The following is a 57,671-nucleotide window of genomic DNA, read 5'->3' on the forward strand; positions in this document are numbered from 1 at the left end:
TCAAACGGGTCAGGAAGTCAAAGTCACTTTCAGATGCCTGCATAATGAATGGACGTACATCATAGTCTTTGCTCAGTCCACTCTTGTCCAATGTCAGACTTGAAGCAAACAGTGGGCTGCGTTGTGTCCATTCTTGGAACACGGTCTGGATCACATCCACAACCGACTTATTCATAAATACTCGAGAGTTTCTACGGTGTTTCCAAAGTGCTGTTGGGTCTTCTACAGTCAGACGATAGATAGTAAGAGAACCATCAGATGCGCCAATATCGGCTTGGGTCACAATCCCTGAAATACGGGTTAATTCGGATTTATCTGTGACGATATCAATTGCAGCTTGAGTTCCAATAAAGCTTTTTAAAGGGATAGTTGCTGACGTTGCAAGACAGATGAGTTGGAGCCGAACAGCCTCATTGATTTGATGTGTTCCATCAATGCGTTGTAGGAACACTTGTTGGCTCAACGCCGAATTAGAAAATTGTACGTGAATCGCACGTTTTTGTGCTGATAAGCCAAGCTGCTCCAAAGCAGCGTATGTTGGCTCAACGCCGAATTAGAAAATTGTACGTGAATCGCACGTTTTTGTGCTGATAAGCCAAGCTGCTCCAAAGCAGCGTAAATATTGTTAGACATGCATTATTATTTAATTTTAAATTGTGATGTATTCTACTAAAAAGTTAGGTGGACTGTCTATACAGACCTGTCTATTTATTACTGGTTATTTACACAACACTGACTAGGTTTTGAATATGCCCTTTTTAGCTCAATATCATTATTGATAATGGTCATTTGCAATGATTAAAAACTTGAAAGCGCGCTTAGAGTTTTTTCACCAAACATAAGTGATCAACAGCTCAAGATAAAAAGCTAAAATATCAAACGTATATAATATTAATATTGGATTCTTATTCACGCTCTAAAATACGGGGACCGGATCCTTGGTGTCTCAATACATCTTCTGGATTACGTAAAGGACATTGTTTTAGAGATAAACAACCACAACCGATACACCAATCCATTTCATCTCTTAAACGTGTTAGTTTTTGAATACGCTCATCTAAATCCTTACGCCAATGCGATGATAACACTGACCATTGTTCTGCGGTTAATTTGCTTCCCATAGGATAAACACTTAATGCATTTTTAATTTCCTCCAGAGAAATTCCTACTTTTTGTGCAACCTTAATAATTCCAATATAACGTAAGACAATTGATGGAAAACGACGCTGATTTCCATTTGTTCTAATACTTTTAATTAGCCCTTTCGACTCATAAAAATGCAAGGTTGAAACGGCTACACCACTCCGTTTAGCCACCTCTCCTACCGTCATCATTCGATTAAAATCAATTTTTTCTTCTGTCTGCATTTTGATATTTCTCAATATTACTTGAGGTTTTATAATTCAGCAAAGTACATTTGTCAATTGATCTTAGCTGCCATGGCTTTTCATCATTACAACTCAAAATACAAAAAACGCTATCGCCAATTTAAGCCATTGTAAAAATCTTATCCCTCTACAAATTTTCTGATCAAAGCCCATTGACCTAAATATAACTTGAGGTTTTAGACTGCTTGCCACAGCTGTTATGAATAACAACAAGTTATTCATTTTAAAGGTTTTAATTATCCAGTCTTATTTCTTCAGGAAATATTCTCATGCCATATTTCATTAAATTAAGTTTAGAAAGCCAATGGCTGTGGGCCATCAGCAGATGTTGTCTTGCGCTTCTATTTCTAAGTTCAGGACTTAGTAAAATTCTTGCTGTTGAAACAGGATTTTTGGAAATGCAGGCGGCTGGTCTAGAGCCTGCGTGGTTATTTAATTATGCTTCTGCGTTGATTCTACTTGTGGGCGCATATTGTATTTTATTTGAGCGGCATATGTGGTTCGGCACACTGATTCTTTCTGTATTTTTAGCACTGACAATTGTGATTGTGCATCACTTTTGGAACATGTCTGGTATCCAAGCCAATATCGCCTTTTACTTTGCACTTGAACATATTTCAGTGATTGGCGGTCTTTTAGCGCTGACCATTGCCAGTCATTTTCGACAACAACTCCGCAACCTTGGAGTTGTCGCATGAAAAACAACAAATGGCTTTTTCTAATCGCGATCACTTTAATTCTTGTGGGTGTCGCAATCTATTTTTATTTAAATTCTCGTTCAAGTGAAACGCATCAATCTGGCGCTTACCCTCCAGTCAAAGTGGCTTTGAATACAGTGGTCGAACAAAATATTCCACAAGTGCTTTCCAGTATTGGTGAGTTGGAAGCAATCCGACAAGTCAAAGTGTCAACAGAAACAACGGGGATGATCAAACAGATTTATTTCCAATCTGGACAAGTTGTTCAACAAGGTCAAATACTGGTTCAACTCAATACCGATGTTGAACAAGCTCAATTAGGTCGTTTGCAGGCCAAACTGAAACAAGCCGAAATGGCCTATCACCGCACCAAACTCCTGATTGATAGTCATGCGATTTCAAAGGCAGAAATGGATACAGCATTGGCTGATCGAGATATGACGCGTGCAGAAATCCAACAGCTACAAGCCAGCATAAAACAGAAAGCAATTCGTGCCCCTTTTTCTGGTCTCATGGGAATACGCCAAGTGCATCAAGGGCAATATTTAGAGGCAGGCACTGGTATTGCTAGTCTGGTCGACTTTCGACAAATTCTTGCCAATTTCACATTGGATGAACAATTGGCATCGAGGTTAAAAATCGGACAATCTGTACAACTCAAAATTGATGCATTTCCTGAAAAGTCCTTTACAGCTGTGGTAAGTGCAATCGAACCAATGATCACAACATCGCGAACTGTGCAGGGGCAAGCAATTTTAAATAACCATGATCAACAGTTAAAACCAGGCATGTATGCCAAATTAGACATCCAAGAATCTGAACGCCCAAGCTTGGTCGTTCCTGAAACTGCAATTACCTATACAGCTTATGGCAATACTGTCTTCCTTGCAAAACAAGACCATAACAAGCTGATTGTGCAACGTGTGGCGGTAGTGCTCGGTGAGCGCCATCAAGCCAAAGTTGTAGTCAAATCTGGGCTCAAAGCAGGTGATCAAGTTGTTGTATCAGGACAACTTAAATTAAGTGATGGTATGCAAGTTGAGCCGGCCGTAAATACACTTGAGCGTCCCCAATCTTCCTCGATCAAGCCCAAAGTCTAGGGAGATAAGCGAATGAAATTTACTGACCTTTTTGTAAAACGCCCTGTATTGGCCTTGGTCGTCAGCACCTTGATCTTGCTGGCGGGCTTGTTTTCCCTAAATAAACTGCCTATCCGACAGTATCCTTTACTTGAAACTTCAACGATAAGTATCAATACAGAATATCCCGGTGCATCTGCTGAACTTATGCAAGGTTTTGTCACCCAACCCATTGCTCAAGCAGTATCTTCGGTAGAGGGCATCGACTATCTCAGTTCTTCTACTGTACAAGGTCGCAGTGCTGTAACGTTACGCATGCAATTAAATCGTGACTCGACCGAAGCATTAACAGAGGTGATGGCAAAGGTTAATCAAGTCCGTTACAAACTACCAGAACAGGCATTTGATCCAGTCATTGAACGTTCTTCAGGTGAATCTACCGATGTTGCCTATATCGGATTTTCCAGCGAACAATTGTCCTTGGCTGAATTAACCGATTATTTGTCTAGGGTGGTAGAGCCCATGCTGTCTACAATTGATGGCGTTGCTAAGGTACAGACCTATGGCAGTCAGCGTTTGGCTATGCGGATTTGGTTGGATGCCGATCGTTTGGCCAGTCGTGGGGTAACTGCCGCCGATGTCGCCAATGCGATCCGTCAAAATAACTATCAAGCCGCACCGGGTCAGGTCAAAGGCGAATTGGTGGTTTCAAATGTCAATGTTTCCACAGATCTCACCAGTATTCAGGACTTTAAAAATCTGGTGATACGCAATGATGCTCAAAATCTAATTCGTCTACAAGATGTGGCAACAGTTGAACTTGGCGCTGCTTCGACAGAAACAAGTGCCTCTATGGATGGTAAACCTGCAATTTTTGTTGGTCTACAAGCGACGCCTACAGGCAACCCCTTGGTGATCGTACAGGGAATTAAAGATAAATTGCCTGAGATCAAAAAAACTTTGCCACCGGGGGTTACAGTTAATCTTGCCTATGAAACAGCCCGTTTTATTGATGCCTCTATTGATGAAGTTTTACATACTTTTATCGAAGCGCTGATTATTGTTATTGCGGTGATCTATCTGTGTTTAGGTTCTTTACGTAGTGTCTTGATCCCTGTAGTGACAATTCCACTGTCAATGTTAGGTGCCTTGGGTTTAATGCTGTTATGTGGCTTTAGCATCAATTTACTCACACTTTTAGCCATGGTACTCGCCATCGGCTTGGTTGTAGATGATGCAATCGTAGTGGTTGAAAATGTCCATCGGCATATTGAAGAAGGTGCATCCCCTGTTGCAGCAGCTTTGATCGGGGCACGAGAAGTCGCAGGCCCTGTAATTGCAATGACCATTACACTGGCCGCAGTGTATGCTCCGATTGGTTTAATGGGTGGATTAACTGGTTCCTTATTTAAAGAATTTGCTTTTACTTTAGCGGGCGCAGTTTTGGTTTCAGGGATTATTGCCTTAACCCTATCTCCTGTTATGAGTTCATTTCTACTTCAATCCAAACAGCAAGAAGGTAAAATGGCAAAAGCAGCCGAATGGTTCTTTGAACATTTGACTCAGCTTTACAGTAAATTACTCAATTTTTCCTTACATCATCGTTGGATCACAGTGGTTTTTGCGATCGCTATTTTTATTAGCCTTCCATTGCTTTACCAACTCCCTCAAAAAGAATTGGCGCCCAATGAAGATCAAGCCAGTGTATTGGCAGCCATCAAAGCACCACAACATGCCAATCTCAATTATGCTGAGCACTTTAACCAAAAACTTGACGAAATCTTCTGGACTTTCCCCGAAACCAGTACCACGTGGATTATTAATGGTACAGATGGGCCTGCATCAAGTTTTGGTGGAACAACCCTTTCGACATGGTCTGAGCGAGTGCATTCTGCGGATGAAATTCAACAGCAACTTCAAGCCAAAGTTGGTGATGTAGAAGGCAGCAGTATTTTTGTATTCCAAAATCCTGCGCTTCCCGGTTCAACAGGTGGTTTACCCGTACAAATGGTGTTACGTAGTGCACAAGACTATTCAACCATTTATCAGGCGATGCAGAACATCAAGCAAAAAGCCCGTGAAAGTGGCCTTTTTGTGGTGGTCGACAGTGATCTCGACTTTAATAACCCCGTGATTCGAATCGAGGTTGACCGGGCCAAAGCCAATAGTCTGGGTATTCGTATGCAAGATATCGGTGAAGCCTTGGCGACATTGGTTGGTGAAAATTATATCAATCGTTTTAGTATGCAAGGTCGTGCCTATGATGTGATTCCTCAAAGCATCAATACACAACGTTTGACAGCTCAAGCACTGACACGACAGTTTATTCGTACCGACCAAGGTACACTGATTCCCTTATCGACTGTGGTCAGTCTAAGTGAACAGGTAGAACCCAATAAACTCACTCAATTTAATCAACAAAATGCTGCAACTTTTCAGGCAATCCCCGCCGCTGGGGTTTCCTTAGGTCAAGCTTTAAGTTTTCTGGAACAGGCTGCATCTGAATTACCGACTGGATTTAGTTATGACTGGCAAGCCGATGCACGTCAGTATGTACAGGAAGGTAACGCTTTGCTGTTTGCATTTTTAGCAGCGCTGATTGTGATTTATCTGGTTTTAGCCGCTCAATATGAAAGCCTAATGGATCCATTTATTATTTTAATTACGGTTCCGCTGTCGATCTGTGGCGCATTAATTCCCTTAGCTTTTGGACTTGCCACAGTCAATATCTACACTCAGATTGGTTTAGTCACGCTGATAGGGCTGATTAGTAAGCATGGTATTTTAATGGTTGAGTTTGCCAATGAATTACAAGTTCATGAAGGTTTAGATCGGCGAGCGGCTATTCTAAAAGCTGCTCAAATTCGTTTACGTCCAATTCTGATGACCACAGCGGCAATGGTGTTTGGGCTGATTCCACTCCTTTTTGCCACAGGCGCTGGTGCACATAGTCGTTTTGGCTTAGGGCTTGTGATTGTCTGCGGTATGTTGATCGGGACCTTCTTTACGCTTTTTGTCTTACCTACCATTTACAGTCTGTTGGCTCGTCAACACAATCAAGACCTTCACTCTAGCCGTTTACAAGAGCTACAACAGATTGACCAACAGGCGCAAAAATCATGACGTTGAGTGGGCTGAACGGCCAGCATGCTGCTGTCTAAGCTTCTGTGTATGATCAGTTCGCTTGAATATAATTTTTTGATGATAAAGTTCTATACCTATAGAACTTTATCAATTTTTTAATACGTGATTCTAACCACTGATTTAGAGCGACTGATTTTTAACTACATGGTTCACTCATATTTTTACAGTTGGGTTTTGCCGATTTGATTGTTTTATGATTCTAGAATCTCATTTCGAACCCTGCTTTGATGGTACGGCCAGGAATCGGCATACCGATCACTGTACCAGGATCAAAGTTATAACGATTGGTTAAGTTATCAACATTAAACGAGAGATTTAGATTTGGATTCAGTTTATAGCTCGCAAAAATATCAACTAAGGTTTCCGAAGAAATTTCAGTCACCGCACGCCCACTCACCCCTGTACCCTGTAACCAACCTTTAGGATTTTTCTTTTCAGAATGATATCTGGCACGTACCCCCACATTAAGTTTATTTTCAAACAAACTCTTGCCTAAGCTAATATTAAAAAGTTTACGTGGTGGCAAGCGTGTTGAAATCAGACTCCAAGAATCTCCGACCTCATTACAATCATCTTTCGTCGCTGGGCATACTTTCGGTGCTTGATATAAAGTTCCATTCATGTTCACAAAGAAACTCGGATGCTGATAAGCAAGATTAAACTCTAAACCTTTCAATACAACTTGCTCATAATTTAGGAAAGTATATGAGGTGGTATAAGGCAAAATAAAATCAGGCGTAATCTCATTAACAATATCTTTACGTTGGACCCCTTGGGTAAGGAAATTTTGGGTTTGATTACGGAAATAATTGATATTGAATTTTAACTGATCTGCTTCAGTGAAAACGTTATCGTTGTGCCCAATGAAGCCAAACTCAACAAGACGAGAATTTTCTGATTTAATCGGCAGATCTGGATCATAACTAAAGGTTTGTTTGGAAACCGTCGATTCAAACAAACTTGGACTGCGGTACATATTGGAGAGTTTTGCATAGACATCAATACCATTCAGCAACTGATAATTCAGCTGCGCCATCCAGTCGATCTTTCCGTCATAATCTCGAAGCGCATAGCCTTTGTCATTTAAATCGGAATTGGCGACCGGTCTCATTGCGACATACTGGTCTCCATAATCCTTAACTTTTGCCTTATGCCATTTACTGCCTAAACTCAGGGTAAAATCTTTAAAGATATAATCGCCATTGAGAAATAGAGAGGACTCTTGACGTAATCCATCACGTGCGATTTCAGTATCAATAAGGTTTTGTGGCTTCATCCGTTGCTCGTCATATGTCAGACCATAATTCAAGGTTAAAGCATCAATTTTACTGGTGTTTTCTAAATTAATCCCACTACGATAGTCCTGAAAACTTCCCCAGTATTGGTCGCCATAATGAGAATTGGCGATGCCAAGCATGCCATTGTGCTGGCGATATTTGGCATTGGTATGCCAAACCCCTAACTCTAAATCAAACCACTGATTATTCTTGGGCTTATAGGTATAGTTGGCACTGAATGCATTAATCGCTGCGGTTCCAAGGGACCATTGTGGCATGGTATATGCGCCCTCTATATATTTGGGTAGAACATAATCACCATCGATATATCCCCAAGGTGGAGAGTTGGGATCAATCACTTGCGATCTATTCCAATAAAAAGCCATGACCTCACCCGCTTTTTGCATATGGCGCCGCATATTCACTTCAACACGATGTTCGTCTGTAATATTCATACCCGCTTTGATGATGCCAGAATCACTTTTATAACTGGTATTTACCACCTCTTGACCGGGTCCAACATCAACAATATCTCGCGCTTCATAATAATCAATGCCATGTTTTCCAGCATAGTAATTACCGACTTCGCGTTTACTATAAGCAGCCACCAGATCGAATACATCATTCCGATAAGCAGCAGCGATTGTGCCAGCGCCATTTTGAAAATTATTCGAGGACAGTTTATTACGAAGCAGATAAGACATCTGTTCACGCTCATTATCTGAGGTCTGTGGTGCTTTGTTATTGTTATAAAAACTGCCTTTTAGCATGACACCTGATTGACGATTAGGCAGCAAAATATCGTTTGCACTGAGTGTACGCATTTTCACGATTCCGCCAATACCGCCCACACTAAATTTCGCTCGCGATGCGCCTTTTTCGACTTCAATCTGACTAATCAAATCCATATCGATATAAGTTCGGTCACTCTCTCCTTGATAGCCTCGAAAGGTATGACTGGATTGTAGGCTACCATCAATAATTACAGGGACACGTCCCTCACCTTGTACTCCACGGATACCAATATCTATTGCACCCGCTTCGTTACGCAGGCTATTGACTTGTACACCAGCGATATCAGAAAACACATCACCATTCCCCGTGCCTCTAAATCGGCTAATGTGTTCACGATTCAGCTGTGTTGTATTGACCTTTTGTTTTTGTTGTACAGCATTGACTTTAATCTGAGGAAGCGTAACAACATCACTGTCCATATTATTGAAAAGCGAAGTGTTATTTAACGGAGTGCTTGTATTTCCAGTCGCAGTGTTTTTCTCTGTATTCGGTTTAGCTGAGCCAGATTTAGCAATTAAGACATAAGTCGAACCTTGCTGCTCTACCCGAAAAGGGTGATCTGTAAGCAAATAATCGAAGCCTTGCTTTACACTATAATGCCCGGTAATTCCTTTACTTTTCAACCCTTTTAAAATATTTGCATCATAACTTAAGGCAATACCCGACTGTGCTGCAAAACTTGATAACACATAGCCCAACTGATTCTCTGAAATTTGATAATATTTTTCTGGCGCTTTTTTCGCTGCCATTGAAACATTGGGAGTAATTTGTGCATAAACACCACTGATACAAAAGCACTGTATTAACATGGCTAGAGTTTGTTTTTTAAACTTCATAGGAACGCCCACACTTGTGAATGATTTTCATTTTCAATAATCATTACCCAGTGAATTGTTAAAACATGACATGAAAATTTATATTTTTTCTGGTCTGGTCCAAATCCAGATCAACCCAATCAGCAAAATGACCAGCAGGCTAAGTTTTAAGTGCAGATGCAGTGAAGACACCATTAACATTGTCGTACCGAATAAAATACTCAATGTCATCATCCATTTACGTGAACGCGAAATCTGTTTAAAACCGCCACGATACTGTGCGAGCAACATTGCCATATAACGATTTTGATGTAACCAACGATGCAAGCGTGCTGAACCTTTTGAGGCAAAAATCGTTGCTAAAAAGAGGAAATCAAAAGTTGGGATCCCTGGCAATACAATGCCCACCACAGCGAGAACAAGACACAAAATTGCCAAGATGATGCAGATCACACGCACTACTGAAGATGAATGTAAATTTGCGGATGGCGTTACTGGCAAAGACGCTAACAGCGTTAAGTCTTTGCCTTGTGTGTGATTGCTAACAGAAGACACTTTCTTCATGTTGAATGAATGTCTTTTAATAATGCGCCAAAATAATCAAAGGCTTGTTGAGCAGCGTAAATGACGCGATCTTGCTCGTCTTGAGTAAAGTCAGCCTGATCAAGTTCCTCAATAAAGTGTTTCCAGACTTTGGCCCGCCCTTCTGGATAGGCAGCTAAATTTCTCGCAGCAAAATCTGCGGAAAACCCCAAACTTTGTTGTGCTTGTTTAAATAAGAATGCTGCACCCAGCGTAGAACCTTCTGATACATAGATCCAACCCAGCGCTTCAGGAAAGCCGACAGTTTCAGTAACCAAGGCCAACGGCTCTGGTTCGATCTGAAGATCTTGTAGATCTAAGTAAGCCGCTTGTGAACGCCCACGAATATCTAAATCAGAAATCAAGGCTGCGACCTTGGAATGTTGAAATAAATATTCGACATTTTTTTGAAAATAATACTGCGACAAAGTAAATTTTGCATAATGTGCGACGTCTTTAAATACTTGGGCTTTTTCCATTAATTGATGCATATATTCATGTTGACTGGCTGTCTCTGTTTTTAAACGAGATGCAAGGCGGTTGAGTGTGAATGACGTGCTCATCAATTTTCTCCAGTTTGTTTGGTTTAACTGTATTACCCGCCTTGTCTGTAAAAACTGACATCATTTCTTAATTATTTTTACTTTTCTGATTTTCAGCTTTAGGCTGAATACTCAACACACGATCCCCGAAATAACGTTCTACTTTGATTGGATAGCTGAATTGCAATGCTGTTTGTAAGGTGCCAAAGTCATTGACTGGATATGAACCTGAAACTTTTAACGACTTCAATTGAGGGGCAATATCTATATATTGGTGTTGATAGCGCCCAATCTCTTGAAGCAATTTTTCCAACGGCATTTCAAAAGCCATGACCATATGGTTTTTCCATGCCAATATATTCGGATCTAAACTTTGTAATGCTTTAAAATTGCGATCATCAAAGCATAGCTGCTCACCAGCATGGACAATTTTAGTGTGTTTGGACTGGTTCAAACTGACTTTCACTGCGCTTTCTATGACGCCTAGACAGGTTTGCTTTTCACTGTTGTTGAAATACTGAACATTAAATACAGTGCCAAGCGCTTGCAGATTTGCCGATTCAGTTTCGACCAAGAATGGGCGATAAGCATGATTTTTTTCTTTGGCCGTACGTATTTGTATTTCGCCATAATGTAATTTTACAATACGTTGTTGCGCTGTATAACGCACGTCCAAAGCCGTATGGGTATTTAATTGAAGTTGTGTCCCATCTTCCAGCTCAACCTGTTTCTGCTGACCCACCGCAGTACGATAATCCGATAACCATATATAGCGATAATCCGAGTTCCATAGCATGACACTGCCAAAACACAGTAAACAGGCAAGCACCAGTTGTTTGTTTAAATTAAATTGGGCATTTTTCTTGCCTTGCTGAATCAGCTGCTGCCCATCTTCGGGAAATTCCTCAAGGCTATACAATAAGCGTTCGGCTTTAGACCATGCAGCTTGGTGTTGGGAACTTTGCTGTTTCCATTGTTCAAATTCAAGCTGTTCAGTTTCATTCAATGGTGCGTGTTGGATTTTAATGATCCATTGCGCTGTTTCTTGATAAATTTGATCATGCAACATGCAGGCATTAATCCATAACAGCTAAACATTGACTCAGTACTGAAACCAGATCACGCATCACGGTTCGGGTAGAAATATTTAAGCGTGTTGCAATTTCCTGTTGAGTCAGCCCTTCTAATTGTGACCAAATAAAGACCTGTTGCTGGCGCTCAGGCAATTGATTGAGTAATTGATTAATCAAACATAAAGATTCAATTGCCGATATTTTTTGCTCAGGTGTAATTTCATCATATTCAGGTCTGCTTGAAAGCGCCTCTAAATAGGCTTTTTCAATCGATTTACGTTGATACCAATTAATCAAGATTCCCTTGGCAACAGTGGTCAAAATTGCACGCGGCTGATCAAAATACAATTCATCTTTACGCTTTAAGATACGCAGAAAAGTATCATGGGCTAAATCAGCGGCATCTTCACTATGGTTGAGGCGACGTTTTAACCATTGATATAACCAAGAATGGTGATGACGATATAGCGTGCTAATAGGATCAGACATGTTTAAAGAGAATGAGAATTATTAGCAATATCTTAGCAAAAAAATAAAGAAAATGAGAGCTCAGTTTGCCCTTTTAATTGAATTTTTTAATTTATCCAACTCATTTATAAGACTACGCAACATACTCGAATGGGATATATGGTAATTCTAAAAGAAGATTTAATTTAAAATTATTATACTTTTATCAAAAGTTTATCGCTTTTAAATAAAAAATTTCTCGACCATCCTCAAGATGACCGAGAAACTGTTTATTACGTATTGACTATAATTTATTGACTGATCGCTTGATCCATATTTTTAGCAAATTGTTGAATATCACTGGCTTGAATTGTTGTTTTACCTTTGCCAATCACTTGAAATTGTTGTGCTGCCGTTTCCTGCATTTTGACTTTACCTGTTGCGATATTGGCATCAAAACGTTGCATAAACTCATCCACATATTCCTTCTCAGTGACAATATGATCACCATTCACATCTGTTGCAAAATATTGTTTGTCACGCGTTGTTAGATAATCTCCAAGCGTTACATAGTTTTTCCCTTGACCATATTGGCTAATAAATTCGTTGATGTTACTTGGCATCGGCATCGAAATTGGTAGTTTCACGCGGAATCCATCATGCGTTGCATTACTATTGCCCGCTAATTTGGCATCTTCTGCATTTACTAAACCATCCAAGTTTTTATCAAACTCATTAAAGGTTTTTAAACCTGTCTCCTGAAATTCCTTTAAAGTCAGTTTCTGGTCTTTATTATTATCGAGAATGCCATAACGTACATGCGCCTGTTTTTCTGACATTTCACGGCGCTGTTTAAGTAATGGCTCTAAACGTGCTTGCTCGTATTGAACAAACTGCACTTGATTGACTTTTTTATTCGCCTTAAACAATTCGGCATAGTCCTGAGTATATTGCTTAATTAAAGTGCTACTGTTCTGCTCTTTATTATTAGGATGGTAAAGCACATATAATGCATATGCCTGTTGATAAGCATTGGATTGATCGACTGTAGCAGCAATCGCTGATCCAGCAGTTGCCATTGCAGTTAAACTGGTCATCCATAGCGCCAATTTTTTCATGTTCGTTTCCTTGGAGGTGAATATTTGTTGAATTAAAAAATTCTTTCCATTTTGCTATTTAAACAATCAATATTTAAATTCGATACTTGCCACAACATTACGTCCTGGTTCAGCAGCACGATCGATTACACTAGCCTGATTCGCCCCTGTAATTGTTCCCACAGCAGCATAATCCCAATAGGTCTTATCAAAGATGTTATTCAATGCCACGTTCAGCTTGGCAAACTTGGTCACATTCCAATATGCGGATAAGTCAAATACGGTATAACCTGCCACATTCTGATATTTGATATCATCCTGATAAGAACTGACATCTCGCGTTGCCATCCTTCCACCAACAGCAGTTGCGGTCATGCCTAAGCCAAAGACTTTATTTGGATCATCATAAGCAAAGGTAAAGCTGCCTTTTTCTGGCTGAACAGAATTTACACCACTTTTTCCGCCATTTTTATTTTTTGCCGAGCCTTTGGTTTTACCTGCAACAAGTGCAAGACTATAGCCATCTGAGTTTTGAATAAACTGACCTAAGTCAATTCGTGTTGAAAGCTCTCCACCCCAGATCTGTGCATTAGCTAAGTTTTCTGCGCGATAGTAGCCAAAAGGATATTGAGGCGTATTGCCATAGTTAAAGTAGTCGATAAAATCTTTATATTTGCTGTAGAAACCTGTCAAATCAAATTTAATCCCTTCAATTGAGGTGTTTCTTAAACCCACTTCGAAAGCATCACTGGTTTCTTTTTTTAAGTTCGAATTACCAACCACAATATAAGCAGGATTAGCTAACATTGTTTGATAAATCCCGCCAATTTCAGTTGGCGATGGAATACGATTACCTCTTGAATATTTTAAATAGCTATAATTATCTGGGGTAAACTGATAACTTGCAGAAAAACTTGGCGAAACATAATTATAGTCTTTGGCTTGTATATCACTATAAGAGGTAATTTCAGGTCTAAACTCCTGACGTTCAAAACGAACCGCTGGAGTTAGAGTTAAATCTCGTCCCAATACATCCAATCGGATATCATCAGCAACATAAGCAGAGTAACGTTTTAATTCAGAATTTAATAAATAACTACCTTGATATATGCTTGTAATTGGAACGCCATTACGAAGATCTAATTTAGTACTTGCGTAATCTTTCTTGTCTGCTGTAATGCCATATTTAAGCTTTTGGTTTGTAAATTCTTTGCTTGCTTCAATTTTTATACCAGTATTTTTCTCTTTATAAGTGGTTGAAAAATCACGTGCAACTGTCGCACTATTCATAAACGAAGTATCAGTATCATTGTTCGATTCCTGATACCATATTTTACTGTTTAATTTATCAAAGAGCACAAAGTCATTCGGTCTATAAATATAATCAATACTCAATTGTGTTCGATCTATTTCTTGGTGTTGTTTTGCATCGCTCTTAAAATTAGAGAATAAATCGGCTGCAATATTATCTGTGTCAGACTTTTTCTTATAATAATCCGCAGTAAAATTTAGTTGGTGTTGGTCAGATACATTCCACAATAATCGGGTAAGCACTGCATCCGAGGTCCAATCTGCTGGAAAAGCTGCCGTTTTTGAATTTGGTTTGGTTTCACTTCCCTCACGATGCGCATAAGCCACAAGTGCTTTGAGATCATCATTACCGACAGCGCCTGTCACAGAACTTAACCATGCGCTGTCCGCAGAGCTATAACCTGCTTTTAATGTTCCAGCGACTGTTTTGCCATCAACTAAATAATCTTCTGGTGATTTGTTTTTAAAAGAAACCCGACCACCAATACCATCTGTCGATACATCCGTAGTTCCTGAAACAATATCGACACTGGTAAACATCTCTGGTTCAATATAATCCCGACCAGCGCCGCGCTTGCTCATGCTTTTAGGTGGTACATAAGTACTTACTGTTGCCTCGGCTAAATCTACCCCATCTACATCTAAGCCAATTCGATTTGCATCTATACCACGGATGTTATAACTACTGGTGCCAGTACCATCAAAAAATGTTCCACTCCCTCCAACGGAAAACGGCGCATTGACCAAAGGCAAATATTTCACAATACCTGCCATATCGGTTACACCCGTCTTATCCATGTTTTCTCGGTTGATTGAAGTTCGAGAAACAGGCGCATCATTTTTATATTCGGCATAGACCGTAATCGTCGTCAAAGCATTCTCATTCTTTTCCAATTTACGCTTTTCGGAATTATTCTCTTCTGCATAGCCTACCGTAGTGATGCTTGCTGTCATTAACGCAAGCAAACATAATGACAAATAACGTGGTTTTAAAACCGCAGTATCAGACTTGGCTATATTATATAGCGCAACAGGGTTTAGATTCATGAGGGAGAAACCTTATTAAATGATATTAATCATCATTAAATGTGTATATTTCGACTCATCCAGTATGTTCAAATCGGGAGTGAAATCATGGATTACAAATATACACATACAACTTAACAAATGATAATAATAATCAATAACAATATCATTTACAATAACAGTGTTTCTAGATGGACTTTTTAACATCAACAAAACCAATCAAGATATTGAAAAATAATAAATATTTATAATTTAACTTCACTTTTTATAAAAGTTTGAATATGATTTTTTGGGGGTAGTATGTATTTTTGGATGATCTTACTGTCTTAAAATTCGTATATTTTGTATTGTTTGTATTTTTACAATGTCGTTTTCAGTTTAGATTTTCTCACCCTAATTGCTCTATTTTTAATATAAAAACTTATTGCATCTTTCCTGTTTATTTCTCTTTAATTTCTCGTTATATTTAGGTTTGTTCAATTTTTATTCTAATTGGCTTTATTAAAATATAAACACTCAAATATTAACCATAATAATCAAGTATTATAAAAATTCTAACAGCAAAAAATATTAATTTTTAGGTTTTAGCATAAAATTGATTTCGTGATTTTTTATTCAAGGCTTGCTCGGCTTTTTCTAGGGTTGAGGATTTTTCATTGATGCCCTATTTCTGAGTTTGCCCGTGCTTTTATCCAGTCACTAAATGCTTTAACTTTAGGTAATTCATTATTTTTCAATGATGTAATATAGTAGTGCTGATCACATTTTAAATACATGTTTTTAAATGGCATTACTAGCTCACCACTTTCCAAGTCTTTTTCTACTAGTTTTTTACGTCCCATGGTAATACCCAAGTGATTTTTAGCAGCAATCAAAGCCAGATCAGATCGGTCAAAACTCATCTTTGAAGAAGGATCCATATTTACATTAAAATGCTGCGTCCAACTGTTCCATTCATCTGCGCCTGTGCCGTTACTCCATGCTTGGCAGTCATGCAGCAATGTGCAGTTTTTTAAGTTGTCTAGATGATCGTAGAGGTTAAATTTTTCAGCATATGCCGGACTACATACGGGGATAATATATTCGTCCATTAAATACTGATAATTCAACTGAAAAGACGGTTGATTGTCAAAATAAAGTGCAATATCAATTCCACTACGTTGAAAATTTACATCCTCATTACCCGTTAAAACTGAGAGTTGGATCAATGGATAGCGTTGAATGAAATCAGGCAATTGGGGCACTAACCAACACTGAGCAATCGATGGTCTTGCATAAATCGTGAGTGAGCCAACAAGTTGCTGATTTTGCAGTGCCTTAATTTCAACGTTTAACGAGTCTAATGAAAATTGTAAAGCAGCTAAAATCCGCTGTCCCTCAGTGGTTAACTTTACTTTACGATGCAAACGTAAAAACAGTTTGATATTAAGTTCTTTTTCTAACAAATTAATTTGGTGACTTACCGCACTGGGGGTTAAAGACAGTTCTTCAGCAGCGAGTGCAAAAGATTCATGTCTTGCCGCAACTTCAAATGTATACAGTTTTGAGAGCTGAAAACCGGTTAGATTTTTATGTGCTTTGGTCATGCCTTTTCCTTTTTGCTGAAACAAAATGATTGATCACATGCTTCTTGCTGTCCTATGCCCATATAAATAACGTATAAATCATTTAAAAATCAAAATTTATTTAGGATTTATTTTTCAAGTGAATTATTTTAACCCGTAGATCAAATATCATCGTTTGACGGATTTCTCTGGTTTAACTTCAATAGACAAAGAACAACTTTTGTCACAGAGATATATGGTATGGAAACCAATTTCGTGGATGTCTGTATATTATTAACCAGTATAGGGTTAATTATTTTCACTATTTTAAAATTTAAACTGCATCCCTTTTTATCTTTACTTCTGGCAAGCTTCTTTGTCGGTGTAGCAATGAAAATGCCATTACTGGATATGGTCAATGCAATTGAAAATGGGATTGGAAGCACCTTGGGTTTCCTTGCTACAGTCATTGCATTGGGTACCATTCTCGGCAAAATGATGGAAATCTCTGGCGCCGCTGAACGTATCGCACTGTCTTTGCAGCGATGTCACTGGATATCCAGTGATGTGGTCATGGTGTTGATTGGGCTATTTTGTGGCATCACTTTATTTGTAGAAGTTGGTGTGGTTTTATTAATTCCCTTGGCTTTTTCTATAGCGCAGCATACCAAAACCTCTTTGTTTAAATTGGCTATTCCATTATGCACAGCATTAATGGCTGTACATTGTGTGGTACCGCCACACCCTGCCGCACTTTATGTCACCAATAAACTAGGGGCTGATGTCGGTACCGTGATTATTTTTGGCTTAATGGTGGGTTTAGCAGCCGCACTGGTTGGTGGCCCACTGTTTTTAAAATTAGTTGGTCAACGTTTACCGTTTAAAGCAGTACCTGTCGAGTTTTCAAAGCTCGCCCTGAAAGAAGAACATAGCTTACCCTCTTTAAAAATCACCTTATTTACGGTATTTCTTCCAATCGGATTAATGTTAATCAAAACTGTGGCTGAATTAAATAGTCATACATCCACTCAGCTTTCACACATTTTAGGCTTTATCGGCAATCCGATCACCGCCATGTTTATTGCGGTATTTGTTGCCTACTACACCCTTGGTCTACGTCGTAATATGCAGATGGGAAGCTTATTAAAAGCCACAGAAGACTCATTTTCTTCAATTGCCAACATCTTATTTATCATTGGGGCTGGTGGTGCATTTAACAGTATTTTAAAAGCCAGTGGTTTAGCTGACTCAATGGCTGTTACGCTTTCCCACTTGCATATGCATCCAATTTTACTTGCTTGGTTGGTTGCGCTGATTTTACATGCAGCTGTAGGCTCTGCCACTGTTGCAATGATGGGTGCAACTGCAATCGTTGCGCCAATGTTACCGCTCTATCCGGATATTAGTCCTGAAATCATGGCGATTGCGATTGGTTCAGGTGCCATCGGTTTTACCATTGTGACCGACTCTCTATTTTGGTTAGTCAAACAATACTGTGGTGCTACATTAAACGAAACCTTTAAATACTATACCTCTGCAACTTTCCTTGCCTCCCTCACCGCATTGGGCTGCACCTTCCTGCTTTCTCATTTTATTTAAGCCTTTAGGAGTATTTTATGAACGCTCAACAGATTAATCAGCTTATTGCCCAATATCCAATTGTTAAAGACCTTATCGCACTCAAAGAAGTGGCGTGGTTTAATCCCAATTTTACCTCACTGGTAGAAGGGCTGCCCTATGTCGGGTTGGACCAAAAAGATATTGATGATGCCAGTGCACGTTTGACACGCTTTGCACCCTATTTGATGAAAGCCTTTCCAGAAACAGCGGCATCTCAAGGTATTATAGAATCCGAACTGGCAGCGATTCCTCAAATGCAGCAACAGTTGGAACAGTATTTTGGACAATCGATCCATGGTCAATTATGGCTTAAAAAAGACAGCCATCTTCCAATATCGGGTTCAATTAAAGCGCGTGGTGGTATCTATGAAGTGCTTTGTCATGCTGAAAAACTTGCGATTCAAGCACAACGCCTAAACATTGAGGATGATTATGCAAAACTGGATAGTCCAGAGTTTAAACAGTTTTTTAGTCAATACAGTATTGCGGTCGGTTCTACAGGCAATTTAGGCCTTTCTATTGGCATTATGAGTGCAAAATTAGGCTTTGATGTGACTGTGCATATGTCAGCAGATGCGCGTCAATGGAAGAAAGATAAGTTACGTGCGCACAATGTTACAGTAGTTGAATATGCTGAAGATTATGGTGTTGCCGTAGAACAAGGCAGAAAGGCAGCATTAGAAAATCCAAACTGCTTTTTTATCGATGATGAAAACTCACAAACCTTATTCTTAGGTTATGCAGTTGCTGGGCAGCGTTTAAAACAACAATTAGAACAAAAAAATATTTTGGTTGATCAACAACATCCTTTATTTGTTTATTTACCTTGTGGTGTTGGCGGAGGCCCCGGTGGCGTTGCATTTGGCTTAAAAATGGCCTTTGGTGATCATGTACATTGTATTTTTGCCGAGCCGACCCATTCACCTTGTATGTTACTCGGTGTTGCAACAGGTTTACATGATGAAATTTCAGTTCAAGATCTGGGTATAGACAATATCACCGCTGCTGATGGCCTCGCTGTTGGGCGAGCATCTGGCTTTGTTGGTCGAGCCATGCAAAGGTTATTAGACGGTTTTTATACATTAACGGATGAAACCATGTATGTACTCTTGGGCATGCTCAATGATGCAGAACAGCTTAAATTAGAACCTTCTGCGTTGGCGGGTATGCTTGGACCAATTTTGACCAATCAACATCAAGACTATGCCGCGCTACATCACTTTAACCAACAGCAATTGGAAAATGCTAATCATATTGTCTGGGGGACTGGAGGAGGAATGGTTCCAGATGAAGAAATGGAAAAATATTTAACCCAAGCGAAAGCCTATAAAAAATAATTTGTATAGCCTTGATTCTCACAGACCTTGATCTCATCAGAATCTGGGGCGATAGCAGATAAATAAAGTGATTATTCTCTATCGCCCTCAATTAAAGACTTGAGTCAGGATTTTCCATCTGGAATTAAACGATCCCACCATTGACTCGAAGGACTTGGGCGTTGACCCAATTACTCGCTTCATTTACGGCGAAATCCAACACTGCGGCAATATCTTCTACAGTGCCTAAACGCTCTAAAGGTGCAGCTTTGCTTAACTGAGCAATCAATTCATCACTTTTGCCTTCAAGAAAAAGTTCAGTTGCCGTAGGCCCAGGTGCAATTGCGTTTACCGTAATATTTTTTCCTCTTAACTCTTTGGCTAAAATAGCTGTTAAGGATTCAATAGCAGCTTTTGAGGCAGTATAAACACCATAAGTTTCGAGCTTCATTCCCACCACACTGCTGGATAAATTAATAATTTTACCGCCCTTTTGCAGTCGCTTAGCAGCTTCACGCATGGTATATAAAGGGCCTTTAATATTAATTGCTAAAACTTGATCAATACTTTCATCGTCTAATTGTTCAATCTTACTTAATTTCAAAATCCCTGCATTGTTGATCAGCACGTCCAATCGACCATAGGTTTGAATTGCATAATTAAATAATGCAGTCACTTCATTAGAATGGCTGATGTTGGCTTTAAATAGACTCGCTGTTCCGCCTAACGCTTGAATGCTGCTCAAGACATGCTCCGCCTCTTTATCATTACTGGCATAATTGATAATGATCTTATGGCCTTGCTGTGCCAATAAGCTGGCAGTAAATGCACCAATTCCGCGAGAAGCGCCTGTAATTAAAATCACTTTTTCTTGCTGTGTATGACCTGTTGTATGCATCGTGATGACCTCATGGAGTAAAATATACCTCTAATCGCTTCTATGATACTGTTCAGATAAAACCAGATAATCTAGTTAAACCTGACATCTTTATCCGAATAAATCGAACAATTGGAATGGCGTATGGATAAACTCAATGCAATGTCTGCTTTCGTCAATGTGGTTGAACAACAAAGTTTTACCAAAGCTGCGCAGATCTTAAATCTGCCACGCTCAACCCTGACCGATGCAATTAAACAATTAGAATTCCAACTCAATACGCGCTTATTGTTGCGTACCACGCGTCAGGTAAAAGCAACCGATGAAGGCCATATTTATTATGAGCGCTGCAAATATATCTTGGGTTATATCAATGAGTCTGATCATGATTTTCTTGATGCAAAACCTCAAGGGCCTTTAAAAATCGCAGTTCATGGTATTTTTGCTGCGCATTTTATTCTGCCAAAATTAAATGATTTTTTAACTGAGTTTCCACAGATACAGTTGCAACTCACCGAAAGCGACCGTTATGTAGATCTGATAAAAGAAGGCATTGATTGTGTCATTCGTATAGGTCAGCTCAATAACAGTGAGTTAATTGTCAGGCATCTGGGCGATATTCAACAAGTGACATTAGCCAGTCCAAAATACTTAGAAAAATATGGCACACCACAACGCTTAGACGATCTGCAATCACATTTTATGGTCGGATTTTATTCTTCTGCTCGACAAAAGCCACTGCCGCTTGAGTTTGTGACAGGCAAGAAAACACAGTTTTTTGAATTGCCGTTAAAGATTCAAGTCAATGGTGCAAATACCTATGCAGCAGCAGCCAAACAGCATTTTGGCATCATCCAAGCACCACGTTATGGTTATTTATCTGAGCTAGAGCAAGGCACACTTTGTCAAATTTTAACTGACTATCCTGTTCCATCCCTGCCTATTTCTTTACTTTATCCATCAAAAACACTGGTTTCACCACGACAAAAAGTTTTTATCGAATGGATTGTGCGATTGTTTCAGGATAATCGATTGCTCTAAGGTATAAAATTAAAAAAATTATCAAGACTTCTGTCTATATAATCCCCCCTACTTAATTCATCTAATTGATTTATATCAAGTCATTGATCATAAATAGAACTTATGTTTTTGAATAAAATTTTATACACAATTGGTTATCAATTTGTTTTTTGTACTTTTGAATCCTAGATGGTTATTCTACCGCAGGGCGACATGGATGTCGCCGTTGGGCGGGGGTACAGGACGTACCCCTCGCCAAACAGAAGATTTTTGTCATCTTTTCATCTCTGAAAAGTGAGGCATCGCCTACACAAAGCTATTTAAACTTTGAATGTAAGGTGTGGCATTGTAAGCTTTTTATAATCAAATAATTTACCTACCCATCTATTTGATTTAATTAAAAATATTAATTAAATCAAATAATATTCTTGTGTATGAGTTTTTGACAGGTTGACCATAAAGACTAACCATAAATAGATCATATTGACTCATCTTAATTTGTATTCGTACGCTTAACATTTTCTAAATCTAAGGCTTATACACCAACACTCAATTCCTGACTCCAAGTTGAATCAGGTTGTTGATAAAGATGCCAACACATATTTTTAACCGAATCCATCAAGGCAACATTCTGACTATCCCAACTTTCCAACATACAATAGGTAATATGGATGCCTTTAGGATGAAACTCTCTTGCCAAAGATTGTGCCAATGCCCGAATACTGGCAAACATACTCTGAGTTAAGCCATTGTTTTCAGCGAAAAGGTTGGGCTGTGTTCCTAGAAAGATCAAAGTTCCTTGTGACTTTATCAGCATCTGTCGAATGATCGCTTGGGAAATATTTACCGCAGCCAAACCAGTATTTTGCCAAAGCTGTTCGATCTGTTGGACTGAAGCATCGGAATTCGACAATGATTTTGAAAAATCAGCTTGGAAAATACATAGTTCAATTGAATGCCCTGTTCGTTGAATATAGCCAACTAAATTTTTTAAAGCAGTCGGATTGATCAGATTCAAACGAACCCGCTTTAGACCTGAATCTTGTTGCTCAATCTTTAGATTAGTTTGCGTAGGATCATGCTGAACTTGATATACAGGCATTGTGCTGTTGTGTGCTTGATGCACAAAAAGCTGGCTGAGCGAGTGAGTTTCATTGCCAATAACAACGATACAGCCCTGTAGTTTGGATTTTTTTCTCAGCAATGGAGGAATTAAATTGTACATATTAGAATTTCTCCTGATAAGGACGTAAATCCAGCTCATGGGTCCATAAATCACGCTTTTGTTGATAAAGCATCCAATAATTTTCAGCAATCGCTTCGATATTTAAACCACCTGTGCCTCGTGTAAGTCTCAGTAAGCGTCCTAAACCAAATACCGCCTTATTGACACGATCACCATCGACCATGCCATCAACAATAATATGTGCAACATGGATGTTTTGAGGCTTATACATCTGGGCGAGATGCATCGCATAATTACGTAATGCGGATTTGCCCATGGTAAATGCCGCAAAAAAAGGTTTACCACGAAGAGATGCACTTGCCCCGGTAAAAATCAGTGTGCCATATTGCTGCTGTTCAAAGATTTTTAAGGCTTGTTGTGACACTAAAAAAGCCGATAAAAAAGTAGAACGCCACATTTGAGTAAAAAACTGAAGTGAGGTCTTTAAAAAAATTGAGGGGATATTGCCCCCCACATTATGAATAACAGCGACGAGATGCTCCTTTTGCGCATTCCTCTCCGCAAAAAAAGCCTGTACTTGTTGTTCATTTTCAGCATCCAAAGCATGTGCTACGGCGTGTCCACCTTGCGCATTGATTGAATCAGCCACGGCTTGCACTTTCGCTAAAGTACGCCCCACAACATGTACTTTTAATTTTTCTTGAGCAAAACGACGACAAACTGCTGCTCCAATTCCTTGTTCAGCACCTACGCCCATAACAACCACACATGGAAGTGTTGCTATATTTTGAGATGTTGCATTCTGCGTATTCATAGCAAGTCTATCCATTGAGCAATAGAAGGATAAGCTTTAATTTTAGCGCCCCAAATTTTACTGGTGCGGACAATCTCTAAAAGCTGCGAACCTACTGCAATATCAGCCAGTGTTTTATCTTCGCCAACCAGCCATCCTGTTTGCGCCAACACCAATTCGATACGTTCTAAATGACGAGTAAATTCCGCTTCAATATCCTGCTTAGCCATACGACCTGTACCCTGCATTTTAAGTTGCAGGTTTAATGTTGCTTTGAGCAAGGGTTTTAACAGATATATTTCATGTTTGGGGCGACCTTTTGCACTCATTTCAACCGCATGATCTAAAGCATCAGCATCACTGACACGAAAGTGCACCTCATAGAAATATAACAACTCGTCTGACCAATCTTCCCAAAGCTCAACATAGGCCTTTTGTAAAGGATCTTCAGGATATAAACGTGGTAAGTCTGGGTAAGCATCATCAAGATAACGTGCAATACGGGTACTGTCCTGAATACGTTGAGCATCAATATCTAGAACAGGAACCTTGCCTGCTTTACTGAGCATTGGCACTTTTGCGCCCAGTACACCGTTATAATCCACAGTCTGATAAGCAATCCCTTTAAATTGCAACATCCTGGCAACTTTTTGGCAAAAAGGTGAGATTTCCCATTGATGTAATACAACTGAATTCATTTTATATTCTCAGCTTAACTTTGAGTCGATTGATATTCGATGAACTACATCACAGGATCAGCACTTAATACTTCAAAGGCCTGATTCAAAGGCGATAAATCAAAAAATCTGAATTAAAAGCCCTGATCCAAAAATTCTAGTTCAAAACCATGATGCAGAAATAGAATCTTTCAACGACGGATGATCATATTGGTTGCTGTTGCATGTGCATACAATTTTCCTTCTTCATCTCGAAGATAGCCTTCTGAAATGACTAAGTTTTTCCCTACGTTGATGACTTTACCTTCAGCAATTAACTTTTTATTAAACGGCATCGGACGGCACATTTTTATCGCAAGATCAGTAGTTCCATAGCCCTCACCCGCAGCCAAGACGGTATGTGTAGCACACCCTGTTACTGAATCCAATATCGTTGCGGCAAAACCACCATGTACCCCACCCAATGGATTGCTATGACGTTCATCCGCAATGGCCATAAATACAATGCGACCATATTCAACGTCTCCGACTTCCTCCATCCCCATAGTTTTTGCAATACCAGGCGCTGGCACCAGTCCTTTTTGGAATGCTTGCATAATTTCTAGGCCAGTCATATTGAGTGGATTCATCACTATTTCCTATTTTGATAAATAAAATATTTATTGGATAAAGCTTGATTGCTCAGGGGATAAACCAATTTTTACTTTAGTTTGCGCGACAATTTCGGATTCATCAGTATCATTCGGATGAAAATCAAACTGATAATAAGAGAAAAATTGCGGTATCAGCTTACGATAGGCTTGTACTGTAAACCCAGCAAACTTAGTCCAAGACTTAAGGTTTAATAATTGTTTATCTCTCGACATCAACACCACTTGATATACATTAGAAAATAGCGTGATCAGCACAAGACTAAATGTAAAAATTGCCACGCGAGGAATGTAGGCATCTAAGCCCTTGCCATATAAGTATTCATACATGTCATAAGCCACAGCCTTATGTTCGGTTTCTTCAACGCTGTGCCATAACCATAAATTACGAATAGTAGTATCGGTCATTAACTCATTGACATTTTTCATCATCTCCACCACCAACACGGCGGTGTAATGTTCCAGACCCACTGTGACCAAGAGATTCCATTTTTTAGGAAAAGTACGTTCTACCGCTTTTAATATGATCCCTGTGACTTTTTCTAAGGATTCAGGATCTAAACCATATCGCTGTGCACTGACATGAAAAGCATGATGTTCTTTAGAGTGCATGGCTTCTTGTCCAATAAAAGCACCAATATCACGATCTAACTGTGGGTTGTTTTTAATTTTTTCACGTAAAGCGCGCACTGAACGGACAAAGTACGATTCACCTTCAGGAAAAAGTGTCGATAGACCTGTGAAGTAATGGGTAAAGGTTGGTTCGTCATTACACCAATACTTGGGCATATCCTGAAATTGATAATCCATGCGACGTACTGGAAATGATGCAGGTGTTTTTTGCTTTGATTTTTCTTTCACCGCTGATATAGACATGGCTCACCTCAAGAATTTATCTTAAAATAACAAGTTCCAAAAAAGAACCTGATGAGTTAAAATAATGATCCATGCTGATCTTGTCAATGGTCTGAATACGCTAAAGCTTCAGGTTGTCCTTAAATGACAGTATCATTCCTATAAAGACAAACTGTAAAGACAAAAGATAAAACCAAGCTGTCAAAATAACATGATGATGAAATAATAAAGTAATAAGTTAAGGGCTGAACACCTTGAAATGAATGATTTAATTACATGAATTTCACCTATTTCAGGCTACCTTAGAACTTTACTGATGATCCTAAATATATGTAGACAATCAGCATTTTCAACACATGCATTTGCACATAAAAACACTTCATATTTTTGTTTTGAGAAGACAGATGAACAGAAAGATCCCTCTTATTTTAAAAAGCTGTTTGATTAGTTTAGTACTTATTAGCATAGTCGGTTGTGGGACTAGCGCTGATTCCTCAAATAATCAATCTGAAATCAATCAACAGAAACAGACTCCCTCATCATCAAATCAGCATAAAAAGCATGCGGCTAAAGATCAAATAGGAAAATTTATTGCGATTTACCAACCCGCTAGAAATGCCCAAACCAAGATCGAAGAAAAATTCTGGCGCTCGAATTATTTATTAGAAGACTTTGCGGAATATATGAACAGCTATATCAATATACCGCAGGATATCAAGGTGATTGCCAAAGAATGTGGTGAAGTGAATGCATTCTATGATGCTGATACTTCCACAATAGAGATGTGTTATGAATTAGGCGAAGAACAAAGAGAGCTATTTTCTCAAGCAGGTGCTAAAGGTACCGAACTTGAAGATGAGCTGTTTCAAAGCGCACTTGGTACTTTGTATCATGAGGCAGGCCATGCCTTGATAGATACACTTGCATTGGATATCCCCTATAAATTCGAAGAGGATTATGCTGATCAAGTCGCTGCTTATATCCTAACAACTTATGATGAAGATAAAGATTATTTAATTTCTATTTCAGACTCTTATGGGCTAGAGCAACAAGGGCCAGCCGTTTCAAGAAAACTTACACCAGAGGGGCACTCACCTGAATGGGTAAGAGCAGAAAATTTCTTATGTTATGTTTATGGGTCTGACTCGCAAAAATATGCGTATCTGGTCAAAGAAAAATACTTACCCAAAAGCAGAGCACTTGGCTGTAAAACTGAATATTCAGCATTGGTTCAAAGATGGGATGCTTTGCTTAAAAAACATTTAAAATAAACGGCCGTCAATAAATGCAGGAACCATTCATTCCTGCAATATCCTGCATGCTCAGCTATAAATTTAAATGCTGTTCTGACTCTTCGCATTTTCACACGTTGCCTGATCATTCATCCTATAAAAACATGACTAATAAAATTAATCTTTTAAAAGCAAAATGCTTAGTTGATATCTTAGATCTCAGCAACAATTCAAATTAAAGTTAAACGTCACACCTAATCTCTACATCAAAACCGCTTAAATTCTCTCCAGTTTTATTTTCTACTTTTATCTGGATTTTTGCCTCGATTTCTAGCGCTATTGCCATGTCAATGATTTGTCATAAAGATGACACCTTGCTGTCACAAGCGCTGTCTAATGTGTGGGCATCTTTATTATGGACGAAGCACATGTTAAAAAAACCGAAACGATGGTTATCGTACATTTATATTTTCCCCATTTTACTGGCACTCACCGCTTGTAATGATTCAAATGATGATCAGGCCACTACACAGCCTGATGGATCTAAAAAACCATTAATGCGTTGTGCACCATAAACATAAAAATACCAAAGGGAAATATTGTGATTAATCGTCGTCAATTTTTAGCAAATACACTTAAAACAAGTTTTGGTGCTGCTGCCTTATCTACATTTCCAGCCAGCATTCAAAAGGCATTGGCTATTCCTGCAAATAATAAAACAGGAACCATTCAGGATGTCGAACATGTGGTTATCCTGATGCAGGAAAACCGCTCATTTGACCATTATTTTGGTACATTAAAAGGCGTTCGTGGTTTTGCCGACCGCTTAACCATTCCTTTGCAAAATGATCGTACTGTATGGCAACAACAACGAAGTAACGGTGCCTTATTAACGCCTTTTCATTTAGATGGATCAAGTAATAATGCACAACGTGCACCCGGTACAAACCATACTTGGGTGGATAGCCAAAAAGCTTGGGACAACGGCCGTATGTCAAACTGGCCAACCCATAAAACTGATTATGCAATGGGTTATTTTAAAGAGCAGGAAATCCCTTACCAGTTTGCTTTAGCCAATGCTTTTACCATTTGCGATGCGTATCACTGTTCAATGCACACAGGTACAGATGCCAACCGCTCATTTCATTTAACGGGCACCAATGGCGCAGTACCGACCAGTACTGCGTTTGTGAATAATGAATGGGACTGGATTGATGGTGACCCCAAAAACGTTGACATCGGCTACACATGGAAAACCTATGCTGAACGTTTAGAAGAAGCAGGTGTTAACTGGATTTGCTATCAAAATATGCCGGATGAATGGGGCGATAACATGCTCGGTGCATTCCGTACCTTTAAAAAAGCCAATATTGCTTCAGGCTATCCAGTTTCAAGTGGTGGTGCGCCGAATAGTCCATACAATAAAGCAGCGCAACCATTGCCTTATAAAGCTTATGATGCCACAACTGATAATGCTAAAAATCCATTGTATAAAGGTATCGCAAACACCCTGCCCGGCAATAAACCCGAAGAGTTTTTAGATGCTTTTAAAAGTGATATCAAAACAGGCAAACTTCCCCAAGTGTCTTGGATCAATGCACCATCCATCTATTGCGAGCATCCTGGTCCATCAAGCCCAGTGCAAGGTTCTTGGTTTATTCAAGAAATCTTAGATGCTTTAACAGCAGTGCCAGAGGTTTGGAGTAAAACAGTTTTCTTGATCAATTTTGATGAAAATGATGGTTATTTTGACCATGTTCCGTCTCCATCAGCACCGACCTTACAAGCAGACAATACTTATGCAGGTAAATCCACACTCAGCCAAGCTGATATGCAGTATGAATATTATGTGCATGACGCGCCACTAGGCAGCAGCAGCCAGCCTAAAAAAGACAATGGTGTTTATGGACCGGGCCCACGTGTACCACTCTTTGTAATTTCACCGTGGAGTCGTGGGGGTGTGGTTAACTCTCAAGTGTTTGATCATACGTCAGTATTAATGTTTCTAGAACAACGATTTGGGGTAAAAGAAACAAATATCAGCCCTTATCGTCGTGCGATTTGTGGTGATTTAACCTCAGCATTTAATTTTAAAACCCCAAATGAAGATGTACTGCCAGAATTAAATGGTAAACAAACCCGTGAGCAAGCAGATCAACTTCGTTCAGCTCAGCAAAAGTTGCCCAATGTTCCGATTCCAACCAATTTACAACTTCCAATTCAAGCCAGTGGTATTCGCCCATCTAAAGCATTGCCTTATGAATTACATACCAGCGCACGTTGTCAAAATGATGGAACAGTTAAACTCTTGTTCTCGAATACAGGGACTCAAGGCGCAGTTTTTCATGTCTATGACAAGTTAAATCTCAGTCGTGTTCCGCGTCGTTACATTGTAGAAGCGGGTAAAACACTGGATGATGTTTGGAATGTGAAAAAGGATAATCAAGGCTTATACGATCTTTGGGTAATGGGACCAAATGGTTTTCATCGCCATTTCAAAGGTGATTTGAATCGTAATCAAAGCCTGCAAATCAATCCTGAAATTCGAGTGTGTTATGATATTGCCAATGGTAATGTTTATTTAGACCTGACCAACATGGGCACAAAAGATGTTGAATTGGTCATTAGCCCAGTCGTCTATCGTAGTGATGCAGCGTTAAAAATCACTGTAAAAGCAGGTCAAACATCAACGCGACATTGGGAACTGAAAGATACATGGCAATGGTATGATTTTGCCGTAACCTGTACTCAAGACACTAAGTTTTATCGACGCTTTGCAGGACGCGTTGAAACAGGTGCAGATTCTGTCAGTGATCCAGCGATGGTTTAATATTTAAAGAATTTTGAATATTCAAGTTTTTAGATTATTAACAATGAATCAAATTTAACAGCATCCCAGCTTTATTTAAAACTGGGGTGCTGTTATCTATCAACAATAAAATCTATTAAAATTTATAATTTAAGGCAACAACTGCTGATCTTCCATCCCCCATATAACCTGTCTTATAACTGGCAATAATACGTGTATAATATTGCTCATCAAATAGATTATTGATATTCAATGAAATATTAGTTTTCTTATTAATATCATAAGCACCATATAAGCTGGTCACAACATAATTTTTTTGTTCAGCTTTAATTAAATGAGGCGTAGTCCGTGTTCCCATATTAATGTAGTCATAACTTGAACCATACCAATTTAGACTGCCTCCCACCCTTAATCCCACTAAATCACCTTTAAATTGGTAGCTTGTATTTAGCTTTGCAGTTTGTTTAGGATTTGCTGTATTTACTTTATTCCCTGCTGCATCTTCAGTCTCGTTATAAGCATAACCAAAAGAAAGTGTCCACGCGTCATTTAGCTGCCCCAATGCTTCTATTTCAAAACCTTTTGTTTCCGCCCCTTTTACTGCTCTATAACGTGCGTCAATGCCATTCACACCAGTCCCTGCAATTTGTTCAGCAACATTGTCTTTTTTTGCATAATAAATCGCCGTATTCAGATCTAACCGATCATTGAACAAGCTATTTTTTAAACCTAATTCAGTATTACTACCTGTTACAGGGTCTAAAAAATTACCATTAATATCAAGATTGGACTGAGGTTTAAAAATTTCTGTATAGCTTGCATACACTGTTGAATTTGAAAAAATATCATATGTGGCAGCAATATAAGGAATAAGGATACTTGATTGTTGTTGTTTTGAAGTAATATTGGTCAATTGACCATTTTTGTAATTCTTCGTTTGAGTATCCCAATCGGATAAACGTACCCCTGTAAACAGTTTCAAAGGATCTGTAAGATTCCAACGCGCATTGACAAAACTACCTAACATTTTCGTTTCAGTACTTTTATCGCTACCTGTTCTTTGAGGTTTAAAATCTGGAGAAGTATTTCCATAGAAACTTGCCAAATCATTAATTGTATTTGTTGCAGAATAAGCTGGATAACTCAGTCCATATTCATTTGCCTCTCGATCCCAACCATTCAAACCAAAAACAATCTGATGTTCGCGGTTAAATAAGCTAAACAAACCATTGACAGTGATGTCATAAGTATTTTGATTTAGATCACCTTCTGATGCCCAATGAGAATAACTTAAACCTGTACCATTTGGGTTTAAGTTTCCATTATAGGCATATGATGTTTTGGCAAATGCATCTAAATCTTGTCGACTAAAAGATACTCTAGTTTTCCAATGGTCATTAAAACTATGATCTAAATAGATATAACTATTTTGCAATTCCCGTTGCCATCTTACCCAATCCATAGAACCAAAGTTATCCTCTGATGAAAATTTTGTTTTAGTTCCATCACTATAGAAAATTGGCACACCACCACCTAAACCTCTAGGATCATCATCTTGATAATCGATCCCTAATGTTAAGTGCGTTTGCTCAGTAATTTTTGATGTTAATGACCCTGAAATCGTTTTTGTATCTTTATCATAATTATTTTTACCTGTCCCCCCTTGTGAATTTGTGATAATCAAGCGAGCATTCAATTTATCATCGGCCAAAATGCCTCCGGTGATATCTCCTGTAAATCTACGACCATCAAAGCTATCATAACTTGCCCCTACTTGCGCTTTAAATGCCTGCTCTGGTCTTTTATGCACCATATTAATTGATGCAGAAGGTTCTCCCAATCCGGTATTTAGACCATTTACACCTTTTAATACTTCAATATGATCATAAACAGCTGTGTCAAAAACAGGCATCGCAATAACAGAGCCACTAACGCCTGAGTAGGAAGATGCAATTCCGTCAATTTGAATATTGTCTACTGCAAATCCTCGAACATTATAATTGGGCCGTTCACTATCGTTATACCCGATACTTACCCCAGGTACTTGTTGCATAACTTCTGCAATGGTGTTTAGTCCCTGATCTCGCATTCTTTGTTGAGTCACGACAGTCACGGTTTGAGGGGTTTCTTTTAGCGCTAAATTCATTTTAGTTGCTTGTGATGATTTATCTTTTTTATATTTTTTAGAATGTTCTGTTATATCGTCATTCATCTCTGCTTGAACAATAATTGGTGCTAATGCTGCTGTTGGCTCATCTACAGCAGCATAGATATGAGTGCTCAATAATGGTGTTGATATAATAACTTGCCATACTTTATTTAGAGAAAAACACTTCATGATAATTAATAACATTTGCAAATGATAATGATTATATATTAGTTTAATTTCAATTACATTGATTCTCTTGATGTTTTTTTAATCCATCCTCTAACTGAGCACAAATGTATAAACAAAAACCTAGAGAATCACATAATACAAGTAGCATTGATAATCGAACAAAACCCTGTGACTAAAATGAAAGCTTTGCTCAACTACTTGCATTATTTCGCGACCAGACAAACGACTCTTTCAATATCTTAAAAATTGAAGAATTTTAAATAACGATGAAACTTAAGTTTTCCTATATTTAGTTTTACAGTTGACGGACTCTCACATCAACCTAAGCACAGGTCACTCCTTCCATCACCACAGCTTTATTGGCTTCTGTCGCAACAACAGAAGCTGCAATCGCTTCGACAACCTTACTCAATGACTGTCGTGAAACACTGACTATATCAACAATTTTATTGCCATCCGCACGCACTGCATCGGTAAATGCCATTCGACAACTGAGTTGTCGGTTAGGCAAAACTGCATTTTGTACACCTGTTGGCTGATTTAAGGGTCTGGCTGGATCATCACGTTTAATAATCCAAGCAACTGCCACCTCAATATCCCGATTCATCGCACCCATTAACGAACGTGTATTGGAGTGTTCGATAATATCAAACCGAGAAAAGTCGGTTGCAATACGGTAAGAGACTTTACCACCAGTCATACCACTGCTGTAACGATCGACAGCACCTAATTTCTGTTGCAAACCCGCAGACAAACCATCACGCAACTCTGCACCCAGCGTGGACGTCCAGCGTTCATTATCCAATACATTAGATTTACCACTGCTGTCCTGTAAGACTAAGGGGGCCCTGTTTAAACGATCGGGTAATCCCACTGGCAGTACTTCAATCACCCGTACATTTGAACTCACCAACGGTTTAACCGTTGGCGTCAAGCTATAGTAGTTTGGTGTAGGCGAACTGGAACAGCCCGTTAAACCCACAACGGCCAATAATAGAGCACAACCTGCTCGACTAGACTGCGGCAAATAGGACAGAAAATGTGAGCTATTTTTTTTATTTAGCATTCTTAACCTCAGGCGTTTTCCCACGAATGAGTGATTCTGGGTGTTGTTCAATATAGTCAGCCATTAACTGTAAAGATGCGGCAGCACGTGTCATTTGCTGTAAAGCACGACGGACATCTTGTTGCATTGGCGCATCACTGGATAGAATGGTTTCAGTAGAGCGCATGGTTTTACGTACATCATCCAAAGTCGCCTGTAGTCCTGGCGCAACTTTCCCATCCAACTGTTTCACCAATTTATCTGTAGAGCTAATCGCTGAATTCATATTATTGAGGGTTTTACGTACATCCTGCCCAATTTCCACCAATGGGAATTTATTCAGTTTATCCGCAATTTGCGATACTTGTGCTTGTAATCCCTTCAACTCGGTTGGTGTGGTTGGAACCTCAATCACACCATTTGATCTGATGATTAAGTTTGCTGGTTTTGCTTTAGGGAATAAATCAAAGGCGATATAGTTCTGCCCTGTCAGTAAATTTCCAGTACGCATCTGAGCACGCCAGCCTCTCTCGATAAAGCGTTTAAAAATCACACCATCAGGATCGAGTTCTTTGCCATTGGCTAAACGAGATGGGTAAATGACCCCCTCAGCCCGCATCCGAATCTGAGTATAATTTGCATCAAACTCCGCATTAATCGACTGAATGTTACCAATTTCAATCCCCATAAAGTCAATCGGTGCACCTGCCGACAAGCCACGTAAAGATTGATCAAAATACATGATGATACGGTGTGGATTGCCATCTGGCTCTTTCAATGCTTCAGTACGAGAATCCCATAAATTAAAACGACTTTGATCCGAAGCAACAGCAGCATGAGAATTCTCAGGATAACCGAAAGCAATCCCGCCAGCGATAATACTCACCAGAGACTGGGTATCTAGCTTAAATCCTGATGCACTTAAGCTGACATCCACACCACTGGCCTGCCAGAAACGCGCATCTGTGGTCACGAACTTATCATAAGGTGCTTGAATAAAGGTCTGTAACTCAACACTCTTACCATCTTTGGCCAACTGATAAGCCGTGATTTGACCCACATTGATCTGACGATAATAAATAGGAGAACCGATATCCAGTGAGCCTAAGTTATTGGCTTTAAGGAAAAAGATTTTACCCGGTACATCTGATGAGATGACTGGAGGAACTTCTAAGCCAGTGAACTCATCCTGTTTTTGTTCTGCCTTACCGCCATCAACTTCAATATAAGCACCCGACAATAAGGTATCAATTCCAGAGACACCACTGGCACCAATGCGTGGGCGAACCACCCAGAAGCGTGAGTCTTTTGCAGCAAAATTACTGGCATCCTTACGCAGTTCAATTTTCGCAATGACATGTGAATGATCATCAGCAAGATCAATTTGGCGAACAAGACCGATGTCCACTTGTTTAAAACGAACAGTCGTCTTACCTGCAACCAGCCCTTCAGCCGTTCTAAAAGCAACATTAATGGTCGGACCAGTATCTAATACCGCTTTGACTGCCAACGACAGTCCTATCAGCAAGGCAATAAACGGAATCAGCCAGATCAACGATGGTCGCCAGCGTCCTTTATTTTTCTCAGGTTCAGGTAAAATCTGCTGCGGTTCATCTACAGCATGAGGATCCTGATGATCTGAGCTTTCGTTATTGGTTTTATTTTCAGACATACACACCCATCATTGTTTTATTGACTGGAATTAGATAAATCATGATTCAAGGGAGCATGATCCACGTGAATCACATCTGAGCCTTGCAGGGAAAGCCCGTTCTTGTTGCGCGTATTCTGGGCAGCAGAATAATTATCCCAAATAATACGCGGGTCAAAACTCAGTGAAGCAAACATGGTTAAAACCACGACTGCACCAAAAGCAACCGCGCCCGGCCCAGCGAGAATAGTTGCCAGTGATTGAATCTGAATCAAGGCGGTCAATAAAGCCACCACAAAAACATCAATCATCGACCATCGACCGATAAACTCAACAATCCGATAAAGCATTGAGCAATGCTCAGGTGAAAAGTGCAATCGTTTAGAAGACTGCATTTTTACTGCAATCAACAGAAAACACAGAATTAAAAGTTTTAACATGGGAATAAAAATACTGGCCATAAAAATAACAGCAGAAACCAAATAATCCCCATTCTGCCAAAAATAGATCACACCACTCATGATCGTATCTTGCTGGCTGCCTAACAAAGAATCTGTGACAGTCATCGGAAGTACATTGGCTGGAATATATAAAATACTCGCCGCAATCACCAAAGCAAGGGTTCTGTCTAAGCTCTTTGGTTTACGTTGATGCAGCACACTATGACATTTCAAGCAATGTGAAGCATGTTTTTCTTCAACCTCTGGAACCTGTTTATTGAGTGTTCCACAGCAATGACAAAGCACCAAAGACAAATCTTTGGCTCTTGGATATTGCAACGAATTTTTATTGTCTGTATTCGCTGAGTATTTTGAAAAATTAGCCTGAGACTGTTCAGTTTTCATGAGAGTCTCCTGTCGATCTCATCCCAAAGATCTTTGACTTTTACTGAGGCAATATAAACCAGCAATACACTCAGTATGGAGAATCCCCATAATGCAACGCCCGGAATCACCACAACCATACCCACCAGTTTAACCAAGGTGACCAATACCCCGATCAAAAATACTTCAACCATTCCCCATGTTCTAAATAAAAACAGGGTACGAAATGCTGCAACTAAATAACGAGGCCGAACTTTAAAAAAATGAACTGATGAAAGGACATAGAACAGCAGCAATAAATCTAATAAAGGCACCACGAAAGTCGTGATAAGAATCAACACACCTACGGGCCCTTGCCCGGCATGAAACATTGCCCATGCAGCACCCAGTAGTGTTGTCTGTGAATCATTACCCTGCAATTCCACCTTAACAATCGGGAAACTATTGGCAATCACAAATACGATCAGTGCTGTTGTTACCATTGCCAGTAAGACACTAAACGGCTTGCTTTGCCGATAAAGCTCAGCACCACAACAGAGACAATAAGCACGCTCACCTTGAGTCAGCTGAATTCGATGATAGAGCGTGTCACATTCCTCACAGGCAACCAGTGTTTGCGGTGCAATATCACCATTTTGAATCAATGCTTGCTGATTCAAGGGCACAGAAACTGGCGGAAAGGAGGACGGCTCACGCATAGAACATCAACACCATTTTATAAATTCTTTTTAGACCGAAGCTCATCTTGCTATATTTTACTGAGATGTATACAGATGAGTTGTGATATTTTTTGATGATATCCTGTTGGTTTTATATAAACAATTGATCTGGCGAAATCTAGTCTAACAATTGACCATGCATTTTATCTATACGCAATAGCAAGCGCCTATTTTGACATGATTAAAGACACAGTCGTTGCACCAAAAAATCGATAAAGACACGAGTTTTTGCAGGTAATGTTCCCGTATTCGGATAGAGCAATTGAACATTTTGCACAGGTAAATCAAAATCAGCTAACACCCGAGTTAAACGATTTTGCTGAATATCTTCATCGACCAACCAAGCTGGCGATATCGCGACACCCAATGAAGCAAGTGTCATCTGGTGTATCGCTTCTGCCGAATTAGATTCATACTGACTTCTAACAAAAGGCAATGTATGTTTTTCACCTTGATCATTTTGTAAAACATATTGCGCATCCTGCCAATTCAATAAGCGATGACCAATCCAAGGAACATGTGCTAAATCAGCAATGCTATTGATTGGATAACGTTTTAAAAATTCAGGGCTGGCAACCAAATAAATCGGATATTCAGCAATTTTTCGTGTCCGCATGGATGAGTCTTTTAAGTTTCCCAACCGAATGACCAAATCTAATTTTTCAGTGACTAAATCATCTAAGGAAGAATTAAATGAATATTGTAGCTGTAATTGAGGATATTGGCGGCAAAACTCACCCAGCAAAGGTAAGATGAATTTCCGTCCAAATTCATTGGTCGATGAAAAACGCAATATCCCTGTGATACTTGTGGCTAAGTTTTGACTGCGCTCAAAAGCTTCTTCGATTTGCAATTGAATGTGTTTGAAATCCTCATAAAAGCTTTTGCCTATTTCAGTCAGTGCGATATTACGCGTATTACGAATCAGCAAACTCACATTTAAATGCTGTTCTAAATGCTTGATATCAATACTCACCATCGATCGACTTAACCCCAAAATCTCCGCTGCCTTGGTAAATGATCCTGAATCAACCACTTGCAAAAAACTTATAATCTGTTTTAGGTTTTTTTGCATAATCACACTGATTGTTTGAAATTATTAAACAATGATTTTACTTCGCATGCATCGACAATAAAAGGCCTGAATCGTACCCTCCTGCATCTTGGAGGTCGCTATGTCATATCGCTATAAAATAGCAACAGTGTTTTTACTTGGGTTCTTTATTGATTGCATCAATATTTTCATGTCTGCAATTGCCTTACCCGATATAGCAACAGCTTTCTCAGTCAGCCCATCGATGGTTGCATGGGTAAGCAATGCTTATATTTTGGGTTTGGTTTTAATCATGCCCATGAGCTTATGGTTAGCAAGCGTATTGGGTGATCGGAAATTGCTGTGTTATTCAATGCTGCTTTTTTCCGTCAGCGTTTGCTTGATTGGCATGAGTGAATCAATCCATAGTTTAATTTTTTGGAGATTTGTTCAGGGTGTGGCTGGCGGATTATTAATCCCTGTCGGTCAAGCATTGGTATTTGCACTGTTTCCAAACCATGAACGGCAACGTATCTCCACAATGATTATGGCAATTGCATTAATTGCACCAGCCTTTTCACCAACGATTGGCGGCATGATTATTGATGCTTTATCTTGGCGTTGGGTGTTTTTCGCCAATATCCCCTTTACCGTGATCACTGCTTTTTTAGCATGGCGATGGATCAAAGAAAATAAAGCTAAAACGTCCGGGAAACCTGACTTTTTAGGACTGTTTATGGTCAATGTCAGCCTGTTGTGTTTGTTACTCTCTTTCTCATTATTTAACGATTACCATAGTGTTGTACTCGCGATCAGTAGCTTTCTACTTTCCATCACAATGCTTCTGATTTATCTCAAATACGCAAAAGGATCTGCTCATCCGATTCTTAATTTGCAATTGTTAAAAAATTATAATTTACGCAATGCATTTATCGTTTATTACGCAGTACCCGGTATTTTTACTGGTGTGAATTTACTGAATATCTTTAATTTACAACGTAACCTTGGGTTTAATGCAAAACAGACTGGCTTATTTATGCTGCTCTATGCAGTAGGTGCATTGGTATCGATGACCAGTGGTGGACTTCTCTATCGCCATCTCGGTAAAAAGCAGCTTTTTATAATCGGTATTACGCTACATAGTTTAGGAATTTCACTGTTGTTCTGGGTCTCAAATGCCAATGATTTAAGTACCTTGATGGTTGCTTATCTACTGATGGGAATGGGTGGTGGTCTAAGTGCCAATACTGCCCAAATCAGTGCCCTCATCGATTTTAACGGCCAAGACTTATTACAAGGCAGTGTGCTGTGGAACATTAATCGACAAGTTGCTTTCAGTTTAGGTACAGTTGTCCTTATTTCAATCTTTAATCTGTTACCTGCTGCAAATGACTTAATACGTTATCAGCATACTTTTTTGCTTGCAGCACTGCTCTGCCTCTTATCATTAATTTCCATTTTTAAGGAGAAAACCCATGTCTAATCCTATGGACAATGCATTACAACATGTCATCGATTTACATATTTTGATTGAAAATGTATTTACTGGTCAAAATGCAAAAGAAAGCCTAAATCAACTCTTAGCCAGTTTTGATCCAAATTTTAAAATGATTACGACGCAAGGCAATGTCATTGGTTTACCCGAAATAAATGCCTTGTTTAGTCAAAATATAGGTAATAAACCTGCGTTAAAAATTAAAATCTTAAATACGCGTGCTTTATTTGAAGCAGACAACCACTGCTGGATTCAATATCAAGAACATCAACAAAGCCATGAACCTGATACATTACGGATATCGACGGCTTGTATCAAAGTTGAATCAGGTCAATATTATTGGGTTTATCTACATGAAACATTGGTCAATTTGGCCTCATCGAGTTAGCTGAATTAACCGCCATTGGTTTAGCTCGAAATAATTTTATTAAATAAACTTACACTGGATTAAGGCTAATTGAACGCGATAACTCAGTATTAAACAATGATCTATTGTTCTACATAAGTTTTTACTTTAGCAAAAATCACCTCCCCCAATCTTGACCTATCAACGACAAGGTCATATTTGGGGGATAGATCAAAACATGAAATGACTCTAACTTAACCGTTTAAGTAAGTGGCTTTATCTCTCTTGTAAAGCTTGTTTCATCCGCGTAATCGGTTTAATCAAGTATTGAAATACGGTCTTTTCACCGGTCTTTACATCAACAGTGGTCACCATGCCGGGAATAATCGGAAGCTTTTTCCCTTGTTTATCCACTAAACTATTTGCATCGGTTTTGACCAAGATACGATAGTAGACTTCATTTTGGTTTAATTTCAATTCACTATTACGTTTGTCATTACTCAGGGTATCGGGACTAATCAGTGTCACCACCCCCCCTAAGCCACCATAAATCGAATAATCATAGGCACTTATTTTAACAACAGCAGGCAATCCGGGACGAAGAAAAGCCACATCCTGTGGCCGTATATAAGCTTCAACCAAAAGTTTGTCATCTAAAGGAACAATTTCTAAAATATCTTGTCCTGCATTGACCACACCACCCACTGTATTAATTTTAATATTTTTTACAATACCGCGAAGCGGCGCTTGAATAAATGAACGATCAACAGGATCCGCACGCATCGCCATATTTTCTCGCGCCTGTGCCAATTCAGCTTCTGTTTTCACCAACTCATTATTCGCATCGGTTAAATAGCGATTTTTCCGATCTAAAATTTGCGCACCCAAATCTGCCGATTGTCGTTGCATACGCAATACTTCCACATTTGAAACCAATCCCTGCTGTGCCAGCGGTTGGGTAATCGAAATCTCATGATCCAAGAAATTTTTACTGGCTTTTAATGCTTCGATCGCATCGACCATCGACTGCCGTCTTACCGTATAAGCCTGATATTCTCTTTGCTTTAATTCACTTGAAATCTCTTGAGGAAATATCGGCTTAGTCTCTGTAGTTTCCGCTTTCAATCGTGCTGCAATTGCGGTTAAATTTTCAACCTTAGCCTCGCTCTCTCTTAAAATAGCAGAACTGCGAGTATCATCCAGTTTGAGTAGAATTTGATTTTTTTCAACAACATCCCCTTCTTTCACTCTCATTTCCATGATAATTCCTGGGTCTAAGCTTTGAATAATTTGCTCACGACTACTAGAGATAATACTTCCTTGGCCTCGCGTCACCTCTTCTAAGGTGCTGTTATACGCCCAAATTAAAAATACGACGATTAAGACGAATAGCAAAACAATCACCGCAAAATAGCCATAGTGTTTTTCTTGCTGTAAAGCGCCATTTAAATCGTTTAACAGCTTCAAATCAGATTGGCTGATTGATGGCTGCTTAGTTTGTTTTTTCATTTCTTTCACTTACTTAATCTGCATAATCATAACAACATCATTTCTCATCCGACCAAATCTTGACGTTCAAAGCATCAGGTTATTTACGGATCCGAGCACTTACACTCACTCGATGAACTCTGGGTTTTGCAGGAGGAATATTTTGGGGCTGTTGTTGAACTAATTTGGCAAGAATCTCTGCTTTAGGACCATCCATCGCAATGGCGCCATTTTCCATCACAATAATACGATCAACCAATGCAAGGACTTGGGGACGATGGGTAACCACCAATAATGTTCTTTGTTTTGCCCAGTTTTGAAGCGCATCTAAGGCAGATAATTCTGTTTCTTGATCTAATCCAGTGGTGGGTTCATCAAGCAGTACAACTTGTGGGTCACGTAAGGTTAATCTTGCTAAAGCAATGAGTTGCTTTTGCCCGCCAGATAAACCTAAGCCGTTTTCACCGAGTTGCATGTCTAAGCCTTGCGGATGCTGATTGATCACCTTATCGAGGCCAAACTGATGTAAGACATGCATTAACTGTTGATCAGTTGAAAAATGATCAGTTCTTGCCAATTCGAGATTGTCCCTAAGCGTACCCAAAAATAAGCGAGGACTTTGGCTAAGTAAACTGACTTTGCTTCGTAAATCACTTGGGTCGATTTGACGTATATCAATATTGTCTAAAGTAACATGACCTGCATTGGCCTCATAAAGACCACTTGCGAGTTTTAACAAGGTACTTTTTCCACTCCCAATATGTCCCAAAATAGCAACTTTTTCACCTGGGTTAATATTTAGGGTTATGTCTTTGACTGCTGGTGCTGCATCTCGTTGATATTGAAATTGGATATGCTCAAAAGTAATCTGACCTTCGACCGATGCTAAACTGATATATTGACGGCTAGGATCCCGCTCAATAGGTCTTGCAACAATATTATTAATCCCTTGTAAGGCCAATTTGGCTGACTGAAATTTAATCGCTAAACTGGCTATTTGCGATAATGGCGCAAGTGCTCGACCAGATAAAATCACCGAAGCAATCAATGCCCCCATAGTAATTTTATAATCGGGATTACTGCTGTGAATTAAATAAGTCCCGAATACCACCAAGAAGACAGTATTTAACTGCTGCATACTTGCGGCAAAATTCACCACCAAATTACTTAAATTTCGAACTTTAATCGAAGATACAGAAGTTTTTGCAGTGAAATTATCCCAACGTTGTTGCGCCCAATTTGTCGCATTATTGGTTTTTAACGTCTCAATTCCATCAATTGCTTCAACTGCCAAGCCTTGTCTTTGAGATGACTCCTTCATAGACTCATTGATATAGCGAGCCAATGGTCTTTGCACAAAGAAGCCCACTGCAATCATAATTGGGATTAAGGCCAAGGGCACAAAGGCCAGCTTGCCACCGACTAATCCAATCACACTGATAAATAAAAATAGAAAAGGCAAATCAACAATGGTCAGTAAACTCGCACTGGTCATAAACTCGCGAACCGCTTCAAACTCACGAAGATTATTGGCATAAGCCCCAGCCGAACTTGGACGATCGACCAAACGTAACTGCATAACACGTCTAAAGAGTGACGAGCTAATAATTAAATCTGCTTTTTTACCTGCAATATCAGTTAAATAAGAACGAATTAATTTAGAAATAAACTCAAAACTAATCGCGATGATCACACCGATACTTAACACCCATAATGTTTCAAAAGCTTGGTTTGGAATAACACGGTCATATACGTTCATAACGTATAATGAACTTAATAAAGCTAAAAAATTAATCATCAATGTTGCCAATACAACTTGATAATAATATTTTCTAAATCGCCAAATCACCTTCCAAAACCAAGCTTTAGGCAAATGATATTCAGGTAAATCAGAACGTAAATCTGATTGAACTTTTGGCTTAATAAACCAACAAAATCCTAAGTACAATTGTTCCAACTGCATCGCAGTGATGACTTTGGTCATCCCATCTGTTTGCAATAAATGATAAGTCCGTTCGTCAGCATGATATGTAACTTCGGTAATCACCGCAGCTTCTTCATTTTTTAATAAGATCGTAGCAGGTAAAGCAAGTGTTGGAATATCTTGTAAAGATCGCTTCGACAATTGGTTATCAAAACCATAACTCCGTAAAACCTCTGTGAGCGTGCCATAATCAATCTTTAAGTCTTGATCACGCCCAACCCGCGCCAATAAAGCAGCTTCACTAATCGGACTACCTAATAATTTAGTCGTTAATGCGATATGTGAAATAATAGATTTCATGTTGTTCTACTTAAATAAATACTTTGAAAATAATCGGGAAACCAAGTTAGTTTGTGACACCAGCCCACTGACTGATTTTGGCTTGAGCCAATAAATACTCTAAAGTTGCAGCTCTAAAATCATTACGAGCTTCTACTTCTGTTGCTTCAATATTTGCAAGCTCGTTATAAGCATCGAGTACATCAATTAATGTCCGACGAGAGATTTTGAATTGTTGTTCATAAGCCCAAACGACTTTTTGTTGAACATCAATATATTGATTCACTAATTTAACGCGTTGTTCATTTTGAGACATATCAAACATGGCTGTTCGACTGCGTTCAATGGTATCGCGTAAGCTTTGTTGCATGCGCGACGCTACAGCGATCTTGGTTTGATTTTTCTGTGAGATCTTATGCTTTGAACCTTGGTTAAAGATGTCCCATGACATTCTTAAATAGATTTCTTTATTATCTGGACTTGCCGTCCCTTCTAAATTAATACTCGGCATTTGAGCCGCTTTAGACACTTTAATATCTTCAAGTGCACTTTCATGCTCTGCTTTTTGTGCTAAATAACTGGGTATTTGATCAACTTCAGCACGATGGTATTGGGTAATAAAATCTTGAGATGTCATTCCATAAAAAGGATCAACAATCGTATCTGGTGCTAAAAAATCTTGCGTGTAGACTTCTAATCGACTCACAGTTAAACCTAAAGTGCGCCGTAATTCAGCAATACCAGTTTCTACTTTTAGTCGACGAGCCTGAGCTTGAGCCAACTCACTGAGCCGACCAGAATCATGTTGCACAATAATATTTAAATCATGCAGCATTTTATCGTGACGTTTTAAATTTCGTTCTGCAACAACCAAAGACTCTTTGGTCCTTAATGCGGTTAAATACAATGTACTGATTTTATAACCAAGGTCTTCTCTAGTTTGTTCAGCAGTATATTGATAATAAGCTTCTTTTTTCTTATCTCGATCAACGGCTGCTTCGATCCCGCCCCAAGCATAAACATTGACTGTCGCGCGTAGACCAGGAGCAAAATGCGTTTCTCGTGCATTGCTTTCATATTTATGTTGTTGACCGAGTACCTGAGTCCCTATAGCACTGACAATCGGATAATGTTCAGCCTTAGTCGTCTGCATCGTACTATGTGCAAAAGATACATTTGCCTGAGCCTCCTGTATCACAGGATCATTGACCAGCGCTTGTTTGAGTATCTCTTTTAACGTTGCTGCATGTACCAATGGGCCATGTATTGCCAACATCCCTATAAAACACAGAGATATTGACCGTGTCAGTTTTCTATTCATTTGCATTGATGAGTTCTATCGGCTACCAGAAATACAATCAATGGCTACAAACATAACCATTTGTTTTAACTGTATTTTTAATAAATTTGCATTGAAGTATTATTTAAATGTGCTATAGCACCATCACGTGCATGCCAAACCACACTAAAAAACCCAGATAAATATACAAAAAGCATTCACTACAGAATGTAGAAAATGCTTTTTGTGCAGCTTAATTAGACTTAAATTAAGTTAGGCTGCTCAACACTGAGTTGCTCTAAATGTTGTGAGACATTGATATGGTTTGTATTCACAGCTTCGGCTGGATTTGGCGTATTGGCAAAGCCATCTAAAGTATGACCAACTGCATTAAAAACCTCTAAATGATCCAACTGATTACTCATGCTCAGTGCTGTTTTACTGGCACTTGCCTCAGGAATTAATTGAATATCAATGAGCAATTTATCACTAGATTTATCGCCATCTTTATCGACAAGCGTAAATGTAAATTCTTCTTGGGTTTTACCTACAGGACGAGTCGAAGCTGGGTTATAGCTAAAGTCACCAAACTTATCTGCTGACATATTTAATTTAAAGCTACCACCGATCTCTGTTTTCACCATCAGTACACCATTACCAGCATCTTGCCAAATATCCGCATTGCTATTGCTACTGGTGATTTGGTTTGTTGCATAGTCATAATTATAGTCATACCCATCAATCTGAATGATTAACTGACCAGCACCATCGGCACCGAAAGATGAAACAATATTGCCCACATCATCCGTACGAATAGACCCCTGAGTATCAGTAGCTTCTGGAACCAACTCAGACATAATACCGCCGAGATCAGACATATCTTTTAAAATAATAATGTCACTCGAACCATCTTTGTTGGTGCCTTTTTCGCCATCGAAAGCAATTGGTTTTAAGAAATCTGCACCCTCATCCATTTGAGGACCAATACCAATCGCAATAGATTTTATGTTTTGTTCTTTTAAGAACGCTGTCCACTTATCTTCACCGATATCGATATTTTGATTGCCTGGTTCATAATTTGATGGTGACGTTGGTTGGATACCACGTACTCCATCAGTGCCATTACCAAAGTTTGGAATACCATCACTGACAAAGAGCAAACTATTGTTCACCTTCGCGCCGTCCACACCGACAACTGGACCAGCACCTTGATTATTCAAATAACTATGAATAACCTCTTGTAAAGCCGCATCGTAATTGGTATCTACACCAATATCTGTTGGTCGAGTGCCAAAATTATATAATCCTTTCACAATTTTCTTGGCATCGTCTAATGACACCCATGTATCTGTTTGACCAGGTAGCGAAAGATGCTTGGCTAATTTTGAGAAGCCAATAATATTCACTTTCACGTCTCCATTACCTGGGGCTACACTGTCAAGTTGCTCCTGATACTTATCTAGCATCGTTTCAATCGCTTCGACAGCTGCGTTCATACGCATTTTCTCGCCACCATTTACCGGATCTGGAATACCGCTATCTCTTGCACCCATACTGCTAGAGAGATCCAGACTAATGATCACGTTCGCATAAAAAGTCGTCTCACCATCTGCAACTACAGATATTGGCGCTGCTACTGATTTATCATCTTCCACAGTAATAATGAGGTTAGCATCGCCAATATTGGTATTGATACCAAAATCAAGATCTAAACGTTCACTGTTCTCACCAACATGATCCACTGGCGCTTTAAGACCAATTTCATAAGGAATTGTGGTTTTACCATTGCTGGTCACTGGTGTACCCAAAGTAATCGACATCACTTCTTGACCGCTTGGCGTGGTTCCAACTAAGCCGCCATTTGCTGTTTGAGTCCAGTTTATTGTCTCACCACCAGAAGTGACATCCACTGTTGGCAATGTCATTAAGATATCGCTAATGTCAGCATTACTAGGGTTATCTAAACTCAATTCACCATTTACAACAGCGGCTGTTGAACCATCTCCTAAATCAGCTTCTTTGAGTATCTCGGTTAAGGTACCTGTAGGGCTTATATCTAAAGTTACGTGAGCTGGATCCGATACATTGCCAGCTTTGTCTTTGACTGTATATTCAAATGCATCAGGACCGACATAACCCTTGTTTGGGGTATAGGTCACTTCGCCTGTGATTGGATCAATGCTGACAGTACCGTTCTGAGGCTGTTTCGTGATCACCACCGTACTTGGATCTAAGTCACCATCTTTATCAGTGTCGTTTGAAGTCACATCAATAATTACGGGTGTATTTTCTTTAGTTTCAGCACTGTCATCAACTGCAACTGGATTGGCAGTGATATCAATTACCACAGTTGCAGGATCAGAAACATTCCCCGCTTTATCTTTAACTGTGTATTCAAATGCATCTGGACCAACATAGCCCTTGTTTGGGGTATAAGTTACTTCGCCTGTGATTGGATCAACGCTGACCGTACCGTTCTGAGGCTGTTTCGTGACCACCACCGTACTTGGATCTAAGTCACCATCTTTGTCGGTATCATTTGAAGTCACATCAATAATGATTGGGGTGTCTTCTTTGGTTTCAGCACTATCATCAACTGCAACTGGATTAGCGGTGATATCAATTACCACAGTCGCTGGATCAGACACATTCCCAGCTTTATCTTTGACTGTATATTCAAATGCATCTGGACCGACATAACCCTTGTTTGGGGTATAAGTCACTTCGCCTGTAATTGGATCAACACTAACAGTACCATGCTGTGGTTGTTTGCTAATCACCACCGTGCTTGGATCTAAGTCACCATCTTTGTCAGTGTCATTTGAAGTCACATCAATAATGATTGGCGTGTTTTCTTTGGTTTCGGCACTGTCATCAACTGCAACAGGATTGGCGGTGATATCAATTACCACAGTCGCTGGATCAGAGATATTGCCAGCTTTATCTTTGACTGTATATTCAAATGCATCAGGACCAACATAACCCTTGTTTGGGGTATAAGTTACTTCACCTGTGATTGGATCAACACTAACAGTACCGTTCTGAGGCTGTTTCGTGATCACTACAGTGCTTGGATCTAAGTCACCATCTTTGTCACTATCATTTGAAGTCACATCAATAATAATTGGAGTGTCTTCTTTAGTTTCAGCACTGTCATCAACTGCAACTGGATTAGCTGTGATATCAATTACCACAGTCGCTCGATCAGAAACATTGCCAGCCTTGTCTTTGACTGTATATTCAAATGCATCTGGACCAACATAACCCTTGTTTGGCGTATAAGTCACTTCGCCTGTGATTGGATCAACACTAACAGTCCCGTTCTGAGGCTGTTTCGTGATCACCACTGTACTTGGATCTAAGTCACCATCTTTGTCAGTGTCATTTGAAGTCACATCAATAATGATTGGCGTGTCTTCTTTAGTTTCAGCGCTATCATCAACTGCAACTGGATTGGCGCTTACCTCAATCACCACAGTTGCAGGATCAGACACATTCCCCGCTTTGTCTTTGACTGTATATTCAAATGTATCTGGACCGACATAACCCTTGTTTGGCGTATAAGTCACTTCGCCTGTGATTGGATCAACACTGACAGTACCATGCTGTGGTTGTTTGCTAATCACCACCGTGCTTGGATCTAAATCACCATCTTTATCAGTGTCATTTGAAGTCACATCAATAATGATTGGGGTATCTTCTTTAGTTTCAGCACTATCATCAACTGCAACTGGATTTGCACTCACTTCAACCACTACAGTCGCTGGACCAGAAACATTGCCAGCTTTGTCTTTGATGGTATATTCAAATGCATCTGGACCGACATAACCCTTGTTTGGCGTATAAGTCACTTCGCCTGTGATTGGATCAACGCTGACTGTACCATGCTGCGGTTGTTTGCTAATCACCACCGTACTTGGATCTAAGTCACCATCTTTATCGGTATCATTCGAAGTCACATCAATGATCACAGGTGTGTTTTCTTTGGTGTCAGCACTATCATCAACTGCAACTGGATTTGCACTCACTTCAACCACTACAGTTGCAGGATCAGAGATATTGCCAGCTTTGTCTTTGACGGTATATTCAAATGCATCTGGACCGACATAACCCTTGTTTGGGGTATAAGTCACTTCACCTGTAATTGGATCAACGCTGACAGTACCATGTTGTGGTTGTTTACTAATCACCACCGTACTTGGATCTAAGTCACCATCTTTGTCGGTATCATTTGAAGTCACATCAATAATGATTGGGGTGTCTTCTTTAGTTTCAGCACTGTCATCAACCGCAACTGGATTGGCTGTGATATCAATTACCACCGTCGCAGGATCAGAAACATTGCCAGCCTTGTCTTTGACTGTATATTCAAATGCATCTGGACCGACATAACCCTTGTTTGGGGTATAAGTTACTTCACCTGTGATTGGATCAACGCTGACAGTACCATGTTGTGGCTGTTTACTGATCACCACCGTGCTTGGATCTAAGTCACCATCTTTGTCAGTGACAGTACCATGTTGTGGCTGTTTACTGATCACCACCGTGCTTGGATCTAAGTCACCATCTTTGTCAGTATCGTTCGAAGTCACATCAATAATAATTGGAGTGTCTTCTTTGGTGTTAGCACTATCATCAACCGCAACCGGATTAGCGGTGATATCAACCACTACAGCTGCAGGATCAGAAACATTGCCAGCTTTGTCTTTGACTGTATATTCAAATGCATCTGGACCGACATAACCCTTGTTTGGGGTATAAGTCACTTCGCCTGTGATTGGATCAACGCTGACAGTACCATGTTGTGGTTGTTTACTAATCACCACAGTGCTTGGATCTAAGTCACCATCTTTATCAGTGTCATTTGCAGTCACATCAATAATGATTGGGATGTCTTCTTTGGTGTTAGCACTATCATCAACTGCAACTGGATTTGCGCTTACCTCAATCACCACAGTCGCTGGATCAGATACATTCCCCGCTTTGTCTTTGACTGTATATTCAAATGCATCTGGACCAACATAACCCTTGTTTGGCGTATAAGTTACTTCACCTGTGATTGGATCAATACTAACAGTACCATGCTGCGGTTGTTTGCTAATCACCACCGTACTTGGATCTAAATCACCATCTTTTACTTCACCTGTGATTGGATCAATACTAACAGTACCATGCTGCGGTTGTTTGCTAATCACCACCGTACTTGGATCTAAATCACCATCTTTATCGGTATCATTTGAAGTCACATCAATAATGATTGGCGTGTCTTCTTTAGTTTCAGCACTGTCATCAACTGCGACTGGATTTGCACTCACTTCAACCACTACAGTTGCAGGATCAGATACATTCCCCGCTTTGTCTTTGACGGTATATTCAAATGCATCTGGACCAACATAACCCTTGTTTGGGGTATAAGTTACTTCACCTGTGATTGGATCAATACTAACAGTACCATGCTGCGGTTGTTTGCTAATCACCACCGTACTTGGATCTAAATCACCATCTTTAACAGTACCATGCTGCGGTTGTTTGCTAATCACCACCGTACTTGGATCTAAATCACCATCTTTATCGGTATCATTTGAAGTCACATCAATAATGATTGGGGTGTCTTCTTTAGTTTCAGCACTATCATCAACTGCAACAGGATTGGCGGTGATATCAATTACCACAGTCGCTGGATCAGATACATTCCCAGCTTTGTCTTTGACTGTATATTCAAATGCATCAGGACCAACATAACCTTTATTTGGGGTATAAGTTACTTCACCTGTGATTGGATCAACGCTGACAGTACCATGTTGTGGCTGTTTACTGATCACCACCGTGCTTGGATCTAAGTCACCATCTTTGTCAGTGACAGTACCATGTTGTGGCTGTTTACTGATCACCACCGTGCTTGGATCTAAGTCACCATCTTTGTCAGTATCGTTCGAAGTCACATCAATAATAATTGGAGTGTCTTCTTTAGTTTCAGCACTATCATCTATAGCAACTGGATTAGCTGTAATATCAATTACCACAGTCGCTGGATCAGAAACATTCCCCGCTTTGTCTTTGACGGTGTATTCAAATGTATCTGGACCAACATAACCTTTATTTGGGGTATAAGTCACTTCACCTGTAATTGGATCAATGCTGACAGTACCATGCTGCGGTTGTTTACTGATCACCACCGTACTTGGATCTAAATCACCATCTTTGTCACTATCATTTGAAGTCACATCAATGATCACAGGTGTGTTTTCTTTGGTTTCAGCACTGTCTTTTTCTGCGATAGGAACATGCTGAGGATGTTCAATTACAGGAGATTTTTTATTGTTATCATGACCTTGACCAATAGCCACTGCCGCTATCGGAACCAAAGCCAATAGCCATAATGGATTAAAGGCCCAAAATGCTGCAACTTCTTCACCACCTAAAGCCTGACCAGCTTCAACTTGATCCGCAAGCAAACTCACGGCATCACTTTTTTCTGCACTTTCTGGGACATAAGGGTAATATTTGCCATTTTCATGCTGACCGATCAGTAAGTTAGACTCCCCTTCTGAATAGCCCAACTCACCATTTGCAGCATAATAGTTTTCAATAATCAGATCTGGCTGATCAACATCCCCACCTTCGAAACTAATCCACAAATCCTTATCATGGCGTTTAGTCGCAATATTTTCTGGCCCAAATGAAGTCTCTTTATCAGTAAACTCATAATGAACATTTGCTTTTGCAGCAATTTTTAATGGTTTACCTTGAGAACCACGACCAAACTCACCACCTTCAATATTCAAGGTATCGAGTGTTGATTTTTTAGCATTAATTTTGAGAACAATATTCTTTACAGTCACGTTTATTTCCTTAATTTCAATAATTAAGCATTAATTAATAGAATCAAAATACTAAGTTTTGAAATGAAGCGTAATTACGGCTGAGTACCATAAAGAAGGATCTCAACTCGACGATTGGGCTGATTACATGTCAAACGCGCAGTACGATTTTGAGTGTGTTTTTCAGAACAATCTGTGATCAATAAATTTGTTTTACCACGGCCTTCGGCAGCAATTAAATCAGCAGATAAACCATAATTTACCATCATATTTTTTACACTTTGCGCACGATGTGCTGACAACACTTGGTTATAACTTTCCGTACCGTCTGGATCTGTATAACCAATAACATCTATATGGCTTATCCCGGCTGTTTCACTACGAATGGCATCTGCAACATCCTTAATTTCTTGTTTACCCTGAGTTAACATATTTGCTTCATCTGATTTATCAAACTGAAACAAAGCGCCAGCTTGTAATGTAAATTTCTTCAACATTTTAACGGTAGGCTTACACTTTAAATCGCGATCAACACGTGGCAAGGTGTGGACTTGTTCTTTTAAATGCTGCTGAGCTTTTTTAATTTCATCCTCATTCATTGCTAAGAAATAAGTCTGCCCATTCTGATCCAGACTCACACGTAAATAGGTCGTTTTTTCGAGAGGTAAATTATAGTATTGCCCGCCTTTTTCTTTGCTTGCATAGCGATCTTTGACATCCGTTTCAATTGCAACCAACTTTTGGTTATCAGGACAAACTTCAAGCTCTTTATAAGCATTGGGTAACAATGAAGCCAAATATTCTCCACCTACAAAAATATTTACCGCTTTTCCCTCAATTTTCTCATCACGAACGAAAACAACATTTGCTTTATTCTTATTTACTTTTTCATTGATTTTTTGATTTTCAAAGTTATGCCACTTTTCAACAGCCGTACCATTACTACCACCTTTTACAGCACATCCAGACAAGATTGAGCTGAGGAGTAGTGTTGTGACCAACAAGCCTTTATTTGTGACCATCATTAAAATTTGTTCCTTACAGAATTTAAAAGTAAAAAACCTCTATAACGAAACGTTTAAGCTTCGTAGAGGTTGCACATAAAAACCTTTTAGACAGCGAGACCAATATTTTAAATTTCAGTAAGGCTGCTTAAAAACACGTTTTTTCGTGACATATTTCACGGTTTAATATTTAAGGTACGCAAAAATAATGAATTAGGATTAATACGTCAAATGATAAAAATTTGCTTTTGGGTTAAAATAATTCATCTGAAAAAACATAAGGTTAAATATTGATCTTTAAATATATTTTGATTTAGATAGCAGTATCTATTTTAAAATTTTTATTTAATATTTCACATGAATTATAAAATATATGACAGCGAGCAATAAAGTGATGAACTTAGATAAGTCATTAACAGGTTTTCAATTATCTAAACTTCATACATTTGAAGTAGCTGCAAGGCATGAGTCTTTTTCATTAGCGGCAAAAGAGTTATGTTTAACGCCAAGTGCTGTTAGCCACCAAATCAATTTATTAGAGAAAGAACTCAATATAAAACTTTTTTTACGCTTACACCGTAAAGTTGAACTCACTGCTGAAGGTAAGCACATTTTTTGGGCATTGCAATCGTCTTTAGACCATCTCAATACTGAAATTAAGGCCATCCAAAATCAAACTTTATCTGGGCCACTCACGATTTATGCTAGGCCATCGATTACACAAAATTGGTTGGTTCCCAAACTATCTGACTTTATACAGCGCTATCCTTTTATTGAATTATCAATTTTGACTGGCAATGAAAATGTTAATTTACAACGAGAAGGGATAGATTTAGCGCTTTATTTTGATAATCAACCCTGCCCGCAATTGAATTATCAATACTTAATGGATGAACATATTTTACCTGTATGTAGTCCTGAGTATGCTAAAAAATTCAACCTTGTAGACAATTGGGAGAATTTAAACCAGTGTACTTTACTTCACGACAGTCATGCATGGTGTAATAAGACAGGAACGGGTGAATGGGACAGTTGGGCCGCACATTTTAATATCAATATTGATACCCCTTCAGCGCTTTACTTCAATCGCTCAGATCTCGCCTCAATTGCTGCCAAAAATAACCTTGGAGTGACAATGGGAAGAAAACGATTGGTTGAAAAAGCCATTAAAAATGGCGAACTAATCACACCATTCCCCGATCAGTTTTTACTCTGCGAGCAACATTACTATATCACTTCATTGAAAGATCGCCACTGGCCAAAAATTGAGGCCTTTAGTCTATGGCTCAAAAATCAAACCATGAGTCACGACTAAAATGACTGGCCGATAAAATCATGATCAAATCAATGTTGTACTCATTTATAAATCGAGTACCTTCTGCTTTTAAATGGTTTTATATTCACATACTTAAAAATCGTCAGAAAGATATCGTTGATCCACTCTGACGAAACATAGATTTTTTATACAAATTCTTTTCACCATTAGACTAAATTAAAAAAACGGTTCTTTAAATCAAAGAACCGTTTAGTAATACAGAAACCTTAGAACTTAAAGCTATAATCTATATTTAAACGAGTTTCATTGGCTGAGTGAAAGACCATATTGGTTGGCATATCATTTCGGTAATGAGAAAAACGTGCTCGCATGCCTAAGCCTTTCAACTTCCCTTCTGGGATTTTATAAGCTAAATCCAGCTCCATCGATTCTTCTTTAAATCGTTTATCGCCATAACTAAGTAAATCAATATCTTGCCCTTTGGCATAGCGGGTCATAAAACGCAGTCCATTAAGAGAAATATCAGCTAATTTTACATTTTTAAAATCATATTCATAACGCAGTGAATAGACTTTCTCATCTTTATTGGAATAATCCGAGCTCATAAAATCAAGCACCACAGGACTTTCTGTTCCCGATAAAAATGGCAAACCTGTCGAACCAAAAGCCTGCATATAACCCAAAGACAAGGTATGGTTTTGATAATTTAAACCAAATAATCCACTTAAATGCTGGTTATCTACATGACCAATTTTTTGTCTACCTGCCTCCTGACTATTGAAAAATCGTACATCGCTTAAAAAAGTTAACTGTTCATTTAAAGGCTGTTTGCCATTGAAACCCAAGAATTGCTGTTGGTAGATATCGTGCAGTTCAGCCTGATAAGCACGTATTCGATACGCATCATCGAGTTGATAAGCACCACCAAAACTATAGAAGTAATCTGTTGTTGCTGATTGATCAAAACGGCGATTGATATTGTCAATACCAACATCACTATAATGGATCGAATCACGTTGTCGCACTTGGTCTACATAAAAGCCTTCCAATTGTAACTTTGTAATTTCATTGGAAACAAACCGAGCACCTCGATAAGTTTGAGGAAACAAACGCGCAGGTGAAGAAAAAATCGTGGGCAATCGTGGAACCAAATCCCCCACAAAAAGCTCATTTTTTTTAAATTTTGCTTTGGCAGTCAGTCCTATTTTCCCATAATAATCATCTCGTGAATTATCTGCATTTACAGGTAATAAGTTACTCCGTGCATAGTCATCGGCTCGATCTCCAATTAAGTTAAATCCAGCCATTGCCAATACATCAACACCAAAACCAACTGTTCCATCGGTATAGCCCGATTGACCATTAAAGATAATACCTTGTGCCCAATCGCGCGCAGCAGTATAAGGATATGGATCTTGTTTATAGTCTCGGTCAAAGTAAAAATTTCTAAGCGTTAGCTCTGCACTGCTGTCTGTCACTAAATCGGCATGCGCCAGAACACTAAATAATGGGCAAAAGTATACCCACACCCACAAGGATGTTTTTTTCATTTTTTTATCTCAACTATTTAATTTTTAGAGGATTAAGTTGTTGTTTTAAGCGTATAGGCTGCTTCATTTTTATGTCGATAAAATGCATTACCTAACATTAAAATAAGTACAATTGCCAAAATAAATACCACCCCGTAATATGCATAAAGTGTGGCTGGCGCTAAACCTTTATCTAAAAAAACGCCTGCAATTGTTGGTGATAAAATGGCACCAATACGGCCAAAACCGATGGCATAGCCTACGCCACGGCTACGAATATCGGCATCGTAAATTGTAGGTGAAATAGAATATAAACCTGCAATACAGCCATTAATCAGCGTTCCAAGTAATAGGCCAACTATCAATGCCACGCTCACTTGGGCCGAGACAGCCACGAATAAAAACACACATGCGGCAGTTAGTCCTAGAAATAGACTTAAGGCATAGAAGATTTTGATACGGGATGCTAGCAAACCAATAATTGCTGCACCAAAGATCCCGCCAATACTAATTAAAATACCTGTGGTAACCCCTTGTTCAGCCGACATTCCCATTGAAATTAAAATTTTCGGTGTCCAACTCATTACAAAATAGAAGCCAAACATTACGAGAAAGAAAGCACCCCATAGACACAATGTTTGAAAGCCCTGTTGCCCACCAAATAATTTAGCAAAATCTCCGCCACCCTTTGCATCACTTTTTGCATAATCAGGTAAGGCGTCCAGATGATTTAAGCCCATACGCTGTAACACTGAGTTCATTCGCGCTAACGCTTGTTGCGGTCTTTTTGCCAACAAATAATCTAAGGACTCAGGCAATAACCATATACTCACCAACAGCATTGCAATAGTTGTGATCCCACCTGCAAGAAAAATCGAGCGCCAGCCTAAATGTTCAATCAGTGTCAGTGACAATATCCCACCAAGTGTGGCACCAATCCCATACCCTGTAGACATTAAACTTACCGCGAAACTTCTCCAGCGCGTATTGGCATATTCACTAGCCAAAACATTGCTACTGGCAAGAATACCGCCAACCCCAATCCCTGTGACAAAACGGAGGACTGCCAACATGCTATGACTATTCACAAAAGCGCATGCCAGCATGCTGATTCCAGCAATCACCAAACAAATTAAGATCAGTAAACGGCGACCTATTTTATCAGCAAGTGGTGCCAGAAAAATCGAACCAGCAGCCATACCAAATAGACCAGCACTTAATAACAAACCGATTTGAGCACCAGAAAGCGACCAATCCGCTGAAACTGAAGGTGCGGTAAATGCCATAACCATGACATCAAAACCATCAATAATATTGAGGAAAACACAAATCAAAATCACGAACCATTGATATCGGCTCATTTTATTTTGACTTATCTCACGAAGAACATCTCTTTCCATTTGTGTATCTCCCAATTTGGATCAGATACACACACGACATTACTGAGCTGCGTCGCTGGGTGGTTATGCATATCCGTATCCATAATTACCTAGAGGAATAATTTAATTTTTAAAACTCGTTTTTGAACAAGAATATTTTTTTGGAGCGTCCTGCTCTATTTCATCTTGATTAATTGGATCCAAAAAATCAATAGCATTATTAAAAAATATTTTAAAAATAAGATTAAAAGTCAAAAAAACACATGATTTAACTCAATATATTTAAATTAAAAGAATGAAAAACGGATATACGTATTTGAAAATTACACAAAAATGGATCCATTTTATTCATTTAACCCCGTCTAAGTAAGTGACCTTATTGAGGATATTAAAAAGCCCACCCCCTTATTTTTAAATATTTCAGTTTTCGCAACGAGAAAAGCATTCAACAAAAAATACAAACTGGATCCAAAATATAAATAAAAGTACAAATAACCACATAAATCTCGTAGAGATATTTTTTAAATGAAAACAGCAAAATGTCGATAAAAACAAAATAACTAAGCCTAAATCAAAGAATTTAATGATCAAAAATGATCATTTTATGGATTGACCGTTTACTTGTGTTGATATAAATTGGATCCAATAAGTGATAAGGAGTCATCACAAATGTTTATAAAAAATGCATGGTATGTTGCTTGCTATCCTGAAGATATCCAAGAAAAGCCGCTTGGTCGCACCATCTGTGGTGAAAAAATTGTTTTCTATCGCGGTAAAGAAAATAAAGTCGCTGCTGTTGAAGATTTTTGTCCACATCGTGGCGCCCCATTATCATTAGGCTATGTAGAAGATGGCAATTTAGTTTGTGGTTATCATGGTTTAGTCATGGGATGCGAAGGAAAAACCATTTCTATGCCAGCTCAACGCGTAAACGGTTTCCCCTGCAATAAGAGCTATGCTGCTGTAGAAAAGTTTGGTTTTATTTGGGTTTGGCCTGGTGATCAAGCTTTGGCTGATGAGTCCAAACTCCCAACACTAGAATGGGCAGATCATCCTGAGTGGAGCTATGGCGGTGGTTTATTCCATATCCATTGTGATTATCGTTTGATGGTTGACAACCTTATGGATCTGACCCATGAAACCTATGTTCATTCGAGCAGTATTGGGCAAAAAGAAATTGATGAAGCCCTTCCTATCACCAAGGTCGATGATGATCATGTCATTACTGAACGTTATATCGAAAATGTCATCGCTCCCCCATTTTGGCAAATGGCACTTCGTTGTAATAATTTAGCAGATGATGTTGCTGTAGATCGTTGGCAACGCTG

At 39.2% G+C, this 57,671-nt stretch carries 42 protein-coding genes (2 of these 42 cut by a window edge); 13 read left to right on the top strand and 29 right to left on the bottom strand.

The window, feature by feature from the left end; translation table 11 throughout:
* Positions 1-526: the beginning of a type VI secretion system Vgr family protein gene (locus tag ASC84_RS07615; RefSeq protein WP_056513220.1), read on the bottom strand. The gene continues 2,510 nt to the left of window position 1, outside the view; the window shows 526 of its 3,036 coding nt (coding positions 1-526); it begins with the start codon at positions 524-526; the stop codon falls past the left edge of the window.
* A gap of 379 nt (positions 527-905) precedes the next feature.
* Positions 906-1,367, bottom strand: coding sequence for a redox-sensitive transcriptional activator SoxR (gene soxR / locus ASC84_RS07620; protein ID WP_056513223.1), 462 nt, complete (start codon positions 1,365-1,367; stop codon positions 906-908).
* A 290-nt stretch (positions 1,368-1,657) separates the two neighbouring features.
* Here soxR and ASC84_RS07625 point away from each other — a divergent pair, with 290 nt between their 5' ends.
* The 3 genes from ASC84_RS07625 to ASC84_RS07635 are packed head-to-tail and all read left to right on the top strand — an operon-like array spanning position 1,658 to position 6,288.
* On the top strand, positions 1,658-2,086 hold the full coding sequence (locus ASC84_RS07625) for a DoxX family protein (RefSeq protein WP_056513228.1): 429 nt from the start codon (positions 1,658-1,660) through the stop codon (positions 2,084-2,086).
* Entirely contained in the window at positions 2,083-3,186 is a 1,104-nt protein-coding gene (locus ASC84_RS07630; RefSeq protein WP_056513230.1) for an efflux RND transporter periplasmic adaptor subunit, read from the top strand. Before ASC84_RS07625 ends, ASC84_RS07630 begins: the two co-directional genes overlap by 4 nt.
* 12 nt (positions 3,187-3,198) lie before the next feature.
* Complete coding sequence (locus ASC84_RS07635) at positions 3,199-6,288, top strand: MexW/MexI family multidrug efflux RND transporter permease subunit (RefSeq protein ID WP_056513233.1); 3,090 nt, start codon at positions 3,199-3,201, stop codon at positions 6,286-6,288.
* Between the two features lie 220 nt (positions 6,289-6,508).
* On the opposite strand, the gene ASC84_RS07640 is transcribed toward ASC84_RS07635, so the two are convergent.
* From ASC84_RS07640 to dsdC (ASC84_RS07675), 8 genes are all read right to left on the bottom strand, one after another.
* Positions 6,509-9,217, bottom strand: coding sequence for a TonB-dependent receptor (locus tag ASC84_RS07640; protein ID WP_056513237.1), 2,709 nt, complete (start codon positions 9,215-9,217; stop codon positions 6,509-6,511).
* Between the two features lie 78 nt (positions 9,218-9,295).
* Positions 9,296-9,760 (bottom strand): YbaN family protein, encoded by a 465-nt coding sequence (locus ASC84_RS07645; RefSeq protein ID WP_056513242.1) that lies wholly within the window; start codon positions 9,758-9,760, stop codon positions 9,296-9,298.
* The gene (locus tag ASC84_RS07650) at positions 9,757-10,341 is read right to left on the bottom strand and encodes a biliverdin-producing heme oxygenase (protein ID WP_056513245.1); all 585 of its coding nucleotides are present in this window, start codon (positions 10,339-10,341) and stop codon (positions 9,757-9,759) included. The genes ASC84_RS07645 and ASC84_RS07650 overlap by 4 nt, the downstream gene beginning before the upstream one ends.
* A gap of 67 nt (positions 10,342-10,408) precedes the next feature.
* Positions 10,409-11,389 carry a FecR domain-containing protein gene (locus tag ASC84_RS07655; protein ID WP_056513246.1) on the bottom strand — a complete coding sequence of 327 codons (981 nt, stop codon included), beginning with the start codon at positions 11,387-11,389 and terminating at the stop codon, positions 10,409-10,411.
* Between the two features lie 7 nt (positions 11,390-11,396).
* Complete coding sequence (locus tag ASC84_RS07660) at positions 11,397-11,882, bottom strand: sigma-70 family RNA polymerase sigma factor (RefSeq protein ID WP_004717675.1); 486 nt, start codon at positions 11,880-11,882, stop codon at positions 11,397-11,399.
* Positions 11,883-12,151: 269 nt separating this feature from the next.
* Complete coding sequence (locus ASC84_RS07665) at positions 12,152-12,958, bottom strand: hypothetical protein (RefSeq protein ID WP_056513251.1); 807 nt, start codon at positions 12,956-12,958, stop codon at positions 12,152-12,154.
* 66 nt (positions 12,959-13,024) lie between these two features.
* On the bottom strand, positions 13,025-15,295 hold the full coding sequence (locus ASC84_RS07670) for a TonB-dependent hemoglobin/transferrin/lactoferrin family receptor (protein ID WP_056513253.1): 2,271 nt from the start codon (positions 15,293-15,295) through the stop codon (positions 13,025-13,027).
* Between the two features lie 632 nt (positions 15,296-15,927).
* On the bottom strand, positions 15,928-16,860 hold the full coding sequence (gene dsdC / locus ASC84_RS07675; RefSeq protein ID WP_056513256.1) for a DNA-binding transcriptional regulator DsdC: 933 nt from the start codon (positions 16,858-16,860) through the stop codon (positions 15,928-15,930).
* 219 nt (positions 16,861-17,079) lie between these two features.
* Here dsdC (ASC84_RS07675) and dsdX point away from each other — a divergent pair, with 219 nt between their 5' ends.
* Entirely contained in the window at positions 17,080-18,417 is a 1,338-nt protein-coding gene (gene dsdX / locus ASC84_RS07680; protein ID WP_056513259.1) for a D-serine transporter DsdX, read from the top strand.
* A 17-nt stretch (positions 18,418-18,434) separates the two neighbouring features.
* Entirely contained in the window at positions 18,435-19,775 is a 1,341-nt protein-coding gene (locus ASC84_RS07685; protein ID WP_056513262.1) for a D-serine ammonia-lyase, read from the top strand.
* Positions 19,776-19,899: 124 nt separating this feature from the next.
* Here ASC84_RS07685 and ASC84_RS07690 read toward each other — a convergent pair whose 3' ends face one another.
* A complete protein-coding gene (locus tag ASC84_RS07690; protein WP_056513265.1) occupies positions 19,900-20,652 on the bottom strand; it encodes an SDR family oxidoreductase in 753 nt (250 codons plus the stop codon).
* A 123-nt stretch (positions 20,653-20,775) separates the two neighbouring features.
* Between ASC84_RS07690 and ASC84_RS07695 the strand changes: the two genes are divergently transcribed.
* A complete protein-coding gene (locus ASC84_RS07695) occupies positions 20,776-21,672 on the top strand; it encodes a LysR family transcriptional regulator (protein ID WP_056513267.1) in 897 nt (298 codons plus the stop codon).
* A gap of 514 nt (positions 21,673-22,186) precedes the next feature.
* Here the strand turns inward: ASC84_RS07695 and ASC84_RS07700 are convergent.
* The 5 genes from ASC84_RS07700 to ASC84_RS07720 form a co-directional block, all read right to left on the bottom strand.
* Positions 22,187-22,876, bottom strand: coding sequence for a hypothetical protein (locus tag ASC84_RS07700; protein ID WP_056513270.1), 690 nt, complete (start codon positions 22,874-22,876; stop codon positions 22,187-22,189).
* Position 22,877: 1 nt separating this feature from the next.
* On the bottom strand, positions 22,878-23,651 hold the full coding sequence (locus tag ASC84_RS07705; RefSeq protein ID WP_056513275.1) for an SDR family NAD(P)-dependent oxidoreductase: 774 nt from the start codon (positions 23,649-23,651) through the stop codon (positions 22,878-22,880).
* The gene (locus tag ASC84_RS07710; protein WP_056513278.1) at positions 23,648-24,328 is read right to left on the bottom strand and encodes a glutathione S-transferase family protein; all 681 of its coding nucleotides are present in this window, start codon (positions 24,326-24,328) and stop codon (positions 23,648-23,650) included. The genes ASC84_RS07705 and ASC84_RS07710 overlap by 4 nt, the downstream gene beginning before the upstream one ends.
* A 170-nt stretch (positions 24,329-24,498) precedes the next feature.
* A complete protein-coding gene (locus ASC84_RS07715) occupies positions 24,499-24,936 on the bottom strand; it encodes a PaaI family thioesterase (RefSeq protein ID WP_004717695.1) in 438 nt (145 codons plus the stop codon).
* Between the two features lie 30 nt (positions 24,937-24,966).
* On the bottom strand, positions 24,967-25,833 hold the full coding sequence (locus ASC84_RS07720; protein ID WP_056513282.1) for a metal-dependent hydrolase: 867 nt from the start codon (positions 25,831-25,833) through the stop codon (positions 24,967-24,969).
* Between the two features lie 383 nt (positions 25,834-26,216).
* Here ASC84_RS07720 and ASC84_RS07725 point away from each other — a divergent pair, with 383 nt between their 5' ends.
* The 3 genes from ASC84_RS07725 to ASC84_RS07735 all read left to right on the top strand — a co-directional run bounded on the left by ASC84_RS07725 (position 26,217) and on the right by ASC84_RS07735 (position 29,874).
* Positions 26,217-27,083, top strand: coding sequence for a DUF4344 domain-containing metallopeptidase (locus ASC84_RS07725; RefSeq protein WP_056513284.1), 867 nt, complete (start codon positions 26,217-26,219; stop codon positions 27,081-27,083).
* 389 nt (positions 27,084-27,472) lie between these two features.
* Positions 27,473-27,619, top strand: coding sequence for a hypothetical protein (locus tag ASC84_RS22895; RefSeq protein WP_166781954.1), 147 nt, complete (start codon positions 27,473-27,475; stop codon positions 27,617-27,619).
* A gap of 26 nt (positions 27,620-27,645) precedes the next feature.
* Positions 27,646-29,874, top strand: a complete 2,229-nt coding sequence (locus ASC84_RS07735; RefSeq protein WP_056513289.1) for a phosphocholine-specific phospholipase C — start codon at positions 27,646-27,648, stop codon at positions 29,872-29,874.
* A gap of 115 nt (positions 29,875-29,989) precedes the next feature.
* Here ASC84_RS07735 and ASC84_RS07740 read toward each other — a convergent pair whose 3' ends face one another.
* The 6 genes from ASC84_RS07740 to ASC84_RS07765 form a co-directional block, all read right to left on the bottom strand.
* Positions 29,990-32,191: a TonB-dependent siderophore receptor gene (locus tag ASC84_RS07740; RefSeq protein WP_162242529.1), complete on the bottom strand. Its 2,202-nt coding sequence runs from the start codon at positions 32,189-32,191 to the stop codon at positions 29,990-29,992.
* A gap of 322 nt (positions 32,192-32,513) precedes the next feature.
* Positions 32,514-33,257, bottom strand: a complete 744-nt coding sequence (locus ASC84_RS07745; RefSeq protein ID WP_056513295.1) for a membrane integrity-associated transporter subunit PqiC — start codon at positions 33,255-33,257, stop codon at positions 32,514-32,516.
* Positions 33,247-34,914, bottom strand: coding sequence for an intermembrane transport protein PqiB (locus tag ASC84_RS07750; protein ID WP_162242530.1), 1,668 nt, complete (start codon positions 34,912-34,914; stop codon positions 33,247-33,249). The genes ASC84_RS07745 and ASC84_RS07750 overlap by 11 nt, the downstream gene beginning before the upstream one ends.
* An 11-nt stretch (positions 34,915-34,925) precedes the next feature.
* Positions 34,926-35,732, bottom strand: coding sequence for a paraquat-inducible protein A (locus tag ASC84_RS07755; protein WP_056513301.1), 807 nt, complete (start codon positions 35,730-35,732; stop codon positions 34,926-34,928).
* Positions 35,729-36,409: a paraquat-inducible protein A gene (locus tag ASC84_RS07760; RefSeq protein ID WP_081409333.1), complete on the bottom strand. Its 681-nt coding sequence runs from the start codon at positions 36,407-36,409 to the stop codon at positions 35,729-35,731. Before ASC84_RS07760 ends, ASC84_RS07755 begins: the two co-directional genes overlap by 4 nt.
* Before the next feature lie 202 nt (positions 36,410-36,611).
* A complete protein-coding gene (locus ASC84_RS07765) occupies positions 36,612-37,505 on the bottom strand; it encodes a LysR family transcriptional regulator (protein WP_056513304.1) in 894 nt (297 codons plus the stop codon).
* 100 nt (positions 37,506-37,605) lie between these two features.
* Here ASC84_RS07765 and ASC84_RS07770 point away from each other — a divergent pair, with 100 nt between their 5' ends.
* Complete coding sequence (locus tag ASC84_RS07770) at positions 37,606-38,946, top strand: MFS transporter (RefSeq protein ID WP_056513306.1); 1,341 nt, start codon at positions 37,606-37,608, stop codon at positions 38,944-38,946.
* Entirely contained in the window at positions 38,939-39,346 is a 408-nt protein-coding gene (locus ASC84_RS07775; protein ID WP_056513311.1) for a hypothetical protein, read from the top strand. Before ASC84_RS07770 ends, ASC84_RS07775 begins: the two co-directional genes overlap by 8 nt.
* A gap of 234 nt (positions 39,347-39,580) precedes the next feature.
* Here ASC84_RS07775 and ASC84_RS07780 read toward each other — a convergent pair whose 3' ends face one another.
* The 5 genes from ASC84_RS07780 to ASC84_RS07800 form a co-directional block, all read right to left on the bottom strand.
* Entirely contained in the window at positions 39,581-40,813 is a 1,233-nt protein-coding gene (locus ASC84_RS07780; protein WP_056513517.1) for an HlyD family efflux transporter periplasmic adaptor subunit, read from the bottom strand.
* A 79-nt stretch (positions 40,814-40,892) separates the two neighbouring features.
* Complete coding sequence (locus ASC84_RS07785) at positions 40,893-43,076, bottom strand: type I secretion system permease/ATPase (RefSeq protein ID WP_056513314.1); 2,184 nt, start codon at positions 43,074-43,076, stop codon at positions 40,893-40,895.
* A gap of 46 nt (positions 43,077-43,122) precedes the next feature.
* The gene (locus ASC84_RS07790; protein WP_056513317.1) at positions 43,123-44,331 is read right to left on the bottom strand and encodes a TolC family protein; all 1,209 of its coding nucleotides are present in this window, start codon (positions 44,329-44,331) and stop codon (positions 43,123-43,125) included.
* Positions 44,332-44,597: 266 nt separating this feature from the next.
* Positions 44,598-51,176 (bottom strand): Ig-like domain-containing protein, encoded by a 6,579-nt coding sequence (locus tag ASC84_RS07795; RefSeq protein WP_056513321.1) that lies wholly within the window; start codon positions 51,174-51,176, stop codon positions 44,598-44,600.
* A gap of 74 nt (positions 51,177-51,250) precedes the next feature.
* On the bottom strand, positions 51,251-52,180 hold the full coding sequence (locus ASC84_RS07800; protein WP_056513323.1) for an OmpA family protein: 930 nt from the start codon (positions 52,178-52,180) through the stop codon (positions 51,251-51,253).
* A 370-nt stretch (positions 52,181-52,550) separates the two neighbouring features.
* Between ASC84_RS07800 and dsdC (ASC84_RS07805) the strand changes: the two genes are divergently transcribed.
* Positions 52,551-53,474: a DNA-binding transcriptional regulator DsdC gene (gene dsdC / locus ASC84_RS07805; protein ID WP_056513518.1), complete on the top strand. Its 924-nt coding sequence runs from the start codon at positions 52,551-52,553 to the stop codon at positions 53,472-53,474.
* A gap of 227 nt (positions 53,475-53,701) precedes the next feature.
* Here dsdC (ASC84_RS07805) and ASC84_RS07810 read toward each other — a convergent pair whose 3' ends face one another.
* The gene (locus ASC84_RS07810) at positions 53,702-54,985 is read right to left on the bottom strand and encodes an OprD family outer membrane porin (protein WP_056513326.1); all 1,284 of its coding nucleotides are present in this window, start codon (positions 54,983-54,985) and stop codon (positions 53,702-53,704) included.
* A gap of 32 nt (positions 54,986-55,017) precedes the next feature.
* Entirely contained in the window at positions 55,018-56,364 is a 1,347-nt protein-coding gene (locus ASC84_RS07815) for an MFS transporter (protein WP_056513328.1), read from the bottom strand.
* Between the two features lie 648 nt (positions 56,365-57,012).
* On the opposite strand from ASC84_RS07815, the gene ASC84_RS07820 reads away from it, so the two are divergent.
* On the top strand, positions 57,013-57,671 hold the 5' portion of the coding sequence (locus ASC84_RS07820; protein WP_056513331.1) for an aromatic ring-hydroxylating dioxygenase subunit alpha. The gene runs 418 nt beyond the window's last position; only the first 659 of its 1,077 coding nucleotides appear in the window; its start codon is at positions 57,013-57,015; its stop codon lies off the right edge, out of view.

The sequence above is a fragment of the Acinetobacter sp. Root1280 genome (assembly GCF_001425285.1).
In the GTDB taxonomy this organism is placed as follows: Bacteria; Pseudomonadota; Gammaproteobacteria; order Pseudomonadales; family Moraxellaceae; genus Acinetobacter; species Acinetobacter guillouiae.

Bases quoted from the DNA above. Each gene is read 5' to 3' on its own strand.
- soxR (WP_056513223.1), bottom strand. From the start codon at position 1,367: ATGCAGACAGAAGAAAAAATTGATTTTAATCGAATGATGACGGTAGGA.
- ASC84_RS07625 (WP_056513228.1), top strand. From the start codon at position 1,658: ATGCCATATTTCATTAAATTAAGTTTAGAAAGCCAATGGCTGTGGGCC.
- ASC84_RS07630 (WP_056513230.1), top strand. From the start codon at position 2,083: ATGAAAAACAACAAATGGCTTTTTCTAATCGCGATCACTTTAATTCTT.
- ASC84_RS07635 (WP_056513233.1), top strand. From the start codon at position 3,199: ATGAAATTTACTGACCTTTTTGTAAAACGCCCTGTATTGGCCTTGGTC.
- ASC84_RS07640 (WP_056513237.1), bottom strand. From the start codon at position 9,217: ATGAAGTTTAAAAAACAAACTCTAGCCATGTTAATACAGTGCTTTTGT.
- ASC84_RS07645 (WP_056513242.1), bottom strand. From the start codon at position 9,760: ATGAAGAAAGTGTCTTCTGTTAGCAATCACACACAAGGCAAAGACTTA.
- ASC84_RS07650 (WP_056513245.1), bottom strand. From the start codon at position 10,341: ATGAGCACGTCATTCACACTCAACCGCCTTGCATCTCGTTTAAAAACA.
- ASC84_RS07655 (WP_056513246.1), bottom strand. From the start codon at position 11,389: ATGTTGCATGATCAAATTTATCAAGAAACAGCGCAATGGATCATTAAA.
- ASC84_RS07660 (WP_004717675.1), bottom strand. From the start codon at position 11,882: ATGTCTGATCCTATTAGCACGCTATATCGTCATCACCATTCTTGGTTA.
- ASC84_RS07665 (WP_056513251.1), bottom strand. From the start codon at position 12,958: ATGAAAAAATTGGCGCTATGGATGACCAGTTTAACTGCAATGGCAACT.
- ASC84_RS07670 (WP_056513253.1), bottom strand. From the start codon at position 15,295: ATGAATCTAAACCCTGTTGCGCTATATAATATAGCCAAGTCTGATACT.
- dsdC (WP_056513256.1), bottom strand. From the start codon at position 16,860: ATGACCAAAGCACATAAAAATCTAACCGGTTTTCAGCTCTCAAAACTG.
- dsdX (WP_056513259.1), top strand. From the start codon at position 17,080: ATGGAAACCAATTTCGTGGATGTCTGTATATTATTAACCAGTATAGGG.
- ASC84_RS07685 (WP_056513262.1), top strand. From the start codon at position 18,435: ATGAACGCTCAACAGATTAATCAGCTTATTGCCCAATATCCAATTGTT.
- ASC84_RS07690 (WP_056513265.1), bottom strand. From the start codon at position 20,652: ATGCATACAACAGGTCATACACAGCAAGAAAAAGTGATTTTAATTACA.
- ASC84_RS07695 (WP_056513267.1), top strand. From the start codon at position 20,776: ATGGATAAACTCAATGCAATGTCTGCTTTCGTCAATGTGGTTGAACAA.
- ASC84_RS07700 (WP_056513270.1), bottom strand. From the start codon at position 22,876: ATGTACAATTTAATTCCTCCATTGCTGAGAAAAAAATCCAAACTACAG.
- ASC84_RS07705 (WP_056513275.1), bottom strand. From the start codon at position 23,651: ATGAATACGCAGAATGCAACATCTCAAAATATAGCAACACTTCCATGT.
- ASC84_RS07710 (WP_056513278.1), bottom strand. From the start codon at position 24,328: ATGAATTCAGTTGTATTACATCAATGGGAAATCTCACCTTTTTGCCAA.
- ASC84_RS07715 (WP_004717695.1), bottom strand. From the start codon at position 24,936: ATGAATCCACTCAATATGACTGGCCTAGAAATTATGCAAGCATTCCAA.
- ASC84_RS07720 (WP_056513282.1), bottom strand. From the start codon at position 25,833: ATGTCTATATCAGCGGTGAAAGAAAAATCAAAGCAAAAAACACCTGCA.
- ASC84_RS07725 (WP_056513284.1), top strand. From the start codon at position 26,217: ATGAACAGAAAGATCCCTCTTATTTTAAAAAGCTGTTTGATTAGTTTA.
- ASC84_RS22895 (WP_166781954.1), top strand. From the start codon at position 27,473: ATGTTAAAAAAACCGAAACGATGGTTATCGTACATTTATATTTTCCCC.
- ASC84_RS07740 (WP_162242529.1), bottom strand. From the start codon at position 32,191: ATGAAGTGTTTTTCTCTAAATAAAGTATGGCAAGTTATTATATCAACA.
- ASC84_RS07745 (WP_056513295.1), bottom strand. From the start codon at position 33,257: ATGCTAAATAAAAAAAATAGCTCACATTTTCTGTCCTATTTGCCGCAG.
- ASC84_RS07755 (WP_056513301.1), bottom strand. From the start codon at position 35,732: ATGAAAACTGAACAGTCTCAGGCTAATTTTTCAAAATACTCAGCGAAT.
- ASC84_RS07760 (WP_081409333.1), bottom strand. From the start codon at position 36,409: ATGCGTGAGCCGTCCTCCTTTCCGCCAGTTTCTGTGCCCTTGAATCAG.
- ASC84_RS07765 (WP_056513304.1), bottom strand. From the start codon at position 37,505: ATGCAAAAAAACCTAAAACAGATTATAAGTTTTTTGCAAGTGGTTGAT.
- ASC84_RS07770 (WP_056513306.1), top strand. From the start codon at position 37,606: ATGTCATATCGCTATAAAATAGCAACAGTGTTTTTACTTGGGTTCTTT.
- ASC84_RS07775 (WP_056513311.1), top strand. From the start codon at position 38,939: ATGTCTAATCCTATGGACAATGCATTACAACATGTCATCGATTTACAT.
- ASC84_RS07780 (WP_056513517.1), bottom strand. From the start codon at position 40,813: ATGAAAAAACAAACTAAGCAGCCATCAATCAGCCAATCTGATTTGAAG.
- ASC84_RS07785 (WP_056513314.1), bottom strand. From the start codon at position 43,076: ATGAAATCTATTATTTCACATATCGCATTAACGACTAAATTATTAGGT.
- ASC84_RS07790 (WP_056513317.1), bottom strand. From the start codon at position 44,331: ATGTTGGCAATACATGGCCCATTGGTACATGCAGCAACGTTAAAAGAG.
- ASC84_RS07800 (WP_056513323.1), bottom strand. From the start codon at position 52,180: ATGATGGTCACAAATAAAGGCTTGTTGGTCACAACACTACTCCTCAGC.
- ASC84_RS07810 (WP_056513326.1), bottom strand. From the start codon at position 54,985: ATGAAAAAAACATCCTTGTGGGTGTGGGTATACTTTTGCCCATTATTT.
- ASC84_RS07815 (WP_056513328.1), bottom strand. From the start codon at position 56,364: ATGGAAAGAGATGTTCTTCGTGAGATAAGTCAAAATAAAATGAGCCGA.